The 57,671-nt window shown below is 56.3% G+C and carries 53 protein-coding genes and 1 pseudogene (2 of these 54 cut by a window edge); 27 read left to right on the forward strand and 27 right to left on the reverse strand.

The window, feature by feature from the left end; translation table 11 throughout:
- From hpf to npr, 4 genes are all read left to right on the forward strand, one after another.
- Positions 1 to 98, forward strand: the final stretch of a protein-coding gene (gene hpf / locus KHQ28_RS13195) for a ribosome hibernation promoting factor (protein ID WP_002918423.1). 190 nt of this gene lie to the left of the window's left edge; the window shows 98 of its 288 coding nt (coding positions 191-288); its start codon lies off the left edge, out of view; the stop codon is at positions 96 to 98.
- 70 nt (positions 99 to 168) lie between these two features.
- Positions 169 to 657, forward strand: coding sequence for a PTS IIA-like nitrogen regulatory protein PtsN (gene ptsN / locus KHQ28_RS13200; protein WP_004144926.1), 489 nt, complete (start codon positions 169 to 171; stop codon positions 655 to 657).
- 45 nt (positions 658 to 702) lie between these two features.
- Entirely contained in the window at positions 703 to 1,557 is an 855-nt protein-coding gene (gene rapZ / locus KHQ28_RS13205; protein WP_002918428.1) for an RNase adapter RapZ, read from the forward strand.
- Positions 1,554 to 1,826, forward strand: a complete 273-nt coding sequence (gene npr, locus KHQ28_RS13210) for a PTS phosphocarrier protein NPr (protein WP_002918431.1) — start codon at positions 1,554 to 1,556, stop codon at positions 1,824 to 1,826. Before rapZ ends, npr begins: the two co-directional genes overlap by 4 nt.
- Positions 1,827 to 1,889: 63 nt before the next feature.
- Here the strand turns inward: npr and mtgA are convergent, their stop codons facing one another.
- The 4 genes from mtgA to uxuA all read right to left on the reverse strand — a co-directional run bounded on the left by mtgA (position 1,890) and on the right by uxuA (position 7,049).
- Positions 1,890 to 2,615: a monofunctional biosynthetic peptidoglycan transglycosylase gene (gene mtgA / locus KHQ28_RS13215; RefSeq protein WP_032418332.1), complete on the reverse strand. Its 726-nt coding sequence runs from the start codon at positions 2,613 to 2,615 to the stop codon at positions 1,890 to 1,892.
- Positions 2,612 to 3,265, reverse strand: coding sequence for an isoprenoid biosynthesis glyoxalase ElbB (gene elbB, locus KHQ28_RS13220; protein ID WP_032418331.1), 654 nt, complete (start codon positions 3,263 to 3,265; stop codon positions 2,612 to 2,614). The genes mtgA and elbB overlap by 4 nt, the downstream gene beginning before the upstream one ends.
- A gap of 233 nt (positions 3,266 to 3,498) precedes the next feature.
- Entirely contained in the window at positions 3,499 to 5,838 is a 2,340-nt protein-coding gene (arcB, locus tag KHQ28_RS13225; RefSeq protein WP_002918444.1) for an aerobic respiration two-component sensor histidine kinase ArcB, read from the reverse strand.
- Positions 5,839 to 5,984: 146 nt separating this feature from the next.
- Entirely contained in the window at positions 5,985 to 7,049 is a 1,065-nt protein-coding gene (uxuA, locus tag KHQ28_RS13230) for a mannonate dehydratase (RefSeq protein ID WP_002918448.1), read from the reverse strand.
- A 296-nt stretch (positions 7,050 to 7,345) separates the two neighbouring features.
- Here uxuA and KHQ28_RS13235 point away from each other — a divergent pair, with 296 nt between their 5' ends.
- Positions 7,346 to 8,362: a Zn-dependent oxidoreductase gene (locus tag KHQ28_RS13235; protein ID WP_002918451.1), complete on the forward strand. Its 1,017-nt coding sequence runs from the start codon at positions 7,346 to 7,348 to the stop codon at positions 8,360 to 8,362.
- 85 nt (positions 8,363 to 8,447) lie between these two features.
- Positions 8,448 to 9,731 (forward strand): MFS transporter, encoded by a 1,284-nt coding sequence (locus KHQ28_RS13240; RefSeq protein WP_002918453.1) that lies wholly within the window; start codon positions 8,448 to 8,450, stop codon positions 9,729 to 9,731.
- Positions 9,732 to 9,783: 52 nt separating this feature from the next.
- Here the strand turns inward: KHQ28_RS13240 and KHQ28_RS13245 are convergent, their stop codons facing one another.
- Positions 9,784 to 10,716, reverse strand: a complete 933-nt coding sequence (locus KHQ28_RS13245) for a TIGR01212 family radical SAM protein (protein ID WP_002918455.1) — start codon at positions 10,714 to 10,716, stop codon at positions 9,784 to 9,786.
- A 673-nt stretch (positions 10,717 to 11,389) separates the two neighbouring features.
- On the opposite strand from KHQ28_RS13245, the gene gltB reads away from it, so the two are divergent.
- Both gltB and KHQ28_RS13255 read left to right on the forward strand, forming a co-directional pair.
- On the forward strand, positions 11,390 to 15,850 hold the full coding sequence (gene gltB, locus KHQ28_RS13250; RefSeq protein WP_004144939.1) for a glutamate synthase large subunit: 4,461 nt from the start codon (positions 11,390 to 11,392) through the stop codon (positions 15,848 to 15,850).
- 9 nt (positions 15,851 to 15,859) lie between these two features.
- Entirely contained in the window at positions 15,860 to 17,278 is a 1,419-nt protein-coding gene (locus tag KHQ28_RS13255; RefSeq protein WP_002918461.1) for a glutamate synthase small subunit, read from the forward strand.
- Between the two features lie 54 nt (positions 17,279 to 17,332).
- Here KHQ28_RS13255 and KHQ28_RS13260 read toward each other — a convergent pair whose 3' ends face one another.
- The 7 genes from KHQ28_RS13260 to zapE form a co-directional block, all read right to left on the reverse strand.
- Positions 17,333 to 18,037 (reverse strand): N-acetylmannosamine-6-phosphate 2-epimerase, encoded by a 705-nt coding sequence (locus KHQ28_RS13260; protein ID WP_002918463.1) that lies wholly within the window; start codon positions 18,035 to 18,037, stop codon positions 17,333 to 17,335.
- Between the two features lie 124 nt (positions 18,038 to 18,161).
- Positions 18,162 to 18,656 carry a ClpXP protease specificity-enhancing factor gene (sspB, locus tag KHQ28_RS13265; RefSeq protein WP_002918465.1) on the reverse strand — a complete coding sequence of 165 codons (495 nt, stop codon included), beginning with the start codon at positions 18,654 to 18,656 and terminating at the stop codon, positions 18,162 to 18,164.
- A gap of 3 nt (positions 18,657 to 18,659) precedes the next feature.
- Positions 18,660 to 19,298 (reverse strand): stringent starvation protein SspA, encoded by a 639-nt coding sequence (gene sspA / locus KHQ28_RS13270; RefSeq protein WP_002918467.1) that lies wholly within the window; start codon positions 19,296 to 19,298, stop codon positions 18,660 to 18,662.
- Positions 19,268 to 19,552, reverse strand: coding sequence for a hypothetical protein (locus KHQ28_RS13275; protein WP_135801240.1), 285 nt, complete (start codon positions 19,550 to 19,552; stop codon positions 19,268 to 19,270). Before KHQ28_RS13275 ends, sspA begins: the two co-directional genes overlap by 31 nt.
- Positions 19,553 to 19,609: 57 nt before the next feature.
- The gene (gene rpsI / locus KHQ28_RS13280) at positions 19,610 to 20,002 is read right to left on the reverse strand and encodes a 30S ribosomal protein S9 (RefSeq protein WP_000829818.1); all 393 of its coding nucleotides are present in this window, start codon (positions 20,000 to 20,002) and stop codon (positions 19,610 to 19,612) included.
- Positions 20,003 to 20,017: 15 nt separating this feature from the next.
- Positions 20,018 to 20,446 (reverse strand): 50S ribosomal protein L13, encoded by a 429-nt coding sequence (gene rplM / locus KHQ28_RS13285; RefSeq protein ID WP_002918559.1) that lies wholly within the window; start codon positions 20,444 to 20,446, stop codon positions 20,018 to 20,020.
- 265 nt (positions 20,447 to 20,711) lie between these two features.
- Positions 20,712 to 21,839 (reverse strand): cell division protein ZapE, encoded by a 1,128-nt coding sequence (gene zapE / locus KHQ28_RS13290; RefSeq protein ID WP_023313690.1) that lies wholly within the window; start codon positions 21,837 to 21,839, stop codon positions 20,712 to 20,714.
- Between the two features lie 190 nt (positions 21,840 to 22,029).
- Here zapE and zapG point away from each other — a divergent pair, with 190 nt between their 5' ends.
- The 3 genes from zapG (at position 22,030) to degS (ending at position 25,115) form a co-directional block, all read left to right on the forward strand.
- A complete protein-coding gene (zapG, locus tag KHQ28_RS13295; protein WP_002918565.1) occupies positions 22,030 to 22,428 on the forward strand; it encodes a Z-ring associated protein ZapG in 399 nt (132 codons plus the stop codon).
- Between the two features lie 173 nt (positions 22,429 to 22,601).
- A complete protein-coding gene (gene degQ, locus KHQ28_RS13300) occupies positions 22,602 to 23,969 on the forward strand; it encodes a serine endoprotease DegQ (RefSeq protein WP_032418329.1) in 1,368 nt (455 codons plus the stop codon).
- 87 nt (positions 23,970 to 24,056) lie between these two features.
- Positions 24,057 to 25,115 (forward strand): outer membrane-stress sensor serine endopeptidase DegS, encoded by a 1,059-nt coding sequence (degS, locus tag KHQ28_RS13305; protein ID WP_002918568.1) that lies wholly within the window; start codon positions 24,057 to 24,059, stop codon positions 25,113 to 25,115.
- Positions 25,116 to 25,251: 136 nt separating this feature from the next.
- Here the strand turns inward: degS and mdh are convergent, their stop codons facing one another.
- Positions 25,252 to 26,190, reverse strand: coding sequence for a malate dehydrogenase (gene mdh / locus KHQ28_RS13310; RefSeq protein WP_002918570.1), 939 nt, complete (start codon positions 26,188 to 26,190; stop codon positions 25,252 to 25,254).
- A 414-nt stretch (positions 26,191 to 26,604) separates the two neighbouring features.
- Here mdh and argR point away from each other — a divergent pair, with 414 nt between their 5' ends.
- From argR to yhcN-B, 3 genes are all read left to right on the forward strand, one after another.
- Positions 26,605 to 27,075 (forward strand): transcriptional regulator ArgR, encoded by a 471-nt coding sequence (argR, locus tag KHQ28_RS13315; protein ID WP_002918625.1) that lies wholly within the window; start codon positions 26,605 to 26,607, stop codon positions 27,073 to 27,075.
- 374 nt (positions 27,076 to 27,449) lie between these two features.
- On the forward strand, positions 27,450 to 27,713 hold the full coding sequence (gene yhcN, locus KHQ28_RS13320) for a peroxide/acid stress response protein YhcN (protein WP_002918626.1): 264 nt from the start codon (positions 27,450 to 27,452) through the stop codon (positions 27,711 to 27,713).
- A 98-nt stretch (positions 27,714 to 27,811) separates the two neighbouring features.
- Complete coding sequence (gene yhcN-B, locus KHQ28_RS13325) at positions 27,812 to 28,078, forward strand: DUF1471 family stress response protein YhcN-B (protein WP_025713018.1); 267 nt, start codon at positions 27,812 to 27,814, stop codon at positions 28,076 to 28,078.
- Positions 28,079 to 28,128: 50 nt separating this feature from the next.
- Here yhcN-B and KHQ28_RS13330 read toward each other — a convergent pair whose 3' ends face one another.
- From KHQ28_RS13330 to aaeX, 4 genes are all read right to left on the reverse strand, one after another.
- Entirely contained in the window at positions 28,129 to 28,404 is a 276-nt protein-coding gene (locus KHQ28_RS13330; protein WP_002918629.1) for a barstar family protein, read from the reverse strand.
- A gap of 79 nt (positions 28,405 to 28,483) precedes the next feature.
- Entirely contained in the window at positions 28,484 to 30,451 is a 1,968-nt protein-coding gene (gene aaeB, locus KHQ28_RS13335; RefSeq protein ID WP_032418328.1) for a p-hydroxybenzoic acid efflux pump subunit AaeB, read from the reverse strand.
- Between the two features lie 5 nt (positions 30,452 to 30,456).
- Entirely contained in the window at positions 30,457 to 31,389 is a 933-nt protein-coding gene (gene aaeA / locus KHQ28_RS13340; RefSeq protein WP_002918639.1) for a p-hydroxybenzoic acid efflux pump subunit AaeA, read from the reverse strand.
- A 7-nt stretch (positions 31,390 to 31,396) separates the two neighbouring features.
- Positions 31,397 to 31,600 (reverse strand): p-hydroxybenzoic acid efflux pump operon protein AaeX, encoded by a 204-nt coding sequence (gene aaeX / locus KHQ28_RS13345; RefSeq protein WP_002918640.1) that lies wholly within the window; start codon positions 31,598 to 31,600, stop codon positions 31,397 to 31,399.
- A gap of 131 nt (positions 31,601 to 31,731) precedes the next feature.
- Between aaeX and aaeR the strand changes: the two genes are divergently transcribed.
- Positions 31,732 to 32,661: an HTH-type transcriptional activator AaeR gene (gene aaeR, locus KHQ28_RS13350; protein ID WP_002918641.1), complete on the forward strand. Its 930-nt coding sequence runs from the start codon at positions 31,732 to 31,734 to the stop codon at positions 32,659 to 32,661.
- Positions 32,662 to 32,696: 35 nt separating this feature from the next.
- Here the strand turns inward: aaeR and tldD are convergent, their stop codons facing one another.
- The 9 genes from tldD to KHQ28_RS13395 all read right to left on the reverse strand — a co-directional run bounded on the left by tldD (position 32,697) and on the right by KHQ28_RS13395 (position 45,238).
- Positions 32,697 to 34,142 carry a metalloprotease TldD gene (gene tldD, locus KHQ28_RS13355; RefSeq protein ID WP_004144958.1) on the reverse strand — a complete coding sequence of 482 codons (1,446 nt, stop codon included), beginning with the start codon at positions 34,140 to 34,142 and terminating at the stop codon, positions 32,697 to 32,699.
- 88 nt (positions 34,143 to 34,230) lie between these two features.
- Positions 34,231 to 38,028, reverse strand: coding sequence for an AsmA2 domain-containing protein YhdP (gene yhdP, locus KHQ28_RS13360; RefSeq protein ID WP_004181431.1), 3,798 nt, complete (start codon positions 38,026 to 38,028; stop codon positions 34,231 to 34,233).
- A 37-nt stretch (positions 38,029 to 38,065) separates the two neighbouring features.
- Entirely contained in the window at positions 38,066 to 39,535 is a 1,470-nt protein-coding gene (gene rng / locus KHQ28_RS13365; RefSeq protein WP_002918644.1) for a ribonuclease G, read from the reverse strand.
- A gap of 2 nt (positions 39,536 to 39,537) precedes the next feature.
- On the reverse strand, positions 39,538 to 40,119 hold the full coding sequence (locus KHQ28_RS13370; protein ID WP_002918646.1) for a nucleoside triphosphate pyrophosphatase: 582 nt from the start codon (positions 40,117 to 40,119) through the stop codon (positions 39,538 to 39,540).
- 7 nt (positions 40,120 to 40,126) lie between these two features.
- Complete coding sequence (mreD, locus tag KHQ28_RS13375; protein WP_002918648.1) at positions 40,127 to 40,615, reverse strand: rod shape-determining protein MreD; 489 nt, start codon at positions 40,613 to 40,615, stop codon at positions 40,127 to 40,129.
- Positions 40,615 to 41,607 (reverse strand): rod shape-determining protein MreC, encoded by a 993-nt coding sequence (gene mreC / locus KHQ28_RS13380; RefSeq protein WP_032418327.1) that lies wholly within the window; start codon positions 41,605 to 41,607, stop codon positions 40,615 to 40,617. The genes mreD and mreC overlap by 1 nt, the downstream gene beginning before the upstream one ends.
- 70 nt (positions 41,608 to 41,677) lie before the next feature.
- Positions 41,678 to 42,721 carry a rod shape-determining protein MreB gene (mreB, locus tag KHQ28_RS13385; protein ID WP_002918653.1) on the reverse strand — a complete coding sequence of 348 codons (1,044 nt, stop codon included), beginning with the start codon at positions 42,719 to 42,721 and terminating at the stop codon, positions 41,678 to 41,680.
- Positions 42,722 to 43,026: 305 nt separating this feature from the next.
- Positions 43,027 to 44,967, reverse strand: coding sequence for an RNase E specificity factor CsrD (csrD, locus tag KHQ28_RS13390; RefSeq protein ID WP_002918686.1), 1,941 nt, complete (start codon positions 44,965 to 44,967; stop codon positions 43,027 to 43,029).
- A gap of 79 nt (positions 44,968 to 45,046) precedes the next feature.
- Positions 45,047 to 45,238, reverse strand: coding sequence for a hypothetical protein (locus KHQ28_RS13395; RefSeq protein WP_004144963.1), 192 nt, complete (start codon positions 45,236 to 45,238; stop codon positions 45,047 to 45,049).
- 228 nt (positions 45,239 to 45,466) lie between these two features.
- Between KHQ28_RS13395 and msrP the strand changes: the two genes are divergently transcribed.
- From msrP to fis, 10 genes and pseudogenes are all read left to right on the forward strand, one after another.
- The gene (gene msrP, locus KHQ28_RS13400) at positions 45,467 to 46,468 is read left to right on the forward strand and encodes a protein-methionine-sulfoxide reductase catalytic subunit MsrP (RefSeq protein WP_004174108.1); all 1,002 of its coding nucleotides are present in this window, start codon (positions 45,467 to 45,469) and stop codon (positions 46,466 to 46,468) included.
- Entirely contained in the window at positions 46,468 to 47,076 is a 609-nt protein-coding gene (msrQ, locus tag KHQ28_RS13405) for a protein-methionine-sulfoxide reductase heme-binding subunit MsrQ (protein WP_004889547.1), read from the forward strand. Before msrP ends, msrQ begins: the two co-directional genes overlap by 1 nt.
- Positions 47,077 to 47,299: 223 nt before the next feature.
- A complete protein-coding gene (gene aroQ, locus KHQ28_RS13410) occupies positions 47,300 to 47,752 on the forward strand; it encodes a type II 3-dehydroquinate dehydratase (protein ID WP_032418326.1) in 453 nt (150 codons plus the stop codon).
- Positions 47,753 to 47,774: 22 nt separating this feature from the next.
- Positions 47,775 to 48,242, forward strand: a complete 468-nt coding sequence (gene accB, locus KHQ28_RS13415; protein WP_002918736.1) for an acetyl-CoA carboxylase biotin carboxyl carrier protein — start codon at positions 47,775 to 47,777, stop codon at positions 48,240 to 48,242.
- A gap of 10 nt (positions 48,243 to 48,252) precedes the next feature.
- Positions 48,253 to 49,602 carry an acetyl-CoA carboxylase biotin carboxylase subunit gene (gene accC, locus KHQ28_RS13420; RefSeq protein WP_002918738.1) on the forward strand — a complete coding sequence of 450 codons (1,350 nt, stop codon included), beginning with the start codon at positions 48,253 to 48,255 and terminating at the stop codon, positions 49,600 to 49,602.
- 110 nt (positions 49,603 to 49,712) lie between these two features.
- Positions 49,713 to 49,955, forward strand: a complete 243-nt coding sequence (locus KHQ28_RS13425; RefSeq protein ID WP_002918740.1) for a YhdT family protein — start codon at positions 49,713 to 49,715, stop codon at positions 49,953 to 49,955.
- A complete protein-coding gene (gene panF, locus KHQ28_RS13430; RefSeq protein WP_004188394.1) occupies positions 49,945 to 51,396 on the forward strand; it encodes a sodium/pantothenate symporter in 1,452 nt (483 codons plus the stop codon). The genes KHQ28_RS13425 and panF overlap by 11 nt, the downstream gene beginning before the upstream one ends.
- Positions 51,397 to 51,407: 11 nt before the next feature.
- Positions 51,408 to 52,289, forward strand: a complete 882-nt coding sequence (gene prmA, locus KHQ28_RS13435) for a 50S ribosomal protein L11 methyltransferase (protein ID WP_032418325.1) — start codon at positions 51,408 to 51,410, stop codon at positions 52,287 to 52,289.
- Between the two features lie 357 nt (positions 52,290 to 52,646).
- Positions 52,647 to 53,655 (forward strand): annotated as a pseudogene (dusB, locus tag KHQ28_RS13440) (tRNA dihydrouridine synthase DusB).
- On the forward strand, positions 53,637 to 53,933 hold the full coding sequence (gene fis, locus KHQ28_RS13445) for a DNA-binding transcriptional regulator Fis (protein ID WP_000462905.1): 297 nt from the start codon (positions 53,637 to 53,639) through the stop codon (positions 53,931 to 53,933). Before dusB ends, fis begins: the two are co-directional and overlap by 19 nt.
- 84 nt (positions 53,934 to 54,017) lie before the next feature.
- Here fis and envR read toward each other — a convergent pair whose 3' ends face one another.
- Entirely contained in the window at positions 54,018 to 54,671 is a 654-nt protein-coding gene (gene envR / locus KHQ28_RS13450) for an acrEF/envCD operon transcriptional regulator (protein WP_004185881.1), read from the reverse strand.
- A 378-nt stretch (positions 54,672 to 55,049) separates the two neighbouring features.
- Between envR and KHQ28_RS13455 the strand changes: the two genes are divergently transcribed.
- Positions 55,050 to 56,189, forward strand: coding sequence for an efflux RND transporter periplasmic adaptor subunit (locus tag KHQ28_RS13455; RefSeq protein ID WP_032418324.1), 1,140 nt, complete (start codon positions 55,050 to 55,052; stop codon positions 56,187 to 56,189).
- A gap of 12 nt (positions 56,190 to 56,201) precedes the next feature.
- Positions 56,202 to 57,671, forward strand: partial view of an efflux RND transporter permease subunit gene (locus KHQ28_RS13460; protein ID WP_004144975.1) — the 5' end (the start) only. It continues 1,641 nt past the right edge of the window; 1,470 of the gene's 3,111 nt are visible here — the first part of the coding sequence; the start codon lies at positions 56,202 to 56,204; the stop codon falls past the right edge of the window.

The raw sequence follows: 57,671 nt of genomic DNA on the forward strand, positions 1-57,671 counted from the left end.
GTGCGGAAGGGCAGGATATGTATGCGGCTGTCGATGGTCTTATCGACAAGCTGGCAAGACAGTTAACGAAGCACAAAGATAAACTAAAACAACACTAATTGTCCGGGCCCCCTTGCGCCCGCCGCTGGATATCATCGGCGACGGGCGCGGGGGCGCTCAGGTGAAATTATGATGAACAACGATTCGGCTCTACAACTGAGCAACGTCCTGAACCAGGAATGTACCCGTAGCCAGGTGCACTGCCAGAGCAAGAAGCGTGCTCTGGAAATCATCAGCGAACTGGCCGCCAAACAGTTAAGTTTGCCGCCGCAGGTGGTGTTCGAAGCGATCCTCACCCGCGAAAAAATGGGCAGTACCGGGATCGGCAATGGTATTGCCATTCCCCACGGAAAACTGGAAGAGGATACGCTGCGTGCTGTCGGCGTTTTTGTCCAGCTGGAAACCCCCATCGCCTTCGACGCGATCGACAATCAGCCTGTCGACCTGCTGTTCGCGCTGCTGGTGCCGGCCGACCAGACAAAAACTCACCTGCATACGCTCTCCCTGGTGGCCAAACGGCTGGCGGACAAAGCGATTTGTCGTCGCCTGCGCGCGGCGCAGAGCGATGAAGAGTTGTATGAGATCATTACCGAAGCAGGAAGCAGCGATGACGCATAACGGCAGTCGCACCTTATCCTTTATCGTACTGAGGAGAAACGGTACATGGTACTGATGATCGTCAGCGGCCGCTCGGGCTCGGGGAAATCCGTCGCTCTGCGAGCGCTGGAAGATATGGGCTTTTACTGCGTGGATAACCTGCCGGTCGTGCTGCTGCCCGACCTGGCGCGGTCGCTGGCTGACCGTAATATCTCCGCGGCCGTCAGCATCGACGTGCGTAACATGCCGGAATCCCCGGAGATCTTCGAGCAGGCGATGCAGAATCTGCCGGAATGTTTTTCTCCGCAGCTGCTGTTCCTTGATGCCGACCGCAATACCCTGATCCGCCGGTACAGCGACACCCGTCGTCTGCATCCGCTGTCGAGCAAGAATCTGTCGCTGGAAAGCGCCATCGACGAAGAGAGCGATCTGCTGGAGCCCCTGCGCTCCCGCGCCGATCTGATCGTCGATACGTCGGAAATGTCGGTGCATGAGCTGGCGGAAATGCTGCGTACCCGACTGCTGGGTAAACGCGAGCGTGAACTGACGATGGTCTTCGAATCCTTCGGCTTCAAGCACGGTATTCCGATCGATGCCGATTACGTCTTTGACGTGCGCTTTCTGCCCAACCCGCACTGGGATCCGAAACTGCGTCCAATGACCGGTCTGGATAAACCAGTGGCCGCCTTCCTCGATCGGCACACTGAAGTGCACAACTTTATTTATCAGACCCGAAGCTATCTTGAGCTATGGTTACCGATGCTGGAGACCAACAATCGCAGCTATCTGACGGTGGCCATTGGCTGTACCGGCGGTAAACATCGTTCGGTTTATATTGCTGAACAACTGGCTGACTACTTCCGCTCGCGCGGCAAGAACGTGCAGTCTCGTCATCGGACGCTGGAAAAACGTAAATCATGACCGTAAAGCAGACCGTTGAAATCACCAATAAGCTGGGCATGCACGCCCGCCCGGCGATGAAGCTGTTCGAACTGATGCAGAATTTCGATGCCGAAGTACTGCTGCGCAACGATGAAGGCACGGAGGCGGAAGCCAACAGCGTGATTGCCCTGCTGATGCTGGACTCGGCGAAAGGGCGACAGATAGAGGTGGAGGCCAGCGGTCCGCAGGAAGTTGAAGCCCTCGCCGCGGTGATTGCCCTGTTTAACGCTGGCTTTGACGAAGACTAAACGTGACGCTTCCCGGCGGCGGACGACTGGCGATTGTACCAGCCCCGGCGCCGGAGTAACCCGCTAATAGAGCTTATGCTCGCGCATGAACCCTTCCCCGCCCAGCTGTCGCATCTGGCGTAAGATCCAGGCCTGACGACTGCGCACATAGCCTGACGGCGCATCGGCGCGATAGCGGATCGGGTTCGGCAGCACCGCGGCCAGCAGAGCCGCTTCCCCCGGCGTCAGCTGACTGGCGGGTTTATGAAAATAGCGCTGGGCGGCCGCTTCCACACCAAATATCCCATCGCCGAACTCGGCAATATTCAGGTAGACGGTCAGGATCCGCTTTTTACTCCACACGGTTTCGATCCCGACAGTCAGCCCGGCTTCCAGCCCCTTACGCAGCCAGCTGCGGCCATCCCATAAAAACAGGTTTTTCGCCGTCTGCTGCGACAGCGTTGACGCGCCGCGGATGCGGGTCTCGTGACGTTCATTGTGCGCCAGCGCTTTCTCAATCGCCGACACGTCGAACCCCCAGTGTTCCGGGAACTTCTGATCTTCGGCGGCAATCACCGCCAGCCCCATCCATGGAGAGATCTTATCCATGACAACCCAGTCGGAATGCGCCAGATAATGGAAATCGCCGGACAGCCAGGCGCTCACCTGCCGCTCAAGCATCACCGCCGAAAACGGCACCGGCAGCACGCTAAACAGCGCGATCCCCCCGCCCCAGAGGACGGCGGCGATCAGCAGCAGACGCAATGCCAGACGTTTTAATAGCGCAAGGGGCGCAACGCGGAGCCTCATGCGCTCAGCGCCAGCACGCGGGCCACCAGCTTCTCAATTCCGGTGGCGGCTTGCGCAATGTCCTCCGCCAGCATATACGCCGGAGTGGTGACCACTTTGTTGTCTTCATCCACCACGATGTCGTCGACCGGGCAAGGCACGTGCTCTGCCCCCATCTCTTCCACCACATCGGCGGTATCAAGATCGGTCCCAATGGTCATCCGCAGCGGAAACGCAAAGATCTTCGGCAGCATCGCCGGGGCAATGCACATAAAACCCAGCGGCTTGTCGGTCTGATGCATCGCCAGCGCCAGGGCCCGCAGATCGGGATCCACCTGGCATTCGCTGCCCTCGGCGGCGAAGCTGCTTAGATTTTTCGCCGCGCCGAAGCCGCCAGGGACGATCAGCGCGTCCAGCGTCTCCGCACGCGCCTGCACCAGCGGCAGGATGTCGCCGCGGGCGATACGCGCTGCTTCCACCAGCACATTGCGCTGCTCTGGCATCGCCTCCCCGGTCAGATGGTTGATGACATCGCGCTGCGGTTTATCGGGCGCAAAGCACACTGCCTGCGCGCCGTTGCGCGCGATCGCCAGCAGGGTAATCACCGCCTCATGGATTTCACTGCCGTCGTACACGCCGCAGCCGCCCAGTACCACACCAATTTTTTTCATCGCTTTCGCTCCTCCATGCAACTCGCTGAAACCAGTCAAAAATGTCGATTAACTCGCTATGCTTCACATATTTTACTGATTCATGTAACAAATTAGTTAAGCTTTGCTATCTTAATGAGCGAGCAATCCACTTCTTCGGTTGCGCCACGTAACAACATCACTCAAACAACACTGGCTCAACCACCAGTTCCCTGGTGTTGGCGCAGTATTCGCGCACCCCGGTCTGTCCGGGGTCATTTTTTGCTGGCTTTCGCCACCCACGCCTTCAGTACCGCTACATCGTTTTGCCACTCGGATTTCATCTCTTCAACCCATTCAGCGACATTATCAGACCAGGCAGGCAGATCCGGAGTCTGGATCTGCTGGCCCAGCTGCTGGATGTGGCGCAGTCCGATAGAACCGGCCGCCCCTTTGATCTTATGCCCCTCTTCGACAATCCCTTTTTGGTCGCGGGCGGTCAGATTAGACTCCAGAACGGACATGTAGCCCGGCATCATCTTCTCAAACACCGCGAGACCATCGTTGATAAGCTTCGGTCCCACCAGCTCGATATATTGCTCCAGCATATCGGTATCCAGCACCGCGTCGGCTTTATGCAGATCGGCCGCCGGCGCTTCCTGCGCTTCCTCATCCGGTGCATCCCAGAATTTCTTGATCATGGCCGTTAGCGCTGGCACCGATAGCGGCTTACTCAATACATCGTCCATCCCGGCGTCGAGATACTCTTTCTTATTCTTCAGCACGTTGGCGGTGAGGGCGACCAGCGGCGGTAGCTCGTCAGCGGCAAAGCGCTGTTTCAGTTCCCGGGAAATATCCAGTCCGGTCATGTCCGGTAACTGAATATCCAACAGCACAAGGTCATATTCGCCTGGCTCAAACATCTCCAGCGCGGCTTTCCCGGTCATCGCCACATCAACGCTGTTACCCAGTTTTTCCAGCACTGAACGGGCCACAATAACGTTGAGCTCAATGTCCTCAACCAGCAGCACGTTGAGCGCCGGTAATGGCATGTCGTCTTCCGCCAGCGTATCTTCCACTTCTTCCGCAATGGCAGGCGCATGGACGGTAAGCGTAAAGGTCGCCCCTTTACCCGGCTGGCTGGTAACGCTGATATCACCGCCCATATTACGCGCCAGGCGACGCGAGACGGCGAGACCAATCCCGGTTCCGGTGGCCGGTTTGCCGCCGTGGCTGTCTTTGACCTGGTAATACATGGCGAAAATTTTGTCCTGTTCCGCTTCAGGAATACCAATTCCGGAGTCTTCCACTTCGAAGTGCAGGATATCGCCTTCGTCATAGCGTACGCGGACGTTCACCCCTCCGCCCTGCGGGGTAAACTTCACGGCGTTACTGATAAGATTCCACAGGATCTGCCGCAGGCGGGTCCCATCCGTGATTACCTTATGCGGCAGCGGCAGGCTCGGCTCCAGCACAAAGCGCAGCCCCTTCTGCTGTGCCTGCAGGCCGGATAGGTTTTCAAGGTCGGCAAGGAAGCTGGTGAAGTCCACCGGCTGGTTATCGAGCTGCACCTTACGGCGCTCCATTTTGTCCATGTCGATAATATCATTGAAGATATTCCCCAGCGTCACCGCCGAGACATGGATAGTTTTCAGGTATTTTTCCTGCTCGCTGGTCAGCTCGGTATCCAGCAAAATTCGGCTCAGCCCGACGATCCCGTTTAGCGGGGTACGCAGCTCATGACTGATGGTGGAAATAAAGGTGGTTTTATCCCGGCTGGCGCGCTCAAGAGCGTCCTGATAGCGTTTACGTTCGGTGATATCGCGGCCGAAGCCCATCAGGCCGCGACGCTTACCGACGCGATCGTAGTAGGGGACCTTGCGGATTTCAAAGCACGCTTTGCGGCCATCGGGATAGTCCAGCCACTGCTCATAGGTCAGCGATACATTATGGCGGAACACCTTCTCGTCGGTCTCCAGTACCTTTTCCGCCGCCTCTTCGCTATAGACGTCCTGCGGTTTGAGGTGGATCAGCTGTTTCTCGCTTTTGCCGGTCAGCAGCTCCATCGCCCGGTTACAGCCTGAAAACTCCTTATCCTCATTGCGATAGAAGACCAGGTCCGGGGAAGCATCAAGGAAAGAGCGCAGAAAGGAGGATTGCTGTTCGAGCTGGATCTGCGTCTCTTCACGCTCTTTCATCTCAATCTTCAACTGCTCGAGGGTGGTCTCGCGCTCGGCTTCCGCTTTTTCACGTTCGCCAATCTCCTGATTCAACTGCGCGATGTTATCTTTCAGTTGGACGTTCAGCTTTAGATCGCGCTCACGCATCTCCTCCAGCTTGTCCACCAGCCGCGAAAGACGCTGCCGGGACTCTTCGAGCTGCTCCACCACCACCGAGAGAAAGTAGACCGCCCAAGGCGTGATCAGCAGGCCAAAGAAGATAGAGCGGATAACGTCGATACTTTCAACCTGGCCATGCAGCACCATGGTAACCGCCATCTGTACCACGATGGCCAGCACCACCAGCGCAAGAGCCAACAGCATCGAAAAGCGGACCAGACCCAGCTTCATCATCAGGTCGACATAATACTGCGCCAGCATACGAATTTGCTTCATAGGGGATTCCTTCACGACAACTCCGCACAATAATACTCAATTCTGAGCAATGCGCTGTAAGTTGTGCAAAAAATGCGGGCAGGAGTCGATACGGCGGCCGGCCGCTGAGGCGAACCAGCCGCAAAAGAGGGGGATCAGGAGAGGGATTAACGCTTGCTTAACGCCTCCCAGAGTCCTTTCAGGTAGGTCACGCCAAGGGCGCGGTCGAACAGGCCATAGCCCGGCCGTCCGGTCTCTCCCCAGATAAAGCGACCATGATCCGGGCGAATATAGCCGTCGAATCCGTTGTCATACAGCGCTTGCATCACTTTGTACATATCCAGGGAGCCGTACTCTGACGGATGGGCGCACTCGTAAAAGTCTTTATCCTGCATCAGCTTTATATTGCGGACGTGGGCAAAATGAATTCGCTTACGCCGGGTAAATTCGGCCAGGATGGCGTACACGTCATTATCAGGATCTTCGGCAATCGAGCCGGTGCAGAGCGTAATGCCGTTGGCGGGTGAATCGACGGCCCGGCAGATCCAGTCCAGATCGTCGCGGTTTTTGACCACCCGCGGCAGGCCAAAAATGGAGTACGGCGGGTCGTCCGGGTGGATCGCCATTTTCACCCCAACCTCTTCGCAAACCGGGATCACCGCCTGCAGAAAATAAACCAGGTTCTCCCGCAGCTTCTGATCATCCACCGCGCTATATTTGGCAAACAGGGTCTGCACCTCCGCCAGCCGTTCCGGCTCCCAGCCCGGCAAGGCGAAGCCGTTTGAATTCTCAAGCACCTCCTTCACCACGTCTTCCAGCCGCTTATCGATATCTTTCTTCTCAAACGCCATCGTCAGCGAGCCATCCGGCAGGACGTAGTTCATATCCGTCTTCATCCAGTCGAAAACCGGCATGAAGTTATAGCAGATGACTTTAACGCCAAAGCGGGCAAGGTTGCGGATGGTCTGCTGGTAGTTGGCAATATAGCGCTCACGGGTAGGTAGGCCGATTTTGATGTCGTCATGGATGTTGACGCTCTCTATCACCTCCATTTTCAGGCCTGCGGCATGGGCCTGACCGACCAGACGCTCAATTTTATCCACCGGCCATACTTCGCCCACCGCGACGTCGTAGAGCGCGCCGACCACCCCCTCAACGCCAGGCACCTGGCGAATATGTTCTAATGAAATCTTGTCTTCCTCTGGTCCAAACCAGCGCATTGTCATCTGCATTGTCTTCACCTGCTCAACTTAGTTTAATTTACCCTACTACCATACCAGTAATCATAGATGATTGAGCGTTGGCTGTTGTGATAGCGATGACATTCCTGCCGACCGGCTCGCAAGCGGCAAATGCGTCGGCGCATTCATAATTTTTTTCAATTTATTTCAATAGATTAATCATGCCATGGCTTTTTCTGCCGAGCTTTCTCAAATGTGATCCAGGCCTGATTATGATGTTTTGCATACTTGTATGGTAATAAAAGTAGCGTAATTTGTTCAGAAAAAAGACAATGGAAGGAATCAAAATGAGAAGCGTCGTCGTCAAAGAGCCAGGCCAACTGAACATTGAATCACGTCCGGTTCCAGTTCCGGGCGCCCATGAAGTACGGGTGAAAATTGCTTTTGCCGGGATCTGTGGTTCCGATGTACACATCTATCACGGCCACAACCCTTTCGCGAAATATCCCCGCGTCATCGGCCATGAATTCTATGGCATCATCGACGCCGTCGGCGAGCAGGTATCTCCGGCACGCATCGGCGAGCGTGTCGCGGTGGACCCCGTTGTCAGCTGCGGCCATTGTTATCCTTGCTCGGTAGGAAGGCCGAATGTCTGTACGCAGCTCCAGGTCATAGGAGTTCACCGCGACGGGGGATTTAGCGACTATGCCTGCGTGCCGGCGAAAAATGCCTGGCGCATCCCCGAGGCTATCAGCGACCGTCAGGCAACGATGGTTGAGCCTTTTACCATCGCGGCAAATATTACCGCCCAGCTGCAGCCCACGGCGCAAGATATTGCCCTGGTTTACGGCGCTGGCCCGATGGGGCTGACTATCATTCAGGCGCTAAAGGGGGTATATGGCGTTAAGCAGGTGATCGTCGTGGATCGCATTGCCGAACGTCTGCAGATGGCCCGGGAAAACGGCGCCGATCTGACGCTCGATAACACTGACCAGCCGCTCGCGGAACAGCTGGCGCAGCGGCAGCTTGCCCCCACGCTGGTCATTGATGCCGCCTGCCACCCGGCGATCCTGCAGGAAGCCATTCTCCTCGCCTCCCCCGCCGCCCGCATCGGTATACTCGGTTTCTCCGGCGAGGCCTCAACCCTCACTCAGCAAAGCATCACCAGTAAAGAAATTTCTATTTTCTCCTCCCGGCTGAACAGCGGGCGTTTTCCGCTGGTCATCGACTGGATGGAGAAAGGCCTTATTCGTCCGGAGGCGTTAATCACCCATTGTATGCCGCTGGAGCAGGTGAAAGAGGCCATGGAGATTTTTGCTAACGACCGTAAGACCTGCTGCAAAGTGCTGCTGCAGCTGGGTTAAACCGGCATCGTATAGAATAACGGCCGACGGATATCTGCGTATCCGCCGCGCCTGATATAAATAATATAATGAGCATGGTGTTATCATGGGAAAAAATATCCGCTGGATTATCGTCCTGTTATTATTTTTAGTATATATGATAAATTATCTTGACCGGGTGGCATTATCCATTACGGTCCCGATGATTGAAAAGGACCTTGCACTTAACGCTGAACAGTTCGGCATTATTTTCGGCAGCTTTTTCTTCGGCTACGCGGTATTTAATTTTATTGGCGGTTTGGCCGTGGATAAGTTTGGCGCAACGCTGGTAATGGGCCTGGCGGTCGGTCTGTGGTCGCTGTTTTGCGGCTTAACCGCGGTAGCCACCGGCTTTTATTCCATGCTGGTGCTGCGGGTGCTTTTCGGGATGGCGGAAGGCCCGATCTGCGCATCGGCGAACAAGATGATCAACGGCTGGTTTCCTAAAAAGCAAGCGGCTACCGCCGTCGGCTTTCTCAGCGCAGGCTCTCCGCTGGGCGGCGCGGTCGCCGGCCCCATCGTCGGTTACCTGGCCCTGGCATTCGGCTGGCGCCCGGCTTTTATGATTATTTTCGCTATCGGTATTGTATGGATGATAGCGTGGTTTTTCATTGCCGCTAATTCGCCCGAAAAGCACAAAAAAGTCAGCCAGGAAGAACTTAAGCTGATTAATAAAATGAAAGAAGAAGAAGTCGCGCTGGAAACAATAGAAAATCAAACAGCTCACTCGCTGGGTTATTATTTGAAACAGCCAATTATTCTGGTAACGGCCTTTGCCTTCTTCTGCTACAACTATATTCTGTTTTTCTTTCTCAGCTGGTTCCCGTCCTATCTGGTACAACAGCACCATCTGGATATTAAACAGATGAGCCTTACCACTATGATCCCATGGATAGTCGGCTTTGTCGGTCTGGCGCTTGGGGGCTATATTTCCGATAAAATTTTTAAACTCACCGGGCGCCTGCTGCTGTCGCGCAAAATTGTGCTGGTGGTATGCCTGCTGATGGCCGCTATCTGCGTGGGACTGGCGGGTACCGTCAGCAGCGTCGTGCCTGCCGTTCTGCTGATGTCGGTCTCCATCTTTTTCCTCTATGTAACCGGGGCGATCTACTGGGCGATTATCCAGGACGTGGTGCATAAATCCCGCGTCGGCGGCGCCAGCGGCTTTATCCATCTTATCGGCAGCGTCTCCGGCATCGTGGGGCCGATTGTTACCGGCTATATCGTGCAGTCTACTGGTAAATTTGACAGCGCTTTCGTTCTCGCCGGCACTATCGCCGCGCTTGGCGCCCTGCTGGTGCTGTTCGTGATCAAAACTCCGCGTGTGACGATGAAAGCCAGCCAGGCATAAATGGCAGGAGCGCGATGTCCGCGCATTGTTCCGGACATCACGCTCGTACTTCTCACTCAGCCTGGGGAGCAACCCAGCTACGGCCCAGCGCCGAGCCCTGAGCGCCCTGCTGATTCAGATAACGATCCAGTTCAACCATGCCGGTCCAGCGATTTTCACACCACAGCGGCGCCAACAGCGTGGGCCGACGGGCGCTGGCGGAAATACGGTGGTAGATCACCTCCGGCGGCGTATGGCGGATCATCTCTCCAGCGGTGACGGTATACGCCTCCAGCTCAATGCCATCGAGACGCCCGGCCTGCCACGCTTTGGCCATAATGCTGCCTTTCACAATATGCAGTGGATGCAATTTGATCCCATCCACGCCGGTCGCCACTACCTGCTCCAGCGTCTGCAGACAATGCCCCTGGCTCTCTCCGGGCAGACCGACGATCAGATGCGCACAGACTTTCAGGCCCCGCTCTCGCGCCAGGCGCGCGGTACGCTGATAACAGGCGAAATCGTGTCCACGGTTAATGCGATGCAGGGTCTTATCATGAGCAGTTTGCAGCCCCAGCTCCAGCCATACCTCATACCCTTGCTGATGGTATTCACTCAGCAGGTCAAGGACCGCCTGCGGAACGCAGTCCGGGCGGGTGCCGACGCACAGGCCAACGATATTTGCGGCACTGACGGCCTGACGATACATTGAACGGAGCACCTGTACTTCAGCGAAGGTGCTGGTGTAGGCCTGAAAATAGGCCAGATAGCGCTTCGCCCGGTTGACGAGCTGCGCCTGATGAGCGAGCTGTTCGGCGATAGAGCGATGCTGCTGCGCCTCATCGGCAAACGATGCCACGTTACAGAAAGTGCAACCGCCGCGGCCCAGCGTGCCGTCGCGGTTTGGGCAGCTAAAACCGCCGTGCAGCGTTAGCTTATGGACCTTTTCGCCATAGCGACGCATAAGATCCCCACCAAACATATTGACTAATTTCTGTAACTGCATAATCTGATAGACCGCCCTCAACAAAGGGGGCCAAGCCTGCCACTTTTCGTCACCGACGGCGATGACCTGGATCAATCGTCAGCGCGGCGACCAACCCTATTGCATAAACAATCAAGATTACTGCAATTTCATTCAACCACCAGGTGATGAGTTTTCCTTATATTTTATCTTCGCATTGCCCTAATCTGCTTTCTGGTAAAAAACGGTATTAATGTCCAGTAGTTAAATATATTGCAGTCAAATATGCTAATAATGAAATATATTTCAGCGCATATTGGTAATGCAAAGCCGCGTGCACAGTGAGACAGATCACACTAGCCGCACCACCAGCAGGCGTATTCAAAGCATAAAAATTGCCATTATTTTCTTTAATAACAATTAGTTAACTTGTGTATAGCACATTTTTGTATTAATAAGATTGCCATTTGACGTAAGTGTGGATTCCCGATAAGTTGGGAATCCGCTGGAAGCTTTCTGGATGAGCACTCTGCTCATCATATTTATGCAGTAATTGAGATTCCCTCTTAACAGCAAGTCCTCAAACTTGTGTACCGATGCGAAAAGGATTTAAAGAGGGCGAATGCGAGGTGTAAACCCCGTCGCCATGCTCTTTCTGTGCCTGTGCGCAATCGGTATCGGAGGGTGTCCGTAGAGCCTGGGGAGGTTCACTGATATGTTGTACGACAAATCCCTTGAGAGGGATAACTGTGGTTTCGGCCTGATCGCCCACATAGAAGGCGAACCTAGCCACAAGGTAGTGCGAACCGCAATACACGCACTGGCCCGCATGCAGCACCGTGGCGCAATCCTTGCCGATGGTAAAACCGGCGACGGTTGCGGTCTGCTGCTGCAAAAACCCGATCGTTTCTTCCGCATCGTTGCCGAAGAGCGCGGCTGGCGTTTAGCCAAAAACTACGCCGTTGGGATGCTGTTCCTGAATAAAGATCCTGAGCTGGCTAAAGCGGCGCGCCGCATCGTTGAAGAAGAACTTCAGCTTGAGACCCTGTCGATTGTCGGCTGGCGCGATGTGCCGACCAACGAAGGCGTGCTCGGTGAAATCGCCCTCTCCTCGCTGCCCCGTATTGAGCAAATCTTTGTCAACGCCCCGGCTGGCTGGCGCCCGCGCGATATGGAGCGCCGTCTGTTTATTGCGCGTCGTCGCATTGAAAAACGTCTGCAGGAAGACAAAGATTTCTACGTTTGTAGCTTGTCCAATCTGGTCAACATCTATAAAGGTCTGTGTATGCCGGCGGATTTGCCGCGCTTCTACCTGGACCTCGCGGACCTGCGCCTGGAGTCGGCTATCTGCCTGTTCCACCAGCGCTTCTCCACCAACACCGTACCACGCTGGCCGTTGGCGCAGCCGTTCCGCTACCTGGCGCACAACGGTGAAATTAACACCATTACCGGCAACCGCCAGTGGGCCCGCGCCCGTACCTATAAGTTCCAGACCCCGCTGATCCCTGACCTGCACGACGCCGCGCCGTTCGTTAACGAAACCGGCTCCGACTCCAGTTCTATGGACAACATGCTGGAGCTGCTGCTGGCCGGCGGGATGGACATCGTGCGCGCCATGCGTCTGCTGGTGCCGCCAGCCTGGCAGAACAACCCGGATATGGATCCGGAGCTGCGTTCGTTCTTCGACTTTAACTCCATGCATATGGAGCCGTGGGACGGCCCGGCGGGCATCGTCATGTCAGATGGCCGCTACGCGGCCTGTAACCTCGACCGTAACGGTCTGCGCCCGGCGCGCTACGTCATTACCAAAGATAAGCTCATCACCTGCGCCTCCGAAGTCGGCATCTGGGATTACCAGCCTGACGAAGTGGTCGAGAAAGGCCGCGTGGGCCCGGGCGAGCTGATGGTTATCGATACCCGTGCCGGACGCATTCTGCACTCAGCGGAAACCGATGACGATCTGAAGAGCCGCCACCCGTATAAAGAGTGGATGGAGAAAAACGTTCGTCGCCTGGTGCCGTTCGAAGATCTGCCAGACGAAGAGGTTGGCAGCCGCCAACTGGATGACGACACGCTCGCCAGCTACCAGAAACAGTTTAACTACAGCGCGGAAGAGCTGGACTCCGTCCTGCGCGTGCTCGGCGAAAATGGCCAGGAAGCAGTCGGTTCGATGGGCGATGACACGCCTTTCGCCGTGCTCTCCAGCCAGCCGCGCATTATCTACGATTACTTCCGTCAGCAGTTCGCCCAGGTGACTAACCCGCCGATCGACCCGCTGCGCGAAGCGCACGTCATGTCGCTGGCTACCAGCATCGGCCGCGAAATGAACGTCTTCTGCGAAGCGGAAGGCCAGGCGCATCGTCTGAGCTTCAAATCGCCGATCCTGCTGTACTCCGATTTTAAACAGCTGACGACGATGGAAGAAGAGCACTATCGCGCCGACGTCCTCGATATCACGTTCAACCCGGCAGAGGCCTCCCTCAGCGAGACGGTGAAAGCGCTGTGCGATAAAGCGGAGCAAATGGTGCGCGACGGCACCGTGCTGCTGGTGCTCTCTGACCGCAACATCGCCAAAGACCGTCTGCCGGTACCGGCGCCGATGGCCGTTGGCGCGATCCAGACCCGTCTGGTCGATAAAAGCCTGCGCTGCGATGCCAACATCATCGTTGAAACCGCCAGCGCCCGCGATCCGCACCACTTCGCCGTGCTGCTCGGCTTTGGGGCGACGGCTATCTATCCATACCTCGCCTACGAAACGCTGGCGAAGCTGGTCGACAGCAAAGCCATCGATAAACCGTACCGTGCGGTGATGCTGAACTATCGCAACGGTATCAACAAAGGTCTGTATAAGATCATGTCCAAGATGGGGATCTCGACCATCGCCTCCTACCGCTGCTCGAAGCTGTTCGAAGCGGTCGGTCTGCATCGCGATGTCTCCGATCTCTGCTTCCAGGGCGTGGTCAGCCGCATCGGCGGCGCCAGCTTCGACGACTTCCAGCAGGATCTGCTGAATCTGTCGAAACGCGCCTGGCTGGCGCGTAAGCCGCTGGCCCAGGGCGGTTTGCTGAAATATGTGCACGGCGGCGAATATCATGCCTACAACCCGGACGTGGTGCGCACCCTGCAGCAGGCCGTGCAGAGCGGCGAATACAGCGATTATCAACAATACGCGAAATTGGTTAACGAACGTCCAGCGGCCACGCTGCGCGACCTGCTGGCGCTCAACCCAGGCGAAGACGCTATCAGCATCGACGAAGTAGAGCCGGCGAAGGAGCTGTTTAAACGCTTCGATACCGCGGCGATGTCGATCGGCGCCCTGAGCCCGGAAGCGCACGAGTCGCTGGCGGAAGCGATGAACAGCATCGGCGGCTTCTCCAACTCCGGTGAAGGCGGTGAAGACCCGGCGCGCTACGGCACTAATAAAGTGTCGCGCATCAAGCAGGTCGCGTCCGGCCGCTTCGGCGTCACGCCAGCCTACCTGGTCAATGCCGACGTCATCCAGATCAAAGTCGCCCAGGGGGCGAAACCGGGTGAAGGTGGCCAGCTGCCGGGTGATAAAGTCACCCCGTACATCGCCAAACTGCGCTATTCGGTACCGGGCGTCACGCTGATTTCCCCGCCGCCGCACCACGATATCTACTCTATCGAGGATCTGGCGCAGCTGATTTTCGACCTCAAGCAGGTCAATCCGAAAGCGATGATTTCGGTCAAACTGGTTTCTGAGCCGGGCGTTGGCACCATCGCCACCGGCGTGGCCAAAGCCTATGCCGACCTGATCACCATCGCCGGCTACGACGGCGGCACCGGGGCGAGCCCGCTCTCTTCGGTGAAATATGCCGGCTGTCCGTGGGAGCTCGGCCTGGTGGAAACCCAACAGGCGCTGGTCGCTAACGGTCTGCGTCATAAGATCCGTCTGCAGGTGGATGGCGGCCTGAAAACCGGTCTTGATATCATCAAAGCGGCGATCCTCGGCGCGGAGAGCTTCGGTTTCGGTACCGGCCCGATGGTCGCGCTGGGCTGTAAATACCTGCGTATTTGCCACCTGAACAACTGCGCTACCGGCGTGGCGACCCAGGATGACAAACTGCGTAAGAATCACTATCACGGTCTGCCGTTCAAAGTGACCAACTACTTTGAATTTATCGCCCGTGAGACCCGCGAGCTGATGGCCCAGCTGGGCGTCAAGCGTCTGGTGGATCTGATTGGCCGCACCGATCTGCTCAAAGAGCTGGATGGGTTCACCGCCAAGCAGCAGAAACTGGATCTGGGTAAACTGCTGGAGACCGCAGAGCCGCATCCGGGCAAAGCGCTGTACTGCACCGAGAACAACCCACCGTTCGATAACGGCGTGCTCAACGCCCAGCTGCTGCAGCAGGCGAAACCGTACGTGGATGAAAAGCAGAGCAAGACGTTCTGGTTTGATATCCGTAACACCGACCGCTCCGTGGGGGCCTCGCTGTCCGGGTATATCGCCCAGACCCATGGCGACCAGGGACTGGCGGGCGACCCGATCGTCGCTCACTTTAGCGGCACCGCGGGCCAGAGCTTCGGCGTGTGGAACGCCGGCGGCGTGGAACTGCATCTGACTGGCGACGCCAACGACTACGTCGGGAAAGGCATGGCGGGCGGTCTGCTGGCCATTCGTCCGCCGGTGGGCTCTGCGTTCCGCAGCCATGAAGCCAGTATTATCGGCAACACCTGCCTGTACGGCGCGACCGGTGGTCGTCTGTACGCCGCAGGCCGCGCGGGCGAGCGTTTCGCCGTGCGTAACTCCGGCGCCATCACCGTGGTGGAAGGCATCGGCGACAACGGCTGCGAATATATGACCGGCGGCATCGTCTGCGTGCTCGGAAAAACCGGCGTCAACTTTGGCGCAGGGATGACCGGCGGCTTTGCCTATGTCCTGGATGAAGATGGCGACTTCCGCAAACGCGTGAATCCGGAGCTGGTGGAAGTGCTGGACGTTGATTCTCTGGCCATCCATGAAGAGCACCTGCGCGGTTTAATCACCGAGCACGTACAGCTTACCGGTTCGCAACGCGGCGAAGAGATCCTCGCCAACTGGCCGGCCTTCTCCGCGAAGTTTGCGCTGGTTAAACCAAAGTCCAGCGATGTTAAAGCACTGTTGGGTCACCGTAGTCGTTCCGCAGCTGAGCTGCGGGTGCAGGCGCAGTAAGGGGTTAAGATGAGTCAGAACGTTTATCAATTTATCGACCTGCAGCGCGTTGATCCGCCAAAGAAACCGCTGAAGATCCGTAAAATTGAGTTTGTGGAAATTTACGAGCCGTTTTCAGAAGGCCAGGCCAAGGCGCAGGCGGATCGCTGCCTCTCCTGTGGCAACCCGTACTGCGAATGGAAGTGCCCGGTGCATAACTACATCCCGAACTGGCTGAAGCTGGCCAACGAGGGGCGTATTTTTGAAGCGGCCGAGCTGTCGCATCAAACCAACACTCTGCCGGAAGTCTGCGGGCGCGTCTGCCCGCAGGACCGCCTGTGTGAAGGCTCCTGTACGCTGAACGATGAGTTCGGCGCGGTGACCATCGGCAACATCGAACGCTATATCAACGATAAGGCATTCGAGATGGGCTGGCGTCCGGATCTCTCCGACGTGAAGCCGACCGGTAAAACCGTCGCGATCATCGGCGCTGGCCCGGCGGGCCTCGCCTGCGCCGACGTGCTGACCCGTAACGGCGTCAAGGCGGTGGTATTTGACCGCCATCCGGAAATCGGCGGCCTGCTGACCTTCGGTATCCCGGCGTTCAAGCTGGAAAAAGAGGTGATGACCCGCCGCCGGGAGATCTTCACCGGCATGGGCATTGAGTTCAAACTCAATACCGAAGTGGGCCGCGACGTGCAGCTCGACGACCTGCTGAAGGAGTACGATGCGGTGTTCCTCGGCGTCGGGACCTATCAGTCGATGCGCGGTGGACTGGACAACGAAGACGCTCCGGGTGTTTACGACGCGCTGCCGTTCCTGATCGCTAACACTAAGCAGATCATGGGCTTTGGTGAAACCGCCGATGAGCCCTATGTCAGCATGGAAGGCAAACGCGTGGTGGTGCTCGGCGGTGGCGATACCGCGATGGACTGCGTACGCACCTCCGTCCGTCAGAATGCGGCGCACGTGATCTGCGCCTATCGCCGTGACGAAGAGAACATGCCCGGCTCAAAACGCGAAGTGAAAAACGCGCGCGAAGAAGGCGTTGAGTTCCAGTTTAACGTCCAGCCGCTGGGCGTGGAAGTGAATGCCAACGGTAAGGTTTGCGGCGTGAAGATGGCGCGCACCGAAATGGGCCAGCCGGATGCGAAGGGCCGCCGCCGCGCGGAGATCGTCCCCGGCTCTGAGCACGTGGTGCCGGCTGACGCCGTAGTCATGGCGTTTGGCTTCCGTCCGCACAGCATGGAGTGGCTGGCGAAGCACAGCGTCGAACTGGACTCCCAGGGCCGTATTATCGCCCCGGAAGGCAGCGAAAACGCCTTCCAGACCAGCAACCCGAAAATCTTCGCCGGTGGCGATATCGTTCGCGGTTCCGATCTGGTGGTCACCGCGATTGCCGAAGGTCGTAAAGCGGCGGACGGGATCCTCAACTACCTTGAAGTCTGATTAGGTCCGGAGCCTCACGCATAAAAGCCCGATGGTTAACGTCATCGGGCTTTTTTATTGCTCATTCGCCGGGCAAACCGCCGCTTTCAGCGCCGTATTATACCAGCCGCAGATATGCTCCAGGCGGGTAATCGCCGAGCCGACGGTCACCGCCCACGCGCCGCAGCGCATCGCCTCCGCCGCCTGGGCAGGCGTGTTATAGCGCCCTTCGGCAATCACTCTGCAGCCCGCCGCGCTCAGGCATTGCACCAGCGCCAGATCCGGCTCATCCGGCGTCTCCTCTGCGGTATAGCCGGAGAGAGTCGTGCCGACAATCTCAGCCCCCAACTGCCAGCACTCGAGTGCATCGTCGAGAGATGAGCAATCGGCCATCGCCACTTTCCCCAGCTGATGAATTTCTGCTAATAGCGCCGACACTGACGCCGGACGCTGACGCTGGGTGCCGTCAATAGCAATAATATCCGCTCCGCCCTGCGCCAGCGCGTCGATATCTTCCAGCCATGGCGTAATACGCACCGGGCTATCGGGCAAATCGCGTTTGATCAACCCAATAACGGGCACTGTCACTAACGGACGAACGGCCTGCAGGTTGGCCAGGCCTTCGATGCGCAGCGCTACCGCTCCCGCCTGCTCAGCCGCCAGCGCCATTGCCGCGACGATAGCGGGATTATCCAGCGGACTGCCCGGCACCGGCTGGCAGGAGACAATTAATCCGCCATGATGACGGATACGCTGGTCCAGTTGTGCGAGTAAAGACATGTCTGCTCCCTAAAAACTACCTGTGGCGATGACGATACCAGCCATAGGACGCCTCGTTTGTGGCAGAGTTAACAAAGCGGACAGACAAAAAAACAGGCCCCGCAGGGCCTGTCAGAGAAGGGATTTACTTCACCACGCGCAGCGCCGGGCGACCACCGCGCGGCGGCGGCGTGTCGTCAGGATCGTCGTCGTGATTATCCGGCTTATCGCCATCGATCACCGACATCACCGTTTCGCTTTCACTCTCCGGCGCGACGTCATCATCGTTGAGGCTGCTGACGTCTTCGTCATAGGCCGCTTCCGGTTCGAACATCGTACCAGCGCCGTTCTCACGGGCGTAGATGGCGAGTACCGCAGCCAGCGGGACAGACACGTTGCGTGGTACCCCGCCAAAGCGCGCGTTGAAGCGCACTTCGTCGTTCGCCAGCTCGAGATTGCCTACCGCACGCGGGGCAATATTGAGAACGATTTGCCCATCGCGCGCGTACTCCATCGGCACGAGCACGCCCGGCAGCGTCACATCCACCACCAGGTGCGGCGTCAGCTGGTTATCCAGCAGCCAGTCATAAAACGCCCGTAACAGATACGGGCGACGCGGCGTCAGCTGTGATACATCCATTATTTAGCCCCGACCGAGGCGCATTTCACGCTCGGCTTCAGTTAAAGAAGCGAGGAAGGAATCACGCTCAAATACGCGAGTCATATAGCCTTTGAGCTCTTTCGCGCCAGCGCCAACCAGCTCCACACCAAGAACCGGCAGACGCCACAGCAGCGGCGCCAGGTAGCAGTCCACCAGGCTGAACTCATCGCTCAGGAAGTAAGGTTTCTGGGTGAAGACCGGCGCGATGGCCAGCAGTTCTTCACGCAGCTGCTTACGCGCAGCATCAGCTTGCGCTGCGGTACCGCTCTGGATGGTGTTCATCAGCGAATACCAGTCCTTCTCGATACGTTGCATATACAGGCGGCTTTCACCACGCGCCACCGGATAAACCGGCATTAACGGCGGGTGCGGGAAACGCTCATCCAGATACTCCATAATGATGCGGGATTCCCACAGAGTGAGCTCACGATCCACCAGCGTCGGTACGCTTTGATTCGGGTTGAGGTCAATCAGATCCTGAGGCGGGTTATCCTTCTCCACGTGCTCTATCTCAAAACTGACACCCTTCTCGGCCAGCACAATGCGGACCTGATGGCTATAGATGTCAGTAGGACCAGAAAACAGCGTCATTACCGAACGTTTGTTGGCAGCGACAGCCATGAAAACCTCCAGGTATATTCAGAATTTTGTACTGCTGCCGGCCACTCATGACCAGCCAGATGTAAAAACCCCATTAGCGCGATGTCACCTTCGTTCACGAATAAAACAAAAAATGAACAATCACCAGCATTTGGGCAGAAAATTGGATGATAGTTTACCAGATTTTGAAGACGTTGTGGTGAGGGGATTCTGGAAATGCTGAAAAAGTGGCGAGAACCGGCGCTATGCTTGTGGATAACAGCCGTTTTATCCATAAAAAAACCCGCCGAAGCGGGTTTTTTCGCAAATTGTTCTGCGTGAGCAGAAAACAATTAACGTTTGGAGAACTGCGGACGACGACGTGCTTTACGCAGACCGACTTTCTTACGTTCAACCTGACGAGCGTCACGAGTAACGAAGCCAGCTTTACGCAGTTCGGAACGCAGGGACTCGTCGTACTCCATCAGAGCGCGGGTGATACCGTGACGGATCGCACCAGCCTGACCAGAGATACCACCACCTTTAACAGTGATGTACAGATCCAGTTTCTCAACCATGTCGACCAGTTCCAGCGGCTGACGAACTACCATGCGGGCAGTTTCACGACCGAAGTACTGTTCCAGAGAACGCTGGTTGATAACGATTTTACCGTTGCCCGGTTTGATGAAAACGCGAGCTGCGGAACTTTTGCGGCGACCAGTGCCGTAGTATTGATTTTCAGCCATTGCCTATAATCCCGATTAGATGTCAAGAACTTGCGGTTGCTGTGCCGCGTGGTTGTGCTCGTTACCCGCGTAAACTTTCAGTTTACGGTACATAGCACGACCCAGCGGGCCTTTTGGCAGCATGCCTTTAACCGCGATTTCAATCACACGCTCAGGACGGCGGGCAATCATCTCTTCAAAGGTCGCTTCTTTGATACCACCGATGTGGCCGGTGTGGTGGTAGTACATTTTGTCTTCGCGCTTGTTGCCGGTAACAGCAACTTTTTCTGCGTTCAGAACGATGATGTAATCACCGGTATCAACGTGCGGAGTGTATTCCGCTTTGTGCTTACCGCGCAGGCGACGAGCCAGTTCAGTAGCCAGACGGCCCAGAGTTTTACCGGTCGCGTCAACAACATACCAGTCGCGTTTTACGGTTTCTGGTTTAGCTGTAAAAGTTTTCATTAAAAGCTTACCCAAATAATAAGTTACACGTTGGTGAACACCCAAACGTTTAGTCAGTTGAGGTTCACACGACATTGTCCAGCAAACCTACCCCTTCGAATAGCCTATGCCGGCGCATAGAAAGTTTCGGGAAAAAAACCTTCTCGTAACGTGGGGTCGCAAGATTATAGAGAAGTCGGGGTCAAAGATCGACCCCTTTATGAGATTTTTCAGGCCGCGCCCGGGGCGGCCTTGCGGCCCTGAATCCGTCTGAAAAAGTCCCCTGTCAGGGCATATGCGGACGTTTGAGGTACTCTTCGCTCTGCATCTCCTGCAGACGCGAGAGACAGCGCTGGAACTCAAACTTCAGCCGCTCGCCCTGGTAAATGTCGTACAGCGGCACTGCCGCGCTGACCACCAGCTTTACATGGCGCTCGTAAAACTCATCCACCAGAGCGATAAAGCGGCGGGCCTCGCTCTCCAGCTGCGCGGTCATCACCGGCACGTCGAACAGCATCACCGTATGGAACAGTCGGGAGAGCGCGATATAGTCATGCTGGCTGCGCGCATCCGCGCATAGCGTGGCGAATGACGCCGCCAGCGTCTGGTTTTCTACGCCGAGGGTAGGCAGCTCGCGATGGTTAATCTCCAGCGTCGGCCCGGCAGCGCGCGGCGCGCCCGCCAGCGCGAGCCACAGTTTATCCATCTGTTCGCGGGTGTCGTTATTCAGCGGCGACAGCCACAGGTGCGCCTGCGTCAGGGTACGCAGTCGATAATCGATGCCGGCATCGACGTTCATAATATCGCAATGCTGCTTGATGGCGTCGATCGCCGGCAGAAAACGGGCCCGCTGCAGGCCATTGCGATAGAGTTCATCCGGCGGAATATTGGAGGTCGCCACCAGGGTGATGCCGCGGGCGAACAGGGCTTTCATCAGCCCGCCCAACAGCATGGCGTCGGTAATATCGGAGACAAAAAACTCGTCGAAACAGAGCACGTCGGTTTCCGCTTTAAAGCGGTCGGCGACGATCTCCAGCGGGTCGCTATGTCCCTGCAGGGTGGTCAGCTCTTCGTGTACGCGCAGCATGAAACGATGGAAATGCAGGCGCTGTTTACGCTCGCCCGGCAGGCTCTGGTAAAACAGGTCCATCAGCCAGGTTTTGCCTCGCCCCACGCCGCCCCACATATACAGGCCGCGGACAGGTGCCGTCCCGGCAGCCGGCTCGCGCTTACCCAGCAGTTTGCCGAATTTCGCGCGCAAACCGCCGCCTGACGCGACCGGCGCGGGCTGCGTCTGCAGTTCCTGGTAAATGGTATCAAGGCGGCTCACCGCTTCTTGCTGGACGTCGTCGGGTTGATGGCTGCCCTCTTTCAGGGCTAAAAGGTAACGCGATGTTGGAGACAGGCTTTGCATGATCTAATTGTTATTCCTTGAAAACCGTAATGCCGAAGCTCACGATTGACGAAAAAAAGGCCGTTCTACACTACGCGATGATACGCCAGGATTCCACTTCTGTGGAATTAGCGGTTATAGTGGCACTATCGGGCGCAGGCGGAGAGCCTAAGAGCCACCCTACGGAACCACAATACAACGGGAGATGTTCATGACCTGGGAATACGCGCTAATTGGGTTAGTCGTCGGTATCATCATTGGTGCCGTCGCCATGCGTTTCGGCAACCGCAAACTGCGCCAACAGCAGGCGCTGCAGTACGAACTGGAAAAGAATAAAGCCGAGCTTGAAGAGTACCGTGAAGAGCTGGTGAGCCACTTTGCGCGTAGCGCCGAACTGCTGGATAACATGGCGCACGACTATCGTCAGCTATATCAGCATATGGCGAAAAGCTCTAACAACCTGCTGCCGGACTCGATGGCAGACGCCAACCCGTTCCGCAACCGTCTGGAAGAGTCTGAAGCCAGCAACGATCAGGCGCCGGTCCAGATGCCGCGCGACTACTCCGAGGGCGCATCCGGTTTACTGCGCGGAGGCGCAAAACGCGATTAAGCCTCGCTGCGATTAAAATATTCTCCGGGCGCGCCCGTCGCGCCCGCTCCTTCCCCCACTTCCCGGCTACAATTTAAACCAGTCCCCACGTTGTTACCTGTGCAAAAATTCAATAACATCAGGTTATTCAGGACATTTTTCCATACACCTCAGGTTACGAGAGCCAGCATCTAATGAAGAAACAGACTTTGCTGTTGAGTGCGTTAGCGTTTAGCATTGGGTTATCGTTGTCGGTCCTGCCTCCGGCAGCGGCATCCTTACCGACTCAGGTGCCCGGCCAGGGCGCGTTACCAAGCCTGGCGCCGATGCTGGAAAAGGTTCTGCCGGCGGTGGTTAGCGTACAGGTGGAAGGCACTGCCTCGCCGACGCTCAATATGCCGGAAGAGCTGAAAAAATATTTTGGCGATAACGCCCCGCAGGAGCAGGCGCAGCCGTTTGAAGGGCTCGGCTCCGGCGTTATCATCGACGCGGCGAAAGGCTATGTGCTGACCAATAACCACGTCATCAATCAGGCGCAGAAGATCAGCGTCCAGCTGAACGATGGCCGTGAGTTCGATGCCAAACTGGTCGGGAGCGATGAACAGAGCGATATCGCTCTGCTGCAGCTGATTAAGCCAGGCCACCTGACGCAAATCGCCATTGCCGACTCTGATAAACTTCGCGTCGGCGACTTCGCCGTCGCCGTCGGCAACCCGTTCGGCCTTGGCCAGACCGCCACATCCGGCATTATCTCTGCCCTTGGCCGCAGCGGCTTGAACCTTGAAGGGCTGGAGAATTTCATTCAGACCGACGCCTCGATTAACCGCGGCAATTCCGGCGGCGCGCTGCTGAACCTCAACGGCGAGCTTATCGGGATCAACACCGCGATCCTCGCGCCGGGCGGCGGCAGCATCGGCATCGGCTTTGCCATTCCAAGCAATATGGCGAAAACCCTCGCCGACCAGCTTATTCAGTTTGGCGAAATCAAGCGCGGCCTGTTGGGCATTAAAGGCATGGAAATGAGCGCCGACATCGCCAAAGCGATGAATCTCAACGTTCAGCGCGGCGCCTTCGTCAGTGAAGTCCTGCCAAACTCCGGCTCCGCCAAAGCGGGGATTAAATCCGGGGACGTCATCGTGAGTCTGAACGGCAAACCGCTGAACAGTTTCGCCGAACTGCGTTCGCGGATCGCCACCACCGAGCCGGGTACCAAGGTCAAACTGGGCCTGCTGCGCGATGGAAAGCCGGTCGATGTCGAAGTGACCCTGGATAAGAGCACCTCCTCAACCGCCAGCGCGGAACTGATTATCCCGGCGCTGCAGGGGGCCTCGTTCAGCGACGGCCAGATGAAAGATGGCACCAAAGGAGTGGTGATCGATAATGTGGATAAAGGCAGCGCCGCCGCCCAGGTCGGTCTGCATAAGGATGACATTATCATTGGCCTTAACCGGCAGCGTATTCACTCAATTGCCGAACTGCGCAAAGCGCTCGAAGGCAAACCGCCGGTCATCGCCCTGAACGTGATCCGCGGCAACGAAAGCATCTATCTGCTGCTGCGCTGATTGTCTCTCCGGGCATCGCCGCCATGTGCGATGTCCGGACAACTCATGCTATGCTGCGCCTGACCATTCATTAACGATATCTGCATCATGCCTGGAAAGTTATTACGTTCAGTACTCATCGGTTTGCTTGTCGGGGGTCTGCTGCTGGCCCTGATGCCCTCGCTGCGCCAGTGGCAGTTGGCGCCGACTACCCAGAACGATACGGCAGACGACTCCCCGGCGAGCTATAACGCCGCGGTGCGCCGCGCGGCGCCCGCCGTGGTGAACGTCTATAACCGCGCCCTGAACAGCACCAGCCATAATCAGCTGACGCTTGGCTCAGGGGTGATTATGGATCAGCGCGGCTATATCCTGACCAACAAGCATGTTATCAACGATGCCGATCAGATTATCGTCGCCCTGCAGGACGGCCGCGTCTTCGAAGCGCTGCTGGTAGGATCCGATTCCCTCACCGATCTCGCCGTGCTCAAGATCAATGCTACCGGCGGGCTGCCGGTGATCCCGATCAATCCGAAACGCACGCCGCACATCGGCGACGTGGTGCTGGCGATTGGCAACCCTTATAACCTGGGTCAGACCATCACCCAGGGGATCATCAGCGCCACAGGGCGCATTGGCCTCAATCCGACCGGCCGCCAGAACTTCCTGCAGACTGACGCCTCGATCAACCACGGTAACTCCGGCGGGGCGCTGGTGAACTCCCTCGGCGAGCTGATGGGGATTAACACCCTCTCCTTTGACAAGAGCAATGACGGCGAAACGCCGGAAGGCATTGGCTTTGCGATCCCGTTCCAGTTAGCGACCAAAATTATGGATAAACTGATCCGCGATGGCCGGGTGATCCGCGGCTATATCGGCATTAGCGGCCGGGAGATCGCCCCGCTGCACGCGCAGGGCGGAGGGATCGATCAGATTCAGGGGATCGTCGTTAACGATGTGGCCCCGGACGGTCCAGCGGCGCAAGCCGGGATCCGCGCCAACGACGTGATCATCTCCGTGAATGACAAACCCGCCGTCTCGGCGCTGGAGACGATGGATCAGGTGGCCGAGATCCGCCCGGGATCGGAAATTCCGGTGGTCATCATGCGTGATGATAAGAAAATCACGCTCCATATCGCCGTCCAGGAATACCCGGCCACCAACTAAACGGCTCCCCGTTTGGGGAGCCACGTTAATCGCTAAATACCGGACCGGCCGGGAATCTGACCAGAAACCCGGTTTCCATGAATGCTGGACAATAAAAAGCCGGAACAGCGGTTCCGGCTCTTCTGTTAGGGCGAGATTACTTGTTGACGAAGTCTTCGCCGAGCGCGATATCTTTCTTCAGGGTGTCCAGCATGCCCTCCAGCGCCTGCTGTTCAAAGGCGCTGAGTTTGCCGATAGACTGTCGCTCTTCCACGCCGTTTTTCCCCAGCAGCAGCGGCTGGGAGAAGAAACGCGCATAGTGGCCGTCGCCTTCCACGTAGGCGCACTCCACCACGCCTTTTTCCCCCTGCATGGCGCGAACCAGAGAGAGACCAAAACGGGCAGCCGCCTGGCCCATCGACAAGGTCGCCGACCCGCCGCCCGCTTTCGCTTCCACGACTTCGGTACCGGCGTTCTGAATACGTTTAGTCAGGTCGGCAATTTCCTGATCGCTAAAGCTGACGCCGGGGATCTGCGACAGTAAAGGCAGAATGGTGACCCCGGAGTGACCACCAATGACCGGGACTTCCACCTCGGTTGCCGATTTACCTTTCAGCTCCGCCACAAAGGTATTGGAACGGATGATGTCCAGCGTGGTAACGCCGAACAGTTTGTTTTTATCGTACACGCCGGCTTTTTTCAGTACTTCGGCGGCGATAGCCACGGTGGTATTCACCGGGTTGGTGATAATGCCGATGCAGGCCTGCGGGCAGGTTTTGGCAATCTGCTGCACGAGGTTCTTCACGATACCCGCATTCACATTAAACAGGTCGGAACGATCCATGCCGGGCTTACGCGCCACGCCCGCGGAGATCAGCACTACATCCGCGCCTTCCAGCGCCGGAGTAGCGTCTTCACCGGAAAATCCTTTAATTTTTACATCTGTGGGGATATGACTTAGATCTACCGCCACGCCCGGCGTAACCGGAGCGATGTCGTACAACGAGAGCTCTGAACCTGAAGGCAGTTGGGTCTTAAGTAGTAGGGCAAGCGCCTGGCCGATACCACCGGCAGCGCCAAGGACTGCAACTTTCATCCTAAACTCCTTATTATGGTTAATTTAGTCTTTCGTTATTCCGTCGCCTGGACCTTAATTCACAAGATGAACAATTACAATGATTATGGCTGAAGAATGCATTATTGTGCGTAGCAATAGAACAGCGGCGCACTTTATGCTTCCTGACTGACCATCCAGCAAAGCGAAGTACCGGATCGACTATTGGTTACAATACACCCAGCCAGTTGCGCAAAACAACACCAACTCAATAACATTTCATTTACTTTTACATGGCTTTAAGCGTTGTGATGAGAACATGTTCCTTATACGGTTTTTTTGCTAAAATATGCCCCCTTCATAACATTATTGACCTATCCTTTCGCGGATTATTTGCATAAAAATTCATGGTTATGCATAATGATGTTGATTTTACCACCATAATCTGGGTGACTTATGCGAAGTTCGGCAAAACAAGAAGAACTGGTTAAAGCGTTTAAAGCGCTGCTTAAAGAAGAGAAATTCAGCTCGCAGGGAGAGATCGTCCAGGCGCTGCAGGAAGAGGGCTTCGAGAATATCAACCAATCGAAGGTTTCCCGCATGCTCACCAAATTTGGCGCGGTACGTACCCGTAACGCCAAAATGGAAATGGTCTATTGCTTGCCTGCCGAGCTTGGGGTACCGACCACCTCCAGCCCGCTGAAGAATTTGGTGCTGGATATCGACTATAACGATGCCGTAGTGGTGATTCATACCAGCCCCGGCGCCGCGCAGCTGATCGCCCGTCTTCTCGACTCGCTGGGCAAAGCGGAAGGCATTCTTGGCAGTATCGCCGGGGATGACACCATCTTTACCACGCCTGCGCGCGGTTTTACGGTGAAAGATCTGCACGACGCCATTCTGGTTCTGTTTGAGCAGGAACTCTGAGTAATTCCCCTCTGGCTACCGTCAGAGGGCGACTCCCTTTTCTTTTGCCTCTCCCCCCTTCCGGCACAACAACTATTTAACACTTAGTGTCATTTACGCCGTCTATACGTTCTTTTACTAACGCGAAAATCGTAAAACGCACAAAAGATCAAATTCGTATACCTTTATGAATTTATTAGAAATAAATCTTATCGCTGTCGCTAACGTGTCATTTTTAATTCTTATCCGTTATAAAAAGCGCAATCTATTGTAACTATTAACGCACAAAACAATTAGCATGGTATTAATATTTTTGGTGATTAGTGTATACTTGGTTTTGTGATGAGGGTCACGAAACAAAGACCCCAACAAAAAGATTCGACGAGGTGAACATCATGAAAATCAAAACCACTGTAGCTGCTATCAGCATCCTGTCCGTCGTGTCGTTTGGCGCTTTCGCCGCTGATATTATCAACAGCGAGCAGGCCCAGGGCCGCGAGGCCATCGGCACGGTTTCCGTCGGCGCGGTAGCATCTTCCCCGATGGATATGCATGAAATGCTGAACAAAAAAGCGCAGGAAGAAGGGGCTTCTTCTTACCGCATTATTGAAGCCCGCACTGGCGACCACTGGCATGCCACTGCTGAGCTGTATAAATAAGTTTTAGACGTCAACGATTAACCTGACAAAAATTCTCTACCGCGGCCCGGCGACATACATCGCCCCGCCGCGGCAAAACAAAGACTGGAGTAAAGATTATGAAACGCGCAATGATCATCGCATCCCTTGGCCTGGCTTCCCTTATCTCTTTCGGTGCCAGCGCGGCTGTCCAGCAAGTGAACGCAGAGCAAGCCCAAAATCTGCAATCCATGGGCACCATCTCCGTATCCCAGGTAGGTAGTGCGCCAATGGACATGCGTCAGGAGCTGGCGGCTAAAGCCGAGAAAGAAGGCGCCAGCAGCTACCGTATTATTGAAGCACGTACCGGCGATAGCTGGCACGCCACCGCTGAGCTGTACAAATAAACCCTCGTCGTCTTATTTCGACGACTTGCCCCCGCCTGCCGGGGGCTTTTTTATGCTTGTCGGGCATTAAAACGCAACTCCCCCTCCAGCTCTTCCTCTGCTTCATCAAACAATAAAATCAATGCGCCAAAGCGCCGGCGCTGCTTGTCATTTAAATGGATGAACTCAATATCCAGCGGCAGCGGTAGCAGGCCACCGGTCACTGCGTCCCATAGCGAATCCAGGTTGTTGACCTTATCCTGAGCCAGCTCGAAGGTTCGGGAAAACTCCCGGTAGAAATCCTGTTGTTCGGCGATTTCGTCAAAATCAAACGTATAGGTGGTCATGACAGCCCCTCCCGCTTCTCTTTCTGTCGCCGTTAAGTATAGCGATAAAAAAACCGACGCCTGGGCGTCGGTTTATGGGTTAGCTGCTGGTCAGCACATGCTGGTACTTATGCAGCATCTCAACCAGTCGCCGTACCGGCTCGGTAACCTGCGGCGAGGCCTCCCAGACCCGCAGCTTCTCCTGATAGACATCAAGCTCCGCCAGCAGCTGGGTAAAATAGCGCCGACGCTTATCATCGCTGCCGGCGGAGATCACATGGTCCGCGGTACGTCGCAGCTGACGATGGAAGGCGGAGAGATCGTCATTCACCGGCACGGGCGCATCGCGCAAGCGCTGATGGGCGATGATTAACGTCAACGCCAGACGGAAACGGGCGACGTCACCTGGGAATTTATTGAGTAATAAAAACAGCTGCTGATAGAGCGCGGGCAGATGATTCTCTTTGCGACGCGCCGAGTTGGTGGTCAGCGAAGAGACCGCCGCGGAGACAAACTGGTTCAGCAGCACCCGACCGGTTCTGACCCGGGAGTTATCCCTGACAATAAGAATAACCATCAGAGCGAGGAAACAGCCGACGATCTGCCCCAGCGCGCTATCGAGGAACTGGCTGAACTGGAACTGCATCGGGTTATCCAGCACAAGAATGTTGATGGTGCTCGCCAGCGCCCCCAGCGATCCGAGACGCCTTTTCTGCACTTCGATCCCGATAAAGAACGCCATCGCCGCCAGGCTGATGCAGAGCAACAGCATGCTCTGCTGCGTCGCCGGCATGATCACCAGGAAGTACAAGGTGCCCAACGGTAACGCCGCCAGGGTGCCATAGAGGAAGTCTATCGCCACCATACGCGGGTTTGGCAGGCGCATCGCCAGCGCGGTAACCACGGCGATCATTACCATCGCGCCGCTGCCTGAGGTCCAGCCCGTCCACAGCCAGAATAGCGTTCCGAGAATACAGGAGACGGAGGTGCGCCAGAAGTTCACCATCGCGTGATGACGTTCGGCGGACTCCACTTTAACCACCGTTTCGCCGCGCAACACGCCATCCTCGATACGGCTGATTTTAGTATTCCCCACCACGCCGCGCTTAAGCAGCAGGTAACGCGTGGCGGCGCCCACCCAGCTATAAATCGTGACCGGGGTATTATGCTCGCCTTTCCAGGTCAGGAAGCGGCGCATGCGCTTCAGCTGCTGGTGAACATCCTGCACCGTCTCAACCGGCTCGGCGAACAGCTCGCGATAGTCGTCCGTGACCATTTCCGGGCGTGAGTTCTGAATCAGATAGGTTTCGCAAGCCTGGGTGATAAGGGTTAGCGAAAGGGTGTTGATCGCCTTCAGGCGCTGATTCGCCTTTGCCCAGCGTGAGGATTCCATAATCAGGTTACTACGCATACCTTCCAGCGCCGTAGTGCGGCGTACCAGCGCTCCCCAGGCTTGATCCACTTCCTCTTTTTCACCGTGCGCGACGCATAACTGCATCAGCTTATACTGGGCAATTAGCAGATTATCGAGCTCGAGGTCGATCTCTTTTTTAATCGAACGCGGCGAAAACAGGAGATCGGCGACGATGGCGCTGACAATACCGATGACAATTTCGCTGCAGCGTTCGACAGCAAACTGCGGCGCCAGCATCGGATTGGTATGGATGGTAATAATGATAATCAGCGCGGTGTACCCGGCCAGCCCCCAGGCATAGGAGTTTTCGACCTTGACCAGCGACGAAACCCAGGTACAAAAACCGGCCCACAGACAGCAGACCAGCATCATCAGCAGAGGCGCGCGGATCATCAGGATGATGATAACCAGCGCCGCAATACAGCCAATAAAGGTCCCGGCAATACGCAACATACCGCGATAGCGGATCGCGCCGGAGTACGGTTCGCCGCCAGCAGCAAAGGCCGGCCCGGCGGCGACGATCGCTGCCGTCAGTACCGCCCAGCGCGGCGTTTCGAGCTGAAAATGGAAACCGACAAACAGCGCCAGCACCACCGCGCATGCAAGCTTAATGGCAAAGCGGAGATGCCGGGGAGCAATGGTATATGTCCCCATAGCGATTAACCAAATTCGCGCAGGCGCATAGCCAGTTTCTGGAAGAAGTTGGCCTGGCTGGTATCACGATCTTCTTGACCGGTGATCACTACCGTCGCCGTGGTGCCCGATGGCCACAGATTCCCCTGCTGGTGATCGAGGCGAATACGCACCGGCACACGCTGCGCCAGACGCACCCACTCAAGGTTGGAGTCGACCGAGGCCATCCCTTTCGAGTCGCTGCTGCTGCTGGCGTTGGTCACCCCCGCAGCGATACTGTCCACCGTCCCTTTAATGGTTTTGCTGCTGCCCAGCGGGGTAATCTCCGCACGATAGCCTGGACGGACGCCCTCCAGTTTGGTCTCTTCCAGATAGGCCATGACGTAAAACGTATTCTCTTTCACCAGCGCCACCGCCGTGGAGCCACGGGTGATAAATTCCCCAGTGTAGACGTTAAGGTTAGTCACCCAGCCATCCGCAGGGGCGCGAATGACCGTCCGCTCCAGATCTAGCCTGGCCAGGTCGCGACTAGCCACCGCTTTCGCCAGCTGATGTTCAACGGTTTGCAGTACGTTGTTCGCCTGATCAATCTCTTCCCGCGACATCGCCTGTACGCCAAGCTTATTACGCCGACCGGCTTCGACGCGTTTTTCCTGAGCTAACGTCTGATAATAGGCGACATCAGCTTCCGCCTGCGCCAGCGCTTTTTGGTAACGAGGTTGGTCAATAACGAACAATACCTGGTCTTTCTTAACCAGTTGGTTATCCTTGACGTTTACCTGAGAAATCAGCCCGGAGACGTCGGGGGCAATCGCCACAATATCGGCGCTAAAGCGCGCATCACGCGTCCACGGCGAGGCGGTGTAATAAACCCAGGCGCGGAAAATCGCCACGAAGGCCAGAATGACCAGTATCACGGTAATAGCAGTACGGAGGATATTTCTTGTTAGTGTTTTCACATCAACCTCAAACGAACAAGCGCGATATCAAATAAAAAAGGCAGCAATAGAGCGCCGTATTAAACAGTGCTGGGTGCCAGACAAAATCGTAAATGCCGGTCGGAACCAGCAGTCGGTGCACCAGCCAAAAGATAGCCAGCGACAAAAGCAACTCGAAGAAGATCGGCGGAAACGATAAGCCGAAAATCACGATGACAGGAAACAGACTCATGATGACCTTGAATAAGAAGCGTACAGGTAGTGAGCAGATGCGTTTATTATGTAGCTAACAATATATTAACGTAACGATTGCCGCATTATCTACAATGTGTGATCTAAATCACTTTTAAGCCAGAGTGAATAATGGAACGATTAAAACGCATGTCCGTTTTCGCCAAAGTGGTCGAATTAGGTTCATTCACCGCAGCGGCCCGCCAGCTTCAGATGAGCGTTTCCTCGATCAGTCAGACCGTCGCCAAACTGGAAGATGAACTGCAGGTAAAGCTGCTCAACCGCAGCACCCGCAGCCTTGGCTTAACTGAAGCAGGTAAAATCTATTACCAGGGCTGCCGTAGGATGCTGTTTGAAGCGCAGGATGTCCATGAGCAATTATACGCATTTAACAATACCCCCATCGGGACGCTGCGCATCGGCTGCTCTTCAACTATGGCACAGAATGTTCTGGCGCGCATAACGGCGAAAATGCTCAAAGAATACCCCGGGCTCTCTGTTAATCTGGTCACCGGCATACCTGCGCCAGACCTGATTGCCGACGGCCTTGACGTGGTGATCCGCGTGGGCGCCCTGCAGGATTCCAGCCTTTTCTCCCGCCGCCTGGGCTCAATGCCGATGGTATTATGCGCCGCTAAAAGCTATCTGGCGCAGGCTGGCAATCCAGAGAAACCGGCCGACCTTGCCGGACATGCCTGGCTGGAATATAGCGTGCGGCCGGACAATGAGTTTGTCATTATCGCGCCGGAAGGGATCTCGACCCGCCTGACCCCGCAGGGGCGCTTCGTGACCAACGACCCTATGACGCTGGTGCGCTGGCTGACCGCCGGGGTGGGTATCGCCTATGTACCGTTAATGTGGGCGATCGAAGAGATCAACCGCGGTGAACTTGAGATCCTGCTGCCCAGCTATCAGTCCGATCCGCGACCGGTCTACGCCCTGTATACGGAAAAGGATAAACTGCCGCTGAAAGTGCAGGTCTGTATCAACTATCTGACGGAGTATTTTGTCGACGTGGCGAAGATCTATCAGGGCATGCACGGGCGCGGGATCGCCCGGTGAAGCGGTTCCCGGCAGCGCCGGGAACCAGGTCAGGATCAGGCGGTGCCGCCGACGGTAAGGTTATCGACCTTCAGGGTCGGCTGGCCGACGCCCACCGGCACGCTCTGGCCCTCTTTGCCACAGACGCCGACGCCGTTATCCAGGCGCAGGTCGTTGCCCACCATCGAAATCTGTTGCATGGTCTCAATGCCGGAGCCAATCAGCGTGGCCCCTTTCACCGCCTTCGTGACCTTCCCTTTTTCGATCAGATAGGCCTCGGAAGTGGAGAAGACAAATTTACCGGAGGTGATATCCACCTGCCCGCCGCCGAAGTTAGGCGCAAAGATACCGTAGTCGACCGATTCGATAATCTCCTGTGGCGTCGACTGGCCCGCCAGCATATAGGTGTTGGTCATACGCGGCATCGGCAGATGGGCATACGACTCACGTCGGCCATTGCCGGTCGGTGCGACGCCCATCAGGCGCGCGTTGAGTTTATCCTGCATATAGCCTTTCAGAATGCCGTTTTCGATCAGCACGTTGTATTGCCCCGGCGTCCCTTCGTCATCAATGGCCACCGAGCCACGGCGATCGGCGATGGTGCCGTCATCCACTACGGTGCACAGCTCAGAGGCGACTAATTCCCCCATATGGCCGCTAAAGACCGAGGTGCCACGCCGGTTGAAATCGCCTTCCAGCCCATGGCCGACCGCTTCATGCAGCAGGACGCCAGGCCAGCCGGCGCCGAGCACCACTGGCAGCATCCCCGCAGGGGCGGCGACCGCCGAGAGGTTGACCAGCGCCATGCGCACCGCTTCTTTCGCCCAGGCATCGGCCCGCACGTCGCCCTCCTGGGAGGCGAGGAAATAGTCATAACCAAAACGCCCGCCACCGCCGCTGCTGCCGCGCTCACGCTTGCCATCCTCTTCCACCAGCACGCTGACGGAAAGACGAACCAGCGGACGAACGTCGGCGGCCAGAGTGCCATCGGTGGCGGCGACCAGGATCAGCTCATACACCCCGCTCAGGCTGGCTGAAACCTCCTGCACCCGCTGGTCCGCCGCCCGGGCGACTTTGTCTACCCGGCGCAGAATATCCAGCTTCTCTTCCCGGGTCATACTCTGCAGCGGGTCGATGCTGGTGTACAGGGCACGATGCTCTACGGCGCCGAGGGTCTGCACTTTGCCATTGCCGGTGTCGCGCACAATGGTCCGCGCCGCCTGGGCGCTCTGCTCTAGCGCCAGTTTGCTGATCTGATCGGCGTAGGCAAAGCCCGTTTTTTCGCCGCTGACGGCGCGCACGCCTACGCCCTGGTCGATATTGTACGACCCATCTTTAATGATGCTGTCTTCCAGAACCCAGGATTCGTGATAGCTCGACTGAAAATAGAGATCGCCGTAATCGAGGCGGCGCTCGGTCAGTTGACCAAGAATGGCAAACAGGTCCTGATGATTCAGGCCATTTGCCGACAGTAATTGTTCACTTACCAGGTTCAGACTCATCGTTATGCTACTCGTTTGTTGCCGCCTGACAGGCGGAAATACAGAAGGCTATCTATTGAGATTGCGGCAATTCCCGGCAATCGTCAAATCATTGCTTTTTATTGCTGCGCGCCTGGCGCAGCACTTCATTGATCTGCGGCTGGTCAATCGGGCCGGTGATGCGGTAGCGCAGAATCGAAACTTTATTCCACAGCGGACCCAGCACTTTGCTGGCGGCAAATACCGCCGCGCCGACGATGGGGTTGACGGCAAAGGCCGCCGCCACGCCGACGGTCGCGGAGATCTCCGGCGCCACCACCGCCTGCAGATCCAGCTGGCGACGCACCAGATCGACCGACCCTTTCATAGCAATATCCGCTTCAAGGCCATCCACCAGCGTATCATCGGTATGCAGTACGCCATCCTTAATCCATGCCGTACTGTTAATCGAATCGAAGTAAAAGCCTTCGCTGAAGGTATCGCTGAAATCGAAACGCAGTTTACGCAGCAGGGCATCCACACTCAGCAGACGCAGCAGCTGGCCAGCGTGCCCGGTACTCAGGTCGGTAAACTGCCCCTTGCCCAGGTGGCTTTTAATGATGCCATTGAGCGACGCGACATCGGGTGACCAGGGCGGCGCGCGCCAGTGCAGATCGTAGTCGATATCAAACGGCGAATCCTTCACCGGCGTGGAGACGCCAAAGAAATCCGCAAATGCATCCGTCTTATTGCCGTGCAGTCTGCCTTTCAGCGAGGTTCGAACCCCTGAAGGGGCGTTCACCCACACGCCGTTGGTCGTCAGCCGGCCAAACCCGGTATCCACCAGGCCGTTGGAGAGCGTTAAGGTATCCCCTTTGATCGCCACATCCCCATCGATGCGGCCATATTTTTGTCCCCACAGCCAGCATTCCGCGCAGCGTAGCTGCAGATCGGGCCAGCCATGGAAATCCAGCCGCGTCGCCGTCTGGGGGGCCACATTCTCTGTTGCGTTCTGGCCGCTGGCGCTGGCCGGATTGAAATAGAGATAACGCACATTTGCCAGCCACGGAGCATTGTCGCGCATCGTCAATGTGGCATTGATCTCACGCCCCTGCGCCTCAACCTGCGAGCCGCCGGCGACCGGCTGGGACATCAGACTGACGTTGTTCCACTGTTGCCCCGCGAGGGCCAGCGACGGCGTACGCAGCACAATGCGCGGTGGAAAGAGCACGCTGCTGCTCACTTCATTTGCCGCGCCGTTCTCGAAGAGCGCCAGCCACTGCGCGCCATCCATCGGCGGCAGGTTGAGCTCGATACCGGGCTGATCGGGCAGCGGAGAGTGCCCTTTGCTGTCAGTGGTAAGGATCGCTCTATCCAGCGTCAGCTTATGATTGAGCAACCAGCGGCTGTTAATATGATTCTTCGCCCCGATGGAGCCGGTCAGGTCGAAGCTGCTCAGGCCGCCGGCGACGTTAATTTTGACCGGAAGGGGTTCGCCGGCGGGCTTACTGACTGGCGAAGGTAAGCGACTGCTCACATTCTTCAGATCGCCGTTGATATCGACCTTATAGCTGGCATTGCCATGGTACGGCAGTTCGATGGCGACCTTGCCATCCCACGGGACGCTACCGCTCAACGCCTCACTCACGGCTTTCGGCAGCAGCCCGGTGCGCGACGGCTGCCAGTTGGCATTCATCCCGACATCCACCAGAAACGCTTTTTCACCTTCGCGGGTGGAAAAATTGAGGTTCAGCGGCTGATTAAACCAGGTCGCGCTCAACGTTTGACTATTGAGATCGCCATTCACAAAGCTGAAATTACCGCTCAGGTTCTGCAGCGTAGTATCTAACGGTTTGATAAACAGGCTATTATTCTGCAGGCGCACATCGCCTTTCGCGGTGGTCATCTCGCCGTCGAGGGGGATATTAAGATGTAAGCGAGCGCTCACATCCCCATCCAGCTGCAGGGAATCCAGCGCCGCCCCGAGCGACTCTTTCAGCGGCGTAGTATTAAAGTAAGGTCCAACCTCTTTGCCCGGGCCTTTGATATCGGCATCAATCAGCAGTTTTTCCTGCGCATAGTCCGGGATCGCGGCATCGAGATTGCTGGCGGTCACGTTGCCAAGCATCGCTTTATCCGCCCGCATCCACAGGCCGTTGTTGATAAAATTGAGGTCGATGTTCAGCCCGGTTAACGCCGGCCAGTCCGGTTGGAAGGCAAAAGTGGCGTTCTTCAGCGGAACATAAACCTGGAACTGGCCTTCATTATGCGGATAAGGGAATAGATGCGGATTGCCGCCATACACCAGCGTCGCATCGCTGGCTTGCCCTGCTTTAATCGCGCCGCTGAGATAGTCCACCAGCGCTTTGCCCATCAGATTTTCCGGGAAATAACGCCATGCCTGGCCACCGTCATTGGTGCTGATGCCCGCCAGAATACCCAGCCAGGGATCGTCCCCCTGCGGTTGCAGATAGCGGAAGCCGCCGCGGGCGCGTACGCCTGTCGCCTGCACGTCTATATCGCGGCCATCAAGCATAAACCCTTTGTCGTTTTTCACCCAACTGAGCGTGGCTTCGCCAGCGGCTATCTCCAGCGGCGCGCGGAAGACGCCGGCATACGGCATCAGCGCCTTCGCCATATGAGCGCGTAATTCCCCGTGCTCAACGCTGCCATTCAGACTGCCGGAGAAGTGCTCTGCCCCCGGCAGGAGTTTCCACTGCTTCCACGCCAGATCGCTCCACTGCGCCTGAAAACGCGTTTTCTCCGTCGCCTGCAGGGGGATATCGAGAGCCAGCAAATTGATTTTGCCGCCAGGCTGCGTGGTACGCCAGAGTTCGCCCAGAGAAGGCGCCAGCTTATCAGCAAACGGCTGTAACCCGCTCAGGCCGCTGAGGGCCAAATTGCTGGCGCGAATACGTAACTCATCGCTACGCTGACGATCGTCGCCACCAACGTCCTGCGCCGGGATCCACGCCATCGCCAGGGCTCCGCTTGGCCAGGGTTTATCATCGATAGCGATCCGCGTATCGGGAATATAAAAGGCCCAGCTTTGCTTATCATGGGAGAGATGCGCCGTCAGGTTATCCACCGACAAATGATGGACTTCGTTATCGCCCTGCCAGCTGGCGCCCCCTTTTTTCAGCCATACGTCGCCGCTGGCCACATCGCCTTTTTCAATGGTCATCCAGCCTTCGAGGCTGAAGCGGGCGCTTTTCAGGGCGATATTGTCCTGCATCCAGCGTCCCAGCCACGGTTTGACGTCGATATCATCCGCCTGCAGCCAGACCCGGCCTTTATTCAGCAGGCCATCCTCATCGCGAAGATCCATCCGCACCTGCATGACGCCATGCTGGCCGGTGAGGCTGGAGAGGCTGAGCTGCCCCTCGGCGCGATGACGGTTCCTGCCGTTAAGCCATGTCAGCTGCGGAACCGCCAGCTCCGCCCGCTGACCGGAAAGGGTCAGGAAGCTCAGATGGCTGTCGCGCAGAGTAAAGTGATCGAACTGACGTAAAAAGAGATCGCTGATGCGGTCGGTTTTCAGGCTTTCGCCACCGTCATTGGTCTGAATAGGGGTATTGGTATGGACCTGCAGCTGCCAGAAGGTGAGGTCGCGGAACTGCCAGCGCATATGCAGCAGGCTCTGCCAGACATCCAGCGCCAGGGTTACGCGCTTGACCGCCATTGTGCCGCCATCTTTCAGCCCGACATGGATATCGCGGGCGTCTAACGTCGGACCAAAAGTCTGCCAGCTGGCGGTGATCTGCGAGGCGTCCACCGGCGTACCGGTGAGGGTGGAGATCTTCTCCAGCAGCTGCGGACGCCAGGCGTCGAGCTGTGGCAACACGAGACGCAAGCCACTCACCAGCAGCGCGACGATAACAATCAATGTTGCCACGGTGAGCAATAAAATCCCGGGCAGTCGCCTCACGCCTCTCTCCTTGTCAGCCGCACAATGACGCGGTGTCTTACATCATAACAACATCGAACTGCTCTTGATTATAGAGCGGCTCAATTTGTACCTTCACCTGTTTGCCGACAAAGATTTCCACTTCCGCCAGCGCATGCGACTCTTCCCCTTTCAGGGTTTCCGCTACCGCAGGGGAAGCATAGACCAGGAAGCGATCGGAATCATAAGCATGATGTACGCGGACGATCTCACGCATAATCTCATAGCACACCGTTTCCACCGACTTTACCGTTCCACGTCCGTGGCAGGTTGGGCACTCGTTGCAAAGCACATGCTCCACGCTTTCACGGGTGCGTTTACGGGTCATCTCCACCAGGCCCAGCTGGGAGAAGCCGTTAATGCTGGTCTTCACCCGATCTTTACTCAGCGCCTGCTCTAAAGAGTGCAACACCCGTCGACGGTGATCTTCATTGTTCATGTCTATGAAATCAATGATGATAATGCCGCCGAGATTACGCAAACGTAGCTGGCGGGCTATCGCCTGGGTGGCTTCGATGTTGGTATTGAAGATCGTATCGTCAAGATTGCGGTGCCCGACAAAGGCCCCGGTGTTGATATCGATGGTGGTCATCGCCTCGGTCTGGTCGATGATCAGATAGCCCCCCGATTTGAGCTCGACTTTACGCTCCAGCGCGCGCTGAATTTCGTTCTCAACGTCAAAGAGATCGAATATCGGCTGACGGCCGCTGTAGTGTTCCAGCTTGCTGGTCATTTCCGGGATATATTCGGCGGTGAATTCGAGCAACGCCTCATAGGTCAGGCGCGAGTCGACGCGAATGCGATCCAGTTGCGCATCGGCAAAATCACGCAGCACGCGCTGGGCCAGAGCCAGCTCGCCATACAGCTGATAGCGGGTCTGGTTGCGCTTTTTGCGCTCCATCACCTTGGTCCATACGCGCTTAAGATAAGCGGCATCGGCGGCCATCTCCTGCTCGTGAACGCCTTCCGCAGCGGTGCGAATGATAAACCCGCCCTGCTCATCGCAATATTCTGCGACGACCTTTTTTAGGCGCTCGCGCTCGGCTTCGCTTTCAATCCGCTGAGAGACCCCCACGTGGGAGGCGCCTGGCATAAAGACCAGATAGCGGGAAGGCAGGGTAATATCGGTGGTCAGACGCGCGCCTTTGGTACCCAGCGGATCTTTAACCACCTGGACCATCAGGTCCTGGCCCTGGCGCACCAGCTCCGAAATATCGCGCACGGTAAACTGCTTTTGCTCCTCACCGGCGACGCACTCGGTATGCGGCATGATATCGGAGGCGTGAAGGAACGCCGCCTTATCCAGACCAATATCTACAAAAGCCGCCTGCATTCCCGGCAGCACTCGGCTAACACGACCTTTGTAGATATTGCCTACTATTCCGCGTCGCGCTTCACGCTCAATATGGATTTCCTGCAGAATACCGCCATCAATATACGCAACGCGCGTTTCGGATGGCGTTACGTTAACTAATAATTCAGCCGTCATCTTTATCCCTTTCCTTTACGCAGTGAGTTAAAGTTACTGAGCAACTCATACGTTTCCACCAGCGGTAAGCCGACTACGGCGTGATAGCTGCCATTAATCTTCCTGACGAAGCAACCACCCAACCCTTGAATACCGTATGCACCTGCTTTATCTAAAGGCTCGCCGCTGGCCACATAATCGGCGATATCCTGCTCGCTGAGCCGCCGGAAGGTCACTTCCGTGACCACCAGACAGTCCAGCGTTTGCTGCTTATCCGCCAGCGCCACCGCGGTCATGACCTGATGGGTGTGGCCGGAAAGCAAACGCAGCATCGCTGCAGCGTGTTCGGCGTCGCGCGGTTTTTCCAGCACTTCGCCGTTCAAAATGACAATCGTATCCGCTCCCAGCACCGGCAAATCGCGGGTGGCCATCGCCACCCCGGCCTGCGCTTTTTCGCGCGCCAGGCGGACGACATAGTGCTGGGCGCTCTCCTGCGGCTGGCGCTGCTCCTCAATACCAGGAACCAGACGCTCGAAAGCGAGACCAAGCTGAGTCAGCAGTTCCTGCCGACGCGGGGAACCAGAAGCGAGATACAGAGTTGTCATATCAACCTTATTGCACTGCAAATTGCTGACGCACTTTACGCATCAGCAGGAAGAGCCATGGCCAGAGGATGCCGTTTACTACACTACTCCAGAATACTTCCGGACGGAAAGAGACGTTGATCACTAAAAACTCTGCCCAGAAAACAATGATATCCACGGCCAGGGATAACAGCATTACCACCAGCGCCTGCTGCCACAGCGCCAGGTTACGGAACAGCTGATACTTCAGCGCGACCAGATAGGCGACGATGCTTAAAGACAGCGCGCGAACGCCGAGCGTTGAACCGCTGATGAGATCAAGAATAGCCCCCATCACGAAACCCGTCCCCACGTTTACCCGGTGCGGCAACGCGAGGATCCAGTACAGCAGGATCAATAATACCCAGTTGGGCCGGAAAACGCTGATGTCCGCCGGCCAGGGCATAATTTGCAGCAATAGCGCGATAAGAAACGAGAGCCAGATAACCCAGCGTCCCTGGCTACGGTAACTTGCCACTATTGCCCCCCTGCAGGCTGCGACGGCTGAGGCGGCGTCAACCCGGTGGCGGGCGCCGGCATCTGCGGCCCCATCGCATCCGGCGCAGGCAGTACCTGCGGCATCATCTGCATCAGACGTTCGTTAGCCACCCGATGAACCTCTTCCGGGGACATCGGGTTAGCGCCATTACGATCGGCGCCCCACAGCAGCAACAGATAGCGCAAGCGCTGCAGCCCGGCCGTCGGACGCGCCTGAATCACGGTATAGGCGCGCTGGGTGTCCAGTTTCACCGAGGAGACTACCCCGACCGGATACCCTTCAGGGAAACGACCGCCGAGACCGGAGGTCACCAGCACGTCGCCGACGCGAATATCGGTATTTGCCGGCAGATGCTCAAGCTGGAGATCGTCCGTGCAGCCGTTACCGGCGGCAATGACGCGAATGTCGTTACGCAGAACCTGGATCGGCAGCGCATGAGTGGCATCGCAGATCAGCAGCACCCGGCTGGTCATTTTCGCCACGGCCACGACCTGCCCCACGACGCCTTTATCGCTGATAACCGGCTGGCCTTCATAGACGCCGTTCACGCTGCCTTTGTCAATAACCACCTGATCGCTGTAAGGGTCGTTGACCGTTGAGATGACCTGCGTCACCATTTTTTGCTCGTCCTGGCGCAGCGGCGAGCCAAGCAGTTCACGCAGGCGCGCGTTCTCCTGCTTGTACTGGCCCAGCATCAGCAGATCGCTGTTTTTCAGCAACAGCTCCTGGCGCAGCGCGCGGTTTTCCAGTTCGAGCTGGTCGCGGGTAGCTAGCGTCTGCGATACGCTGTCGAGCAGTTCCCGGGGACCATTAGAGACAAAGTAGAAAGGGCTGACGGCTGTATCCATGTACGTTCTGATTTGACTGAACGTACCCAGGCGGCTGTCGGCGATAATCACGCCAAGCGCCACCAGCACCGCCAGAATAAGGCGAATCTGTAGCGAGGGGCCACGGCTAAAAATTGGCTTCATAGGCTATGCGTATTCTCGTGTCAGTAAAGACCAGGGGCAGCTCGTATGCCGCCCCGGACCTTCAGGCTGACTACTCTTCGCTAAACAGGTCGCCGCCGTGCATGTCGATCATCTCCAGCGCCTTGCCGCCGCCACGCGCTACGCAGGTCAGCGGATCTTCAGCAACCACGACTGGAATACCGGTTTCTTCCATTAACAGACGGTCCAGGTTGCGCAGCAGCGCACCACCGCCGGTGAGAACCATACCGCGTTCAGAGATATCAGACGCCAGTTCCGGCGGGCACTGCTCAAGGGCAACCATGACCGCACTCACGATGCCGGTCAGAGGCTCCTGCAGCGCTTCAAGAATTTCGTTTGAGTTCAGGGTGAAGCCGCGTGGCACGCCTTCCGCCAGGTTACGACCGCGCACTTCAATTTCGCGCACTTCATCGCCCGGGTAAGCCGAACCGATTTCATGCTTGATACGTTCGGCGGTCGCTTCACCGATCAGGGAGCCGTAGTTACGACGCACGTAATTGATAACGGCTTCGTCGAAGCGGTCACCGCCGATACGTACAGAAGAGGAATAGACCACGCCGTTCAGGGAGATAACCGCCACCTCAGTGGTACCGCCACCGATATCCACCACCATGGAGCCGGTCGCTTCAGAAACCGGTAAGCCTGCGCCAATCGCTGCCGCCATCGGCTCTTCGATCAGGAAGACTTCACGGGCGCCTGCGCCCTGCGCGGATTCACGAATAGCGCGACGTTCGACCTGGGTTGCGCCAACCGGTACACACACCAGCACGCGCGGGCTCGGGCGCATAAAGCTGTTGCTGTGCACTTGTTTGATAAAGTGCTGCAGCATCTTTTCCGTCACGAAGAAGTCAGCGATAACGCCGTCCTTCATCGGGCGAATCGCCGCGATATTACCCGGGGTACGGCCGAGCATCTGCTTCGCTTCATGACCCACGGCGGCGACGCTTTTCGGCGATCCGGCACGATCCTGACGAATGGCCACCACGGAAGGCTCATTCAATACGATGCCTTGTCCTTTTACGTAAATAAGGGTATTCGCGGTACCCAGGTCAATGGACAGGTCATTGGAAAACATGCCACGAAATTTTTTTAACATACTAAGGGATAATCCTGAAAGCTGGGGCGGAAAACAAAATCCGCTTACTTTACCAACCACACGCAGCAGCGACAAGGCGCAAAAATCACCTGCTGCGGTGAAAATTAGTGCAGTTCATTTCCTTTGTTACAAATTTTCCCGACTCCGTTCATTGCTGAAATCTTCAGCAGCGCTCCACGCCTGAATTTGTAACCTGTCAAAGGAGGGTCACTGGCATTTACATTGCGATGATCCGGCAGGTAGACAAGCACACCCCCTTCACGATGGCGCGCGTTATTCTACGTGAAATCACGCTAAACGGCAGATCAAACCGAGTATCTTTGCGAATATTTTTTCACATTTGTGTCAAGTGGCTGTGAGGCGGCAAAAAATTCCCCCTGCCCGCCCGTGACACCGCATTGGGACAGTACCAACCACTCGCTGCGGCTGCGTACGCCCGTCGCAAAAACTTGCATAGGCATGCCTTTACAGGCTTCCACCAGGCTTTGCACCAGCAGTTGGTTCTCGCTGCGCTTTTCGATGTTGCGCGCCAGACCCGGATGCAGTTTGATCAGCTCCGCATCCAGCTGCTTGATCCAGCTGGTTCCAACCAGGGTTAACCCCGCCTGAACCACTGCCACCCGAACGCCCAGAGCGTTAACCAATCGCATAACCGGCTGCAGACGGCCGATATATTGACAAACATCTGCCTCTGCAAGTTCAAAAATAATCCGCTGACGCTGCGATTTTTCACACTGCATCAAGGCATCGCGCAGCCAGCGCTGGAAACGCGGACGGATCAGCGACTCCACCGACAGCTGGAGCGCCAGATTCTCCTCGGGCCAGAAGCCTAAAAACGGCAGCAGGCGCGTTACCTGCAGGCGGTCATACTCCTCCGCCAGGCCAAACTGCAGCACCATCGGCATGTATTCCGCTGCAATCACCTCTTCTTTACCGTCGTACATCCGCGACATCAGTTCACGATGATGTACCCGCCCGTCGCGGGTGACAGCAGGTTTTTGGTACAACCGCGGCCCGCCGCGGCTCAGCATCTGTTCGATCAGCGTTCGCCAGCGAACGTTGCCGCGACCTTTCTCCGGAAGGGTGTCATCATAGACCGACCAGCTGTTGCTGCCCTGCAGCACCGCGTTGCGCGTCGCCGCTTCCGCATGTTCCATCACCTGCGCCGCCGATTGCCCGCTGCGGAACGAACAGATGCCGATATGCATCATATCGTCGCGATCGAGGATACGCGTTGGAGGCAGCGCATCCATCGCCTTCAGCAACAGGCCGGCGATACTATCCGCCTCTTTCAACGTACGGTGCGGCAGCAGCACGGCGAAGTCGCTACGGTGATAGCGCGCCAACAGCGCGCCGGGGTAACGCATAATAAAGGTAGAGAGCAGGTTGATAAGCGTAAAGTAATGTTCTTCGGCCGCCGCCCGTCCCCAGTTGTCCCGTAGCAGATCAAACTCCGGCAGACGGATCATCATCACGATGCCGTAGGCTCCCACCTTCTCCTGGTCTTCCAGCAGCGTGGCCAGCTGATTGTCAAAAAACAGGCGGTTATTCAGTCCGGTTTTCGAATCCTGCGCCGCGTAGGAGCGAATAAGCGTATCCATCCGGCTGCGCTGATCGCTGGCGAACTGCAGCTCCGACAGCAGCATATCCAGGGCGCTACTGGTGCTGGCCGGCCATTCATAGACCGACCCGCGCACCTGCGGCCCGCGCTCGCCGCTCAGGATACGCGTGGAACGCAGCTCCAGCAGCTCCTGGCCGGCCAGCTGGCGGCGGATCCAGCGGACGGCGAAGAAAATAATCACCACCATGAAGCCAATGGAGATCGACAGCGGGGCAGTGATCGACAGCGAACGGAAATAGTTCACCATCGGGTCAACGTAGACCAGATGCAGCGTAATGCCAGGATGTTTAAGCGACTGAACCGTGATCTCACGGAATTGCTCATGGCTGCCGAGCGGGCGATAGCTATCGGGTCGGGAATGGCTGTAGAGCGGTTTGCCGTTGAGCATGAAATCGATATGCACGATCTCGATCGGCGTCATCAGCTCATCCAACTGCGGTTCAAGCTTATCGAAAGAGGTGGTGATGAGCCGGTTATCCAGCATGGTCGCCACCGCCTGAACGCGGTTTTCGACCTTGTTCTCAATGCCGTTATAAAAACTCAGCGAAGCGCCAATCAGCGTGACAAAGATGGTCAGGCTAGTTAGCAGCGTAATAAAGGCTGAGAACTTCGTCGTTAATCGCATCCCTGTGTTAACTCCGCGAGTGAATGACTACCCGATGAACCATCAGGCTCCCGTGCCGGCGCGCGCCTTGCCGCAAGCATTAACCTTTTAAAGCGCGACGCATACTATCAAAGATGGCGAGTCTGGCAATGGAATGCGTATTATCGGTAAAAGTATGCCGATAGCGAGTATAGTTTGCAGAAAAAATTTGCCAATCGTCGCCCGCCTGCGGCCTGCGCCAGAAGCGCTTTAATTTTAGACGCAGGATGACAAACCCGCGCCGGCGGCGCAAATTATTACCGCTATACCGTCTGGCCAGCTTACCGCCCCCTTTTCCCTGCTAAAGATGCCGGGTCATGCGCGGCAAAGGAAACGTCTTGCGCCACTTTCCGATGATTCCTGGACGACCGCGCCTCTGCTTCGGCGGCGGCTCCTTATCCTAATGTGCAATTTTTCGTGACATATTCGCCATTCATCGCCGTCTCCGTCATGCTTAGGAAAACGCATGACGGAGGACACCATGAAAAGAAAAAAACTGACGGAAGCCGACGTCACGGCCGAATCCGTTTTTATGCTCAAGCGGCGCCAGGTGCTGAAAATGCTGGGTATCAGCGCGACCGCGCTTTCCCTTCCCGCCGCCGCGCAGGCCGACCTGCTGGACTGGTTTAAAGGCCACGACCGCCCACCAGCGCCAGCGGGCAAGGCCCTGGAGTTTGCTAAACCCGCCGAGTGGCAGGCTAATCTGACGCTTACCCCAGAAGATAAGGTCGCCGGTTACAATAATTTTTATGAATTCGGCCTCGATAAAGCCGATCCGGCGGCGAACGCGGGTAGCCTGCGCACCGATCCCTGGACGCTCACCATCGGTGGCGAAGTGGCGAAACCTCTGACCCTTGACCATGACGATCTGACCAAACGCTTCCCGCTGGAAGAGCGCATTTATCGTATGCGCTGTGTGGAAGCCTGGTCGATGGTGGTCCCCTGGGTCGGCTTCCCGCTGCATAAACTGCTGGCGCTGGTGGAGCCCACCAGCAGCGCGCGCTATGTGGCCTTCAAAACCCTCTATGCTCCGGATCAAATGCCCGGCCAGAAAGACCGGTTTATCGGCGGGGGGCTCGCTTACCCTTACGTGGAGGGGCTACGGCTGGATGAAGCGATGCACCCGCTGACGCTACTCACCGTCGGGGTGTATGGCAAAGCGCTGCCGCCGCAAAACGGCGCGCCGGTCCGCCTGACCGTGCCGTGGAAGTACGGTTTTAAAGGCATAAAATCCATTGTTAGTATCGAGCTGACCCGCGAGCGGCCGCCAACCACCTGGAACCTGGCGGCGCCGGACGAATACGGCTTCTTCGCCAACGTCAATCCGCACGTCGATCACCCCCGCTGGTCGCAGGCTAGCGAGCGGTTTATCGGCGCCGGCGGCGTGCTCGATGTGAAGCGTCAACCGACGTTGCTGTTTAATGGCTATGCCGACGAAGTGGCGTCGCTGTATCGCGGCATGAATCTGCGGGAGAACTTCTAGTGCGTTTCACCGTCAAACAGATCGTCTGGCTGAAGGTTTTACTTCACCTTGCGGGGTTTTTGCCGCTGGTCTGGTTATTCTGGGCCGGGCACCAGGGCTACTTTAGCGCCGATCCAGCCAAGGATATCCAGCACTTTACCGGCAGAATGGCGCTTAAGTTTCTGCTGGCGACGCTGCTGGTCTCTCCGCTGGCGCGCTATGCGAAGCAGCCATTATTGATTCGCGTTCGTCGGCTGTTAGGTTTATGGTGTTTTGCCTGGGCGACGCTGCACCTGACCAGCTATACCCTACTGGAGCTGGGCATTAACAATCTGGCGCTGCTGGGCTCGGAGATTATCACCCGCCCCTATCTGACATTGGGCATGATCAGCTGGGCGATTCTGCTGGCGCTGGCGGTGACCTCCACGCAAGCGATGCAGCGAAAACTGGGGCGTCGCTGGCAACTTTTACACAACTTCGTCTATCTGGTGGCGATCCTCGCGCCGATACACTACCTGTGGTCAGTGAAGATCGTCTCGCCGCAGCCCGTTATATATGCCCTGCTGGCAGCGGGGCTATTGACATGGCGTTACAAGAAGTTCCGCCAGTGGTGGCGCTCAATCCGGTAATGTGCAGTTTCCCGCAGATCCTTTATCAACCGCGACTCTTTTTCAGATAGCGGTTGATAATCTTCCCTGATAAGACCAGTATTTAGCTGCCAATTGCTACGAAATCGTTATAATGTGCGACTTTGGTTTTCCTGACGGGGTTTTCTGACCCTGAAAAGGTGACAAGGGCGCATTGAAGGTATATGTTGTTTTTTACCCGAAAATGGCAGGAGTTCGCCACACAATGGCAGTTAAGTTTCACATTTTGCTTTTGAATGGTCCAAACATTAACATGCTCGGTACCCGCGAGCCTGAGAAGTATGGCCCTCTCACGCTGGCTGAAATTGTTAACCGTTTAACATCTGAAGCGGCGGCGCTGAATGTGAGTCTGGATCACCTGCAGTCCAACGCGGAGTATGCGTTAATCGACCGAATTCATCAGGCTAAAGACAACGTGGACTATATCCTGATTAATCCGGCCGCGTTCACGCATACCAGCGTAGCAATCCGTGACGCTTTGCTCGCCGTGAACATCCCGTTTATCGAGATTCACCTGAGCAATGTGCATGCACGCGAACCCTTCCGCCAGCACTCGTATCTGTCAGATGTCGCCGCTGGCGTCATTTGCGGGCTGGGGGCGGATGGTTATTCATACGCTTTACAGACGGCGGTAAAACGCCTGTCACAATCACACTAAACAAAGAGTACGGAACCCACTCATGGATATTCGTAAGATTAAAAAACTGATCGAGCTGGTTGAAGAATCAGGTATCTCCGAACTGGAAATTTCTGAAGGCGAAGAGTCTGTTCGCATCAGCCGCTCTGCACCGGCCGCAAGCTATCCGGTTATGCAGCAGGCTTATGCTGCGCCGATGATGCAGCCTCAGGCGCCTGCCGCCGCGACTGCCGCACCAGCTGCTGCGGCTGAAGCGCCGGCGAAAGCGGAAATCAGTGGTCACATCGTACGTTCCCCGATGGTTGGTACTTTCTATCGTACGCCGAGCCCGGACGCGAAAGCGTTTGTGGAAGTTGGCCAGAAAGTTAACGTGGGCGACACCCTGTGCATCGTCGAAGCGATGAAAATGATGAACCAGATCGAAGCCGACAAAGCCGGCGTGGTGAAAGCCATTCTGATCGAAAGCGGCCAACCGGTAGAATTCGACGAGCCGCTGGTAGTTATCGAGTAACGAGGCGAACATGCTGGATAAAATTGTCATCGCTAACCGTGGCGAGATCGCACTGCGCATCCTGCGTGCCTGTAAAGAATTGGGCATCAAGACTGTCGCTGTGCACTCCACTGCGGATCGCGATCTAAAACACGTATTGTTAGCGGATGAGACGGTCTGCATCGGTCCGGCTCCGTCCGTAAAAAGCTATCTGAACATTCCGGCCATTATCAGCGCCGCTGAGATCACTGGCGCGGTAGCGATTCACCCGGGTTATGGCTTCCTCTCTGAGAACGCTAATTTTGCTGAGCAGGTTGAGCGCTCCGGTTTCATCTTCATCGGCCCGAAAGCCGACACTATCCGCCTGATGGGCGACAAAGTGTCCGCCATCACCGCCATGAAGAAAGCTGGCGTTCCGACCGTTCCAGGTTCTGATGGCCCGCTGGGCGACGACATGGACGCTAACCGCGCCCATGCCAAACGCATCGGCTACCCGGTGATCATCAAAGCCTCCGGCGGCGGCGGCGGTCGCGGTATGCGCGTTGTACGTAGCGACGCTGAACTGGCGCAATCCATCTCCATGACCAAAGCGGAAGCCAAAGCGGCTTTCAACAACGACATGGTCTACATGGAGAAATACCTGGAAAACCCACGCCACATTGAAATTCAGGTGCTGGCGGATGGTCAGGGTAACGCTATCTATCTGGCTGAACGTGACTGCTCCATGCAGCGCCGTCATCAGAAAGTGGTCGAAGAAGCGCCGGCGCCGGGCATCACCCCGGAACTGCGTCGCTACATCGGCGAGCGTTGCGCGAAAGCCTGTGTGGATATCGGCTACCGCGGGGCGGGTACCTTTGAGTTCCTGTTCGAAAACGGCGAGTTCTACTTCATTGAAATGAACACCCGTATCCAGGTAGAGCATCCGGTAACTGAAATGATCACCGGCGTTGACCTGATCAAAGAGCAGCTGCGTATCGCAGCCGGCCAGCCGCTGTCCATCAAGCAGGATGAAGTGGTGGTTCGCGGCCATGCGGTGGAATGCCGTATCAACGCCGAAGACCCGAACACCTTCCTGCCGAGCCCGGGCAAAATCACCCGTTTCCACGCGCCGGGTGGCTTTGGCGTGCGCTGGGAGTCACATATTTACGCCGGTTACACCGTACCGCCGTACTATGACTCCATGATCGGTAAACTGATCTGCTACGGCGAAAGCCGTGACGTGGCGATTGCCCGCATGAAGAATGCGCTGCAGGAGCTGATCATCGATGGCATCAAAACCAACGTCGATCTGCAGATGCGCATTATGAGCGACGAGAATTTCCAGCATGGTGGCACCAATATCCACTATCTGGAGAAAAAACTCGGCTTGCAGGAAAAATAATTCTGCTCTCTCAGCAAAAGGCCGGGTAAACCGGCCTTTTTTCTTTTTCTCTCTCCTCATCTATACCATGCGGTACAATCCCCGCTTTCTTCATCCTCAAGGGACAAAAAATGGACAAACGCTTTGTTCAGGCCCACAAAGAAGCGCGCTGGGCGCTGTGGCTGACCCTTCTCTACCTTGCCGCCTGGCTGGCCGCCGCCTATCTGCCGGGGGTGGCTATTGGCTTTACCGGCCTGCCACACTGGTTTGAAATGGCCTGCCTGCTGGTACCGCTGCTGTTCATTCTGCTGTGCTGGGCGATGGTCAAACTGATTTTCCGCGATATTTCTCTGGAGGACGATGATGCAGTTTGAGGTCATTATTCCCCTGATCGCCTACCTGGTGGTGGTGTTCGGTTTATCCCTCTACGCCATGAGAAAACGCGCCTCAGGTAGCTTTCTTAATGAGTACTTTCTCGGCAGCCGCTCGATGGGCGGCTTCGTGCTGGCCATGACGCTAACCGCCACCTATATCAGCGCCAGCTCATTTATAGGCGGACCCGGCGCCGCCTATAAATACGGCCTGGGCTGGGTGCTGCTGGCGATGATCCAGCTCCCCGCCATCTGGCTGTCGCTGGGCGTGCTGGGGAAAAAATTCGCCATCCTTGCGCGTCGCTATAATGCTGTCACCCTCAATGACATGCTGTTTGCGCGCTATCAGAGTCGCCTGCTGGTCTGGCTGGCCAGCCTGAGTCTGCTGGTGGCCTTTGTTGGCGCCATGACCGTCCAGTTTATCGGCGGCGCCCGCCTGCTGGAGACGGCTGCCGGTATTCCTTACGATACCGGCCTGCTGATCTTCGGGGTCAGCATCGCGCTGTATACCGCCTATGGCGGCTTTCGCGCCAGCGTGCTCAACGACACGATGCAGGGCATGGTAATGCTGATCGGCACGATCGTGCTGCTGGTAGGCGTGATCCACGCCGCCGGGGGGGTTGGCCATGCGGTAGAGACGCTGCAGTCGATCGACGTCAAGCTGGTGTCCCCGCAGGGCGCGGAAGATATCCTCTCGCCAACCTTTATGGCCTCGTTTTGGGTGCTGGTCTGCTTCGGCGTTATTGGTCTGCCACATACCGCAGTGCGCTGTATCTCCTACAAAGACAGCAAAGCCGTGCATCGCGGCATCATTATCGGCACCATCGTGGTGGCGATCCTGATGTTTGGCATGCATCTGGCTGGGGCATTAGGCCGGGCGGTGATCCCCGATTTAACCGTGCCGGATCTGGTGATCCCGACGCTGATGGTTAAAGTGCTTCCGCCCTTTGCCGCCGGGATCTTCCTTGCCGCGCCGATGGCGGCGATTATGTCGACGATCAATGCCCAACTTCTGCAAAGTTCCGCTACGATCATCAAAGATCTGTACCTGAACTGGCGGCCGGATCAGGCGACTAACGAAAAGCGGCTTAAACGCATGTCCGCCGGCATCACGCTCCTGCTGGGGGTCTTGTTGCTGCTCGCGGCCTGGCGGCCGCCGGAGATGATAATCTGGCTGAACCTGCTGGCCTTCGGCGGCCTGGAAGCCGTCTTCCTGTGGCCGCTGGTGCTGGGCCTTTACTGGGAACGCGCCAACGCGGCTGGCGCGCTGAGCGCGATGATCGTAGGCGGCGTCCTGTATGCCGTACTGGCCACGCTGAAAGTGCAGTTTCTGGGCTTTCACCCGATCGTTCCCGCGCTGCTGCTGAGTTTGCTGGCGTTTGTGGCGGGGAACCGTTTCGGTCGTCCCGCCCCACAGTCCCCCATTTTGACTACTGATAAATAAAGAGTTTTGCTATGCCATGGATCCAACTGAAACTAAATACCACCGGCGCGAACGCTGAAGATCTTAGCGATGCGCTGATGGAGGCCGGATCGGTCTCGATCACCTTCCAGGATACGCACGATACGCCGGTATTTGAGCCATTGCCCGGGGAAACCCGCCTGTGGGGGGATACCGACGTAATCGGCCTGTTCGATGCTGAAACCGATATGAAAGCGGTCGTTGCCCAACTGGAGCAGCATCCGCTGCTGGGCGCCGGGTTCGCGCATAAGATCGAGCAGCTGGAAGATAAAGACTGGGAACGGGAATGGATGGATAACTTCCACCCCATGCGCTTCGGGGAGCGGCTATGGATCTGCCCAAGCTGGCGCGATGTTCCGGATGAAAATGCCGTCAACGTGATGCTCGATCCGGGTCTGGCCTTTGGCACCGGTACGCATCCGACGACATCCCTGTGCCTGCAGTGGCTGGATGGGCTCGACCTCAACGGAAAAACGGTGATTGATTTCGGCTGCGGCTCCGGCATCCTGGCGATTGCCGCACTGAAGCTGGGGGCGGCAAAAGCAATCGGGATTGATATCGACCCGCAGGCTATTCAGGCCAGTCGTGATAACGCGCAGCGTAACGGCGTTTCTGAATGCCTGGAGCTCTATCTTCCTCAGGACCAACCGGAGTCGATGAAAGCCGACGTGGTGGTCGCGAATATCCTGGCAGGCCCGTTACGTGAGCTGGCGCCATTAATCAGCGTCCTGCCCGTTTCAGGCGGTTTGCTGGGGCTTTCCGGCATCCTTGCCAGCCAGGCGGAGAGCGTCTGTGAAGCCTACGCCGATCTCTTCACCCTTGACCCGGTGGTCGAGAAGGAAGAGTGGTGCCGGATTACCGGCCGGAAAAACTAAGCGCGATGCGGCCTACGGGCCGCATTTTTGTTTCCAGTAGCCACCAAATAATGCCAGGAAATGAGAGGCAGATCGCACTACAGAGCACTTTTTTGGCTACAAAAACAGCGTTTTATATCGCCATGCGGCCAGTTTATCCAAGAAAAATCGAGAAGTTTTATGATTTTATAAATGGACACAAATTATCCATCATCCATTAAATCAATGATTAATATAAGTATTTATTCATCCCTTTTACGCTAGTCCCGGATTCATTGATCTGCAACAGAGGATTGCTCAAAGTTTGGCCTTTCATCTCGTGCAAAAAATGCGTAATATACGCCGCCTTGCAGTCACAGTATGGTCATTTCTTAACTCATGCGCATCGGACACCACCAGCTCAGAAATCGCCTGATCGCAGCGCCCATGGCTGGCATTACTGACAGACCATTCCGGACGCTGTGCTACGAGATGGGAGCGGGTTTAACCGTTTCCGAGATGATGTCTTCTAACCCACAGGTGTGGGAGAGCGACAAGTCCCGTTTACGGATGGTGCATATCGATGAGCCCGGTATTCGTACCGTGCAAATCGCCGGTAGCGTGCCGGAAGAGATGGCTGCCGCCGCGCGGATTAACGTGGAAAGCGGCGCCCAGATTATTGATATCAATATGGGATGCCCGGCGAAAAAGGTGAATCGCAAGCTTGCAGGTTCAGCCCTCTTGCAGTACCCCGACCAGGTGAAGTCGATCCTGACGGCGGTCGTTAACGCGGTGGACGTTCCTGTGACTCTCAAGATTCGCACCGGTTGGGAACCGGAACACCGTAACTGCGTAGAGATTGCCCAACTGGCCGAAGAGTGTGGCATTCAGGCTCTGACTATTCACGGACGCACCCGCGCCTGCTTGTTTAACGGAGACGCTGAGTACGACAGTATTCGGGCAGTTAAGCAGAAAGTTTCCATTCCGATTATCGCGAATGGCGACATTACTGACCCGCTTAAAGCCAGAGCTGTGCTCGACTATACAGGGGCTGATGCCCTGATGATAGGCCGTGCAGCTCAGGGAAGACCCTGGATCTTTCGGGAAATCCAGCATTATCTGGACACTGGAGAGCTGCTACCCCCGCTGCCGCTGGCAGAGGTGAAGCGCTTGCTTTGTGCGCACGTTCGGGAGTTGCATGACTTTTATGGTCAGGCAAAAGGGTACCGAATCGCGCGTAAACACGTCTCCTGGTATCTTCAGGAACATGCTCCAGATGACCAGTTTCGGCGCACATTCAACGCCATTGAGGATGCCAGCGAACAGCTGGAGGCGTTGGAGGCATACTTCGAAAATTTTGCGTAATAGAAATAAAGAGCTGACAGAACTATGTTCGAACAACGCGTAAATTCTGACGTACTGACCGTTTCTACCGTTAACTCTCAGGATCAGGTAACTCAAAAGCCCCTGCGTGACTCGGTTAAACAGGCACTGAAGAACTATTTTGCTCAACTGAACGGTCAGGATGTGAATGACCTGTATGAGCTGGTACTGGCTGAAGTTGAACAGCCCCTGTTGGACATGGTGATGCAATACACCCGTGGTAACCAGACCCGCGCTGCTCTGATGATGGGCATCAACCGCGGTACGCTGCGTAAAAAACTGAAAAAATACGGCATGAACTGATACTAGTCAGTTGCTTGCTTGATATAAAAGGCGCTCTTCGGCATGGGGAAGCGCCTTTTTTATTATCTGCGCCAACAGAACTCATTACTGATTCACCAGCCGTAGCGCAGGCCCTCCCGATAAACGCGCAGCACAGACCACCGCCATTATATTATCCACCAGCGCAGGCGCCTGCTGATAAAGATCGAAGCGTTGCGGATCGAGCAGCCAGTTTTTAATCAGCCCGGAAAAAGCACTGTGTAAAACAATTAATATCATCTCAATGTTTGTTTCGGCTGGCAATATATTGTTACGCACGCAGCACTGCAGGATGCCGCCAATGAGTGAATAATTAAAACCAATACGTTGGCGAATTTCGTATTCCGAAAGCATATCACTGGAAAACTCACAGCGCTGATAAAGAATTTGCATCAGAGCGCGCTGTCGAGGATTCGCAGCAATATAGCGCAGGCCTGCAATAAACCGCTCGCGTAAAGCATTTAACGGCTCCTGTTCGTACTCTATGGCCTGACTGGGCTGAATCAAATCTCTAAGCGGCGGCTGCTGCTGCCACATTTCATTAAACAGCTCCGTCTTACTGGCAAAATGCCAGTACACCGCGCCGCGAGTCACTCCCGCCGCATCGGCGATATCCGTCAGGGTGGTGTTGGTTACTCCGCGCAGGGCGAACTGCTGGATTGCGGACTCAATCAGGAGCTGCCGCGTGCGCTGCGCCTCTTCTTTTGTTTTTCTTGCCATACAAGGCCCCACTTCCCGATAAGCAGATAATATAGGATATTCTTAATTAGAATTAATCTAGCATTTGCCATGAAGTATTATTTAGCAAAAATGCAGACAAGTTAATCCTGATGCAAAAAGAGAATTAATTATTCAAGTGAATATCACCGGAAAATACATTCACTGAAATAATGTCTATTTATCAACTTTTACAATTGCGATAAATCGCAATACTACAGTGACCATTTTTTTGTTTTTGCGTGCCTTGCTGATTGCTTAAAAATAAGTATCTCTTACATCCAACGGCGTTTATTTGTAGGATGGCAAACTGCTTTTTGATTCCCTCTTTCTTTCACAGATTCGCCGCCTGATTGGGTACGTAATCTATAAGGAACCGCCATGACGACTCACGCCAGAGTGACACTTTTATCCGGTTTAATTATCTCGGCCTTATTGCTAACCGGTTGCGATAATTCTGACAACCAGCAACCCCATGCGCAGGCGCCGCAGGTGACGGTCCATGTCGTCAACAGCGCGCCGCTATCAGTCACCACCGAACTGCCGGGCCGAACCTCTGCTTTTCGCGTAGCGGAAGTCCGCCCCCAGGTGAGCGGTATCATTCTGAAGCGTAACTTTGTTGAAGGAAGTGATGTCGAAGCAGGCCAGTCGCTCTATCAGATCGATCCGGCGACCTACCAGGCGGCGTGGAACAGCGCCAAAGGCGATGAGGCCAAAGCCGAAGCCGCGGCCGCTATCGCCCATTTGACGGTGAAACGCTACGTTCCACTGCTGGGTACTAAATATATCAGCCAGCAGGAATACGATCAGGCAGTGGCCACCGCCCGCCAGGCCGATGCCGATGTCATCGCCACCAAAGCTGCCGTGGAAACGGCCCGTATCAACCTGGCCTACACCAAAGTAACCTCCCCCATTAGCGGGCGCATCGGTAAATCGAGCGTCACCGAAGGGGCGCTGGTCACCAACGGCCAGTCGGATGCCCTGGCTACCGTCCAGCAGCTCGATCCCATCTATGTTGACGTGACGGAGTCCAGTAATGACTTCATGCGCCTTAAGCAGGAAAGCCTGCAGCGCGGCGGTGATACCAAAAGCGTTGAGCTGGTCATGGAGAACGGCCAGGCCTATCCGCTCAAAGGTTCACTGCAGTTTTCTGACGTCACTGTTGATGAAAGTACGGGCTCAATTACTCTGCGCGCTATCTTCCCTAACCCGCAGCATGTCCTGCTGCCAGGGATGTTCGTCCGCGCCCGCATAGACGAAGGCGTCGATCCGCAGGCTATCCTGGTACCGCAGCAAGGGGTGACCCGCACGCCGCGTGGTGATGCCTCCGTGATGCTGGTGAATGACAAAAACCAGGTTGAAACCCGGGAAGTGGTCGCGACTCAGGCCGTTGGCGATAAGTGGCTTATCACCAGTGGGCTGAAGCCGGGCGATAAAGTGATTGTCAGCGGCTTACAGAAAGTCCGTCCAGGCGTCACTGTCAAAGCGGAAGCGGAGCGTGCGGCGCCAGCCGCACAATAAGGATACCCTGCCATGTCTAAGTTTTTTATTCATCGACCGGTCTTCGCCTGGGTGCTGGCCATCATTATGATGATTGCCGGCGGCCTGGCCATCCTGCAGCTGCCGATAGCTCAGTACCCGACAATCGCCCCTCCTGCGGTAGCGATCTCCGCCACCTACCCCGGTGCAGATGCCCAGACCGTACAGGATACGGTCACTCAGGTTATCGAGCAGAATATGAACGGCATCGACAATCTGATGTATATGTCGTCGACCAGCGACTCTGCCGGTTCGGTAACCATTACGCTCACCTTTAAATCGGGTACCGATCCCGATATTGCCCAGGTACAGGTGCAAAACAAACTGCAGCTGGCCACGCCGCTGCTGCCCCAGGAAGTACAGCAGCAAGGGATTAGCGTCGAGAAATCCAGTAGCAGCTTCCTGTTGGTCGCCGGCTTTATCTCTGATAACCCGACCACCACCCAGGACGATATTTCTGACTATGTTGCCTCCAATGTCAAAGATCCTATTAGCCGCCTCAACGGCGTGGGCGATGTGCAGCTGTTCGGCGCGCAGTACGCTATGCGCGTCTGGCTGGATGGCAACCTGCTGAATAAATACAACCTGACGCCGGTGGACGTCATCAATGCGCTGCAGGTCCAGAACGATCAGATCGCCGCGGGTCAGCTCGGGGGTACGCCAGCGCTGAAAGGCCAGCAGTTGAACGCGTCAATCATCGCTCAGACGCGGCTCAAAGATCCGCAGGAGTTTGGCAAGGTCACGCTGCGGGTCAATGCCGATGGCTCTGTCGTCCATCTGAAAGACGTCGCCCGCATTGAGCTGGGGGGAGAGAACTATAACGTCGTCGCCAGAATTAACGGTAAACCTGCCTCTGGTCTGGGTATTAAGCTTGCGACCGGCGCCAACGCCCTGGATACCGCCACCGCGATTAAAGCGAAGCTGGCCGAGCTGCAGCCCTACTTCCCTCAGGGGATGAAGGTGGTCTATCCGTATGATACGACCCCTTTCGTCAAAATCTCCATTCACGAAGTGGTCAAAACGCTTTTTGAAGCAATTATTCTCGTCTTTCTTGTCATGTATCTGTTCCTGCAGAACATGCGCGCAACGCTCATTCCAACCATTGCCGTACCCGTGGTGCTGTTGGGAACCTTCGCGGTATTGTCGATGTTTGGCTACTCCATCAACACGCTGACAATGTTTGGCATGGTGTTGGCGATAGGTCTGCTGGTCGATGACGCTATCGTAGTAGTGGAAAACGTCGAACGTGTGATGGTTGAGGAGAAGCTCTCGCCAAAAGAAGCGACGGAAAAATCTATGTCGCAGATCCAGGGAGCGCTGGTGGGTATCGCCATGGTGCTCTCCGCAGTATTTGTCCCGATGGCCTTTTTCGGCGGCTCAACCGGCGCGATTTATCGTCAGTTTTCAATCACCATCGTCTCCGCCATGGCGCTCTCCGTGCTGGTTGCGCTGGTACTGACGCCG

Origin of the sequence: Klebsiella sp. 28, from assembly GCF_018223905.1 — a bacterium.
GTDB lineage: Bacteria > Pseudomonadota > Gammaproteobacteria > Enterobacterales > Enterobacteriaceae > Klebsiella > Klebsiella pneumoniae.

Bases quoted from the DNA above. Each gene is read 5' to 3' on its own strand.
- ptsN (WP_004144926.1), top strand. From the start codon at position 169: ATGATGAACAACGATTCGGCTCTACAACTGAGCAACGTCCTGAACCAG.
- rapZ (WP_002918428.1), top strand. From the start codon at position 703: ATGGTACTGATGATCGTCAGCGGCCGCTCGGGCTCGGGGAAATCCGTC.
- npr (WP_002918431.1), top strand. From the start codon at position 1,554: ATGACCGTAAAGCAGACCGTTGAAATCACCAATAAGCTGGGCATGCAC.
- mtgA (WP_032418332.1), bottom strand. From the start codon at position 2,615: ATGAGGCTCCGCGTTGCGCCCCTTGCGCTATTAAAACGTCTGGCATTG.
- elbB (WP_032418331.1), bottom strand. From the start codon at position 3,265: ATGAAAAAAATTGGTGTGGTACTGGGCGGCTGCGGCGTGTACGACGGC.
- arcB (WP_002918444.1), bottom strand. From the start codon at position 5,838: ATGAAGCAAATTCGTATGCTGGCGCAGTATTATGTCGACCTGATGATG.
- uxuA (WP_002918448.1), bottom strand. From the start codon at position 7,049: ATGCAGATGACAATGCGCTGGTTTGGACCAGAGGAAGACAAGATTTCA.
- KHQ28_RS13235 (WP_002918451.1), top strand. From the start codon at position 7,346: ATGAGAAGCGTCGTCGTCAAAGAGCCAGGCCAACTGAACATTGAATCA.
- KHQ28_RS13240 (WP_002918453.1), top strand. From the start codon at position 8,448: ATGGGAAAAAATATCCGCTGGATTATCGTCCTGTTATTATTTTTAGTA.
- KHQ28_RS13245 (WP_002918455.1), bottom strand. From the start codon at position 10,716: ATGCAGTTACAGAAATTAGTCAATATGTTTGGTGGGGATCTTATGCGT.
- gltB (WP_004144939.1), top strand. From the start codon at position 11,390: ATGTTGTACGACAAATCCCTTGAGAGGGATAACTGTGGTTTCGGCCTG.
- KHQ28_RS13255 (WP_002918461.1), top strand. From the start codon at position 15,860: ATGAGTCAGAACGTTTATCAATTTATCGACCTGCAGCGCGTTGATCCG.
- KHQ28_RS13260 (WP_002918463.1), bottom strand. From the start codon at position 18,037: ATGTCTTTACTCGCACAACTGGACCAGCGTATCCGTCATCATGGCGGA.
- sspB (WP_002918465.1), bottom strand. From the start codon at position 18,656: ATGGATGTATCACAGCTGACGCCGCGTCGCCCGTATCTGTTACGGGCG.
- sspA (WP_002918467.1), bottom strand. From the start codon at position 19,298: ATGGCTGTCGCTGCCAACAAACGTTCGGTAATGACGCTGTTTTCTGGT.
- KHQ28_RS13275 (WP_135801240.1), bottom strand. From the start codon at position 19,552: ATGGATAAAACGGCTGTTATCCACAAGCATAGCGCCGGTTCTCGCCAC.
- rpsI (WP_000829818.1), bottom strand. From the start codon at position 20,002: ATGGCTGAAAATCAATACTACGGCACTGGTCGCCGCAAAAGTTCCGCA.
- rplM (WP_002918559.1), bottom strand. From the start codon at position 20,446: ATGAAAACTTTTACAGCTAAACCAGAAACCGTAAAACGCGACTGGTAT.
- zapE (WP_023313690.1), bottom strand. From the start codon at position 21,839: ATGCAAAGCCTGTCTCCAACATCGCGTTACCTTTTAGCCCTGAAAGAG.
- zapG (WP_002918565.1), top strand. From the start codon at position 22,030: ATGACCTGGGAATACGCGCTAATTGGGTTAGTCGTCGGTATCATCATT.
- degQ (WP_032418329.1), top strand. From the start codon at position 22,602: ATGAAGAAACAGACTTTGCTGTTGAGTGCGTTAGCGTTTAGCATTGGG.
- degS (WP_002918568.1), top strand. From the start codon at position 24,057: ATGCCTGGAAAGTTATTACGTTCAGTACTCATCGGTTTGCTTGTCGGG.
- mdh (WP_002918570.1), bottom strand. From the start codon at position 26,190: ATGAAAGTTGCAGTCCTTGGCGCTGCCGGTGGTATCGGCCAGGCGCTT.
- argR (WP_002918625.1), top strand. From the start codon at position 26,605: ATGCGAAGTTCGGCAAAACAAGAAGAACTGGTTAAAGCGTTTAAAGCG.
- yhcN (WP_002918626.1), top strand. From the start codon at position 27,450: ATGAAAATCAAAACCACTGTAGCTGCTATCAGCATCCTGTCCGTCGTG.
- yhcN-B (WP_025713018.1), top strand. From the start codon at position 27,812: ATGAAACGCGCAATGATCATCGCATCCCTTGGCCTGGCTTCCCTTATC.
- KHQ28_RS13330 (WP_002918629.1), bottom strand. From the start codon at position 28,404: ATGACCACCTATACGTTTGATTTTGACGAAATCGCCGAACAACAGGAT.
- aaeB (WP_032418328.1), bottom strand. From the start codon at position 30,451: ATGGGGACATATACCATTGCTCCCCGGCATCTCCGCTTTGCCATTAAG.
- aaeX (WP_002918640.1), bottom strand. From the start codon at position 31,600: ATGAGTCTGTTTCCTGTCATCGTGATTTTCGGCTTATCGTTTCCGCCG.
- aaeR (WP_002918641.1), top strand. From the start codon at position 31,732: ATGGAACGATTAAAACGCATGTCCGTTTTCGCCAAAGTGGTCGAATTA.
- tldD (WP_004144958.1), bottom strand. From the start codon at position 34,142: ATGAGTCTGAACCTGGTAAGTGAACAATTACTGTCGGCAAATGGCCTG.
- rng (WP_002918644.1), bottom strand. From the start codon at position 39,535: ATGACGGCTGAATTATTAGTTAACGTAACGCCATCCGAAACGCGCGTT.
- KHQ28_RS13370 (WP_002918646.1), bottom strand. From the start codon at position 40,119: ATGACAACTCTGTATCTCGCTTCTGGTTCCCCGCGTCGGCAGGAACTG.
- mreC (WP_032418327.1), bottom strand. From the start codon at position 41,607: ATGAAGCCAATTTTTAGCCGTGGCCCCTCGCTACAGATTCGCCTTATT.
- mreB (WP_002918653.1), bottom strand. From the start codon at position 42,721: ATGTTAAAAAAATTTCGTGGCATGTTTTCCAATGACCTGTCCATTGAC.
- csrD (WP_002918686.1), bottom strand. From the start codon at position 44,967: ATGCGATTAACGACGAAGTTCTCAGCCTTTATTACGCTGCTAACTAGC.
- msrP (WP_004174108.1), top strand. From the start codon at position 45,467: ATGAAAAGAAAAAAACTGACGGAAGCCGACGTCACGGCCGAATCCGTT.
- aroQ (WP_032418326.1), top strand. From the start codon at position 47,300: ATGGCAGTTAAGTTTCACATTTTGCTTTTGAATGGTCCAAACATTAAC.
- accB (WP_002918736.1), top strand. From the start codon at position 47,775: ATGGATATTCGTAAGATTAAAAAACTGATCGAGCTGGTTGAAGAATCA.
- accC (WP_002918738.1), top strand. From the start codon at position 48,253: ATGCTGGATAAAATTGTCATCGCTAACCGTGGCGAGATCGCACTGCGC.
- KHQ28_RS13425 (WP_002918740.1), top strand. From the start codon at position 49,713: ATGGACAAACGCTTTGTTCAGGCCCACAAAGAAGCGCGCTGGGCGCTG.
- panF (WP_004188394.1), top strand. From the start codon at position 49,945: ATGCAGTTTGAGGTCATTATTCCCCTGATCGCCTACCTGGTGGTGGTG.
- prmA (WP_032418325.1), top strand. From the start codon at position 51,408: ATGCCATGGATCCAACTGAAACTAAATACCACCGGCGCGAACGCTGAA.
- fis (WP_000462905.1), top strand. From the start codon at position 53,637: ATGTTCGAACAACGCGTAAATTCTGACGTACTGACCGTTTCTACCGTT.
- envR (WP_004185881.1), bottom strand. From the start codon at position 54,671: ATGGCAAGAAAAACAAAAGAAGAGGCGCAGCGCACGCGGCAGCTCCTG.
- KHQ28_RS13455 (WP_032418324.1), top strand. From the start codon at position 55,050: ATGACGACTCACGCCAGAGTGACACTTTTATCCGGTTTAATTATCTCG.